Source organism: Pseudomonas sp. xss_2, assembly GCF_043104195.1.
GTDB lineage: Bacteria > Pseudomonadota > Gammaproteobacteria > Pseudomonadales > Pseudomonadaceae > Aquipseudomonas > Aquipseudomonas urmiensis.
In genome coordinates this window covers 226,572-283,742 of record NZ_JBICKL010000077.1, presented here as the reverse complement: position 1 = coordinate 283,742, position 57,171 = coordinate 226,572, and the positions used below count along the sequence as shown (strand labels likewise).

The following is a 57,171-nucleotide window of genomic DNA, read 5'->3' as shown; positions in this document are numbered from 1 at the left end:
GATCGTCTTGCGCGACTACCTGAGCGCGGTCAGCCAGGTGCCCGACGAGTACCCCAGTGACGCGCAGTTGCAGCAGGCCTACGACAATGGCAAGGCGGGCTTGCAATTACCTGTGCGTTATCGCCTGAGCCAGATCTTCCTGCGGGTGGAGAACCCCAAGGATGACGAGGCAGTACGCAAGCAGGCCCAGGCACTGGCCAAGCAGGCGCAAGCCAGCGACGCTGACTTTGCCGCACTGGCGCGTGAGCACTCGCAGGATGAAGGCACCGCGGCGCAAGGCGGCGATACCGGGTTGCAGCCTTTAGCGGGGTTGTTACCGGAGGTGCGCGGGGTGGTGCCCAAACTCAAGCAGGGTAGTGTCAGCGAGCCGGTGCAAAGTGCTGCGGGCTATCACATCATCAAGCTGGTCAGCCAGGAGCCGGCGCGCACGGCAACGTTGGAAGAAGTTGCCCCGCGTTTGCGCGAGGTGTTGCGTGCCCAGCGTCAGGAGCAGTTGGCCAAGGCCTATGTCGAGGGCATGTTCGACAGCGCGACGTTGAGTATCGATGGCGCGGCGTTGAACAAGGTGGTTGAAGGTAGCTGATCGAGGTTGCAGTTGCTGAGCTTATCGCAGGATCACTTGCCATTGGGGCCGCACAGCGGCCCCACAACAGACGACACCGGTCTTAAGTGAACAGCAATATCACCCCGCCTTACGCAAAGTCAGGTTGATCCGCCGCTCACCCAGGCGCTCATGCACGCCAGGTTTGATGGGCAATACGCCATGAAAGCGCAATCGATCCTCGCCACCCCAGACCAGCACATCGCCATGGTTCAGGGCAATGCGCTGAGTTCGATCGGCGCGCTGTAGCCCGCCAAACAGAAATACCGCCGGCAAGCCCAGGCTGATCGACACGATAGGCTGACCGAAGTCGTGCTCGTCTCGGTCCTGGTGCAGGCTCAAACGCGTCCCGGGCAAATAGTGGTTGACCAAGCACGCGTCGGGCACGAAGCCGTCGAACCCTGCTTCACTGGCGGCCCGGGCTGCCAGCGCCAACAAAACCTGGGGCAGGGAGGGCCAGGGTTTGCCGCTGACAGGGTCTATTGGGCTGTAGCGATAGCCGCGCTGATCACTGACCCAACCCAAGCTGCCACAGTTGCTCAGGCCCACCGCCATGCGCAAGCCGCCCGGTGTGTGCATGTGGCGAAACGGTGCGGCGCGCAGCACCGGGCGCAGGGCATCGAGCAGCGCCTCGACGTCGCCCAGGGCGAAGCCTGGCAACAGCACGGTGTGACTGGCCAGGCGCTGCGGCTGCGGGCCGAATAGGTCGAGGTCGGACTGAATCATGCCGGTGGCTGCGGGTGGACGTAGGCGCATTGTATCGCGGTCGGCCAATCACCACAGCGCCAGAAGCGATAAAAAGGAACCGCGGCGCCAGGGAGTGAGCGCCACGGTCCAAGGGGGAGGGATTACTGCTGGTTGACGGTCGCCAGGTTGGCGTTGCCGAATTGGGTGATGGTGGCGCTCTGGTTGGCGCCGCTCTGGTCGACGAATGCCTGGTTGGCATTGCCGCCTTGGGTCACGTAGGCGACGTTGAAGCTGTCGGTCTGTTTGAGGGTGGCCTCGTTGCCGCTGCCATACAGCTGGTTGGTATAGCTCTGGTTGTTGTAGCCCGATTGCTCCAGGGTGATGGTATTACCGGTGCCAGCGGAAAGGCCGGTGGCGTAGTTGTCGGTTCCGCGCTGGTCGGCGATCAGCAGGTTGTCGGTGCCGTTCTGTTCGAAGTACAGCTCGTTGTTGCTGTCGACCTGATTGGTTTGCATCTCGTTGCCCACGCCTTTCTGGTTGAGGCGGGCGAGTTGGTTGGCGCCGTCCTGGGTCAGGTTGACGCTGTTGAGCGAGCCGTTCTGGTTGATTTCGGCGCGTTGCGCAGTACCGAACTGGCCCCCGGCTTTGTCACCCTTCCAGTTGCTGGCCATGATCTTGTTGCCATTGCCGGTGGTGGTGATGCTCAGGTTGTGGTTGTCGCCGGTCTGGTAGGTGAAATGCAGGTTGTTGTTGCCGTTCTGCGAAATACTGGTGACCGAGTTGTTGGTCTCGAACTGATCGGACCAGCTGGCGTTGGCGGTGCCGCTCTGGCTCAGGCTGGCCAGGTTGGCTTCGCCGAAGCTCTGGTCGATGTAGCCTTCGTTGCGCTCGCCGCTCTGGTTGACGCTGGCCTGGCTGTCGGTCTGATTGCCTTGCCAGACCTCCACCGAGTTGCCGTCGCCATGCTGGTTGATGCCGATGACCCCGGCAAAACCATCACGCTGGTCGCCGTAGGCCCAGTTGCCCTTGCCCTCTTGGAAGATCTGGATATTCCCGTCCTGGTGATAGAGGTGCTCTGCGGCGGCAAAGTTATCGGTACCCCCTTGCATGATCAGCGCGCTGTTGTTGGTACCACCGAACATTTGCTCGACCACCGCCTCGTTACGGTCGCCCCACTGCATGGTGGTGGCGTGGCTGCCCACTTGGGTGTCCTGGAACACGATCGATTTGTTGGCACTGCCTTGTTGGGTCTGCAAGGACTGGTTGCTTTCACCTACAGACTGACTGGACAAACTGTCGTTGAGGCTGCCACCCGATTGCTGGGTGATCTGGCTGCCTTGCTCGAACAGTTGCTCGCCGTAGCCGGCGTTCTTCGAGCCGGTGGCGCTCTGGTTGATGTGGCTGGTGCTGTTGTCCTGCACGGCTACGTGGTAGTGGCCTTGGCCAGTCTGGTTCTGGGTTGCCGAGGCGAACGACGACTGGGTCTGTTTGACTTCAGCGCTGTTGTCAGCGCCGAGCTGGTTTTGCGTCGAGGTGCTGTCGTCGGCCATGACCTGGCCGGCCAGGGTCAGGACTATCGCGGCGCTTAAAGGTGCGAGCTTGAACATGGTGGTGCCTCCAGGTCTATCGATATTGGGTGATCTGTATGTGTTGGCCATTGCCGGCTTGGGTCACGGCGCTGGTCAGCCCCGTGCCGGCCTGCTCAATGCTGGCGCTGTTGTTGTTGCCGATCTGCTCGATCGCAGCACTGTTGCTACTGCCGCTCTGGCGGATCGATGCGGAGTTGCCGTAACCCTGTTGGCTGATCGAGGCCATCAGGTCGTTGCCGTCTTGCAGGATGTACGCCTCCTGCGCGCCCCCGGCCTGGACGATCCGGCCCAGCAGGGCCTGACCGTTCTGGTCGAGGGCGGCGCGGTTGCCCGTGCCTTGCTGCTCGATGACTGCTGCCTGGCCCGAACCTGCCGGTAGCAGGCGCACGATCAGCGGTTCGCCTAGGTCGTTGCCGGCGGCAAGGTCGGCGTTGTCCATCAAGTCGTCGGCCCAGGCAGCCTGGCCACTCAGGGCCAGGCACAGCAGCAGCGGGTACAGGCGGTTCATGGCGTTCTCCTTGGCAGCTGTTACTGCACGACCACTGGCACGGTGCGGGTGGTGCCTTGGCTACTGCGCACGGTGGCCGATGGCGTGGCCGTTGGGATCACCGTGGTGCTGTTGCTCACCGCCAGGCGCCAGCGACCGGTCACCGGTACGGTGGTGGTGCCTAGGGTCACCAGGCCGCTCGGCGTGGTCACCTGCACGGTGATGGTGTTGCCGGTGGTCACCGACGAGGTGCCGCTGATGTCCCAGTTGTAACGGTTGTTGGAGCGCGCCGAGACCGTGGCGGCGGTTACCGCGAAGTTCTCTGCGACTGGGCGTGGCGACACCTGTACCGTGACCGTGCCTGGGCTGGACAACGCCCCTACCGCGTCACGCACCACGTAGGTGAAGGTCGTGGTGAAGGCCGTGGTGACGGTGGTTGGCGGGGTATAGGTGACCGTGGTGCCATCGGTGGTCACGGTGCCTCGACCAGGTGCTGGTTGGCCGACGCTGGCGACGGTCAATGGCAGGTTGCCTTCCAGGTCGGTGTCGTTGGTCAACACGTTGATGGTCAGCGGTACGCCCAGGGTAGTGACGGTTTCAGCAACCGCAGTGGGGGCCTGGTTGGGCGCGACGTTGATGGTCACCGTGGTCAGCTCCGATTTCAGGCCTTTGCTGTCCTGGGCGCGGTAGCTGAAGGTGGCCACCAGCGGCGAGGCGGCGCCGGGCGGTGGGGTGTAGGTGATCGCGGTCGTGCCGTTGAGCACCACCGATCCCAGGCCGGTGCCAGGTTGGGTCAGGTCGGTGATCGCCAGGGGCACGTTGAGGTCCGGGTCGCTGTCGTTGGCCAACAGGTTCAGGGTCAGCGGCACGCCGACACTGGTACTGCCGCTGTCGGCCTGGGCCAGCGGTGGCTGGTTCTCGGCTTCGACCGGCGCGCTGCCGACCACGATCACCGGCTCGACATCGCTGCCGCCGTGGGCGGACTTGACGGTGACCGTTGCTGGAGGTTGGGTCAGGCCATTGACCATCAGGCTTTGCAGCGTGCCGGATTTGGACATGCGCCCGTAGCCTTGGGCGACCAGATCAGGCACCTGCACTTCATCGCTTGAGCTGGCCTCGATCAGCAGGCGTTTGTTGGCCCAGTCATAGCGTGCGGTGCGCACCTTGACCACGTCGGTGAGTTTGCTCGACAGCGAAGTCGGGCGGGTGGCGCCGGTCGCGCTGCTGGCGGTGACCACCACCACTGGCGGCGGTGCGGCCTGGGTCAATTGCTGGTTGAAGAACAGCCCGTTGTTGTCGGCCAACATGCTGAATTGGCAAGGGGAGGGCGGTGAGCCGACCAGCGCCAGGCCATTGCGCAAGCACAGGCTGGCGCTGTTCGGCGCCTTGGCGAAGACCTCGACGCGGGTACCGGCGCCGTTGCGCTGGTAGGTGGCGCGTTGCAGCTCCGCCGGGGTTTGCTCGCGTGGGTCGAGTACCTTGCCGGAGACGCTGAAGAGGTTGGTTTCGATCTGCCCAGGAGGGCCCTCGATGCGCACGAAGTTGGTATTGAACGGGCTGCCGACCACCGCCTCGTTGAGGTTGGGGTCGCCGATGAAGGTCTCGATGGCGCTGGTGTCCGGGTTGACCTCGGTCACCAGGCCGGCGGCGCGGCGCAGGAACGGCCCGATGTTGCCGTTGAGCACACCGGTGAAGTTGCCTGGGGCGCCGATACCGATGTCGCGGGTGATGTTGATCGCGCGCCGTCCACCTGCCGCGACCGTGACCCTCTCGACCCCGTAGGGGTGGGTGATGGTGTAGGTACCGGCACTGGGTACCGAGGCGCGGATGCGGATGCGGGCGAAGCTCTGCTGGTCGCCATCGACCGGATTCTCCGAGGCGAATGCCGCCTCGATACCGGCCACATAGACTTCCAGCTCGTAGCCGCTATTACCCACTTGCGGTATCGAGGTCTCGGCCAGGAACCAGAACATTTCTGGCGGCCAGTTATCCGGGAACACCAGTGGCAGGGCATCGTCATAGATGCCTGGCTCTGGCAGCAGGGTGCACATGTAGGCAGGTGCACCAGGCGCACCGGGTGCCCGCGAGCTGGTAGCGCGCGATTGGCACAGTTCGAGGGCCAGGTCGTTGGCGTCCTTGTACCACATCGGGTAGCGCCCGGTGGCCAAGGTATAGGGACCAGGATCGACTTCGCTGAGCGCGGCCCAGGCCACGCTGCTCAGGGTAAAGGAGAGCCCGGCTGCGTACAGCGTGCGGCGTGACCATGTGTTCATGATGCCTCCTTGGAGGTACGGCCGTTGTCTGTTCATGGCACCAGCACCACGTCTTCGCTGTCGCTGCCGCCATGGGCGCTGGTCACCGTGACCGAGGCCGGCGGGATCGGCGAGAGCCCGGTGGTCAATGTTTTCACTGCGCCATTGCCGGCGAGGCTGCCGATCAGCGCGCCATTGAGGGTGCTGGCGGTCATCGCCGGCGGCGAGGTTTCATCGCTGCTGCTGGCGACCAGGGTCAGCTGGCCGCTGGCCAGGCTGTATTCCGCGCGGCTGATGGTCACCAGGTCAGTCAGCGCCAGGTTGACGTTGGTCGGCGTGCTGCTGGCGATGGCCACGCTGTTGTCGGCATTGACCACCAAGGTGGTGGGCAGGGTCGGGTTGAGGGCCGACTGCACGTACCAGGCGCCAGTGCCATTGGCCTCGGTCAGCGACTGGCTCGGGCTTTGGCTGGTCAGACTGACCGTAGCCGGTGGCGGTGGGGCCATGACGAACACGTCCTGCTGCGCGCGCAGGTCGCCATTGTCGGTGTGCCGCGAGTAGGTGCTGCGCAAAGGAATCAGCGGGGTGGGGCGCTCGACGGTGGACAGCTTGCCGGAGATCGAGAACAGCTCGGTGCGCAGGTCGATGCCGTTGGGGCCTTCGATGCGCACGAAGTTGGTGTTGAACGGGCTGCCGGTCACGGCTTCTTCCAGGTTCGGATCGCCAATGTAGCGTTCGCTGGCGCCGGTCAGCGGGTTGGTTTCGGTGTAGGGACCGTTGACACTGCGCAGGAACGGCCCGACATCGCCTTTGAGCGCGCCACTGAAGTCGCCGGCACCGGCAATGCCGATGTCGCGGGTCATGTTGATCGCGCGCCCGCCGGCAGCAGGCACGTCGAATACGTCGACGCCATAGGGGTGGGTGATGATGTAGGTGCCGGCCACCGGTACATCGACGCGGATCCGCACTCGGGCGAAGCTGACCTGGTCGCCTTCGACCGGTTCTTCGGCGGCGAACGCCGCCTCGATAGCCGTGCCGAAGCTCAGGTCGATGCCACGGGCAGCGTCGACGATGGCCGCATCGGCGGTAAACCAGAAGGTCTCGTCGGGGAAGTTGCTGGGAAACACGATTGGCTGGGTATCGTCGAACACCCCGGGGGTCGGCAGCAGCGTACACATGTACGACGGTGCGCCGGGGGCGCCTGCTACCCGCGAGCTGACCGCCTTGGACAGGCACAGGTCGAGCGTGCGCCCGTGGCTGTCCTGGTACCAAGAGGCGAATCCGCCGGTTTCGGGATGATAAGGCCCAGGGTCGACTGCATAGAGTGCAGCTTGGGCCGGAAGCTGGAGCATGCCGGCGAGGATCGCCACTGCCAGCGGGTGGGGTATCGGTCGGTGCATGAGTCAATCCCTCCTGCAAACGGGCCCAAGGGGTTGGGGCGTCTGAGGGGGTATGGGCAACAGCCGTGCCAGTTTTTGGCGATAGGCGTGCAGCCCTCGTGGGGCAAGGCTTGTAGCCCTGAAGGGCAGGTGGCTTTGGGTGTGCGCTGGGTGGGCGGTGGTCCCCAGCATTGGGGAAATGGGTGGAGGGATTGGCTATCTATCCTCCGGAGCCGTTTCGCGGGGCAACCCGCCAAGTGGACGACGTACAATTGCCTGCCTTTACGTATACGTAACCTTATGCCACCCTCAGGCCTACCTTGATGACGCTTGGTTGATTCTGACGCACACTGCAGGAAATTCCGTGGCCCGATGTCTCAGCGTGGCTGGGGCACCGCTGGAGTAAAACAATGGCGCGACAATTACCTATAACAAACGCCCAAGATCCGCTGCACGAATCCCGTCAGGCCCGTCTCAGACTGGCCCGCGAAGGCGAACTGCCGTCCGGGATGCTGCGTGACGAAATCGATGCCTCCTGGCGCCGCAGCCTGGGTCATGGCCTGGACTGCCTGCAAGGCGAACAGGTCGGTCTGGGCATGCAGCAAAGCCTCGACCTGCGTGCACTGCTCGAACACAACCGGCTGCTGATCGACGCCGTCACCCCTGAACTGGACTACCTGGTCGAGCGCCAGGGCAAGAGCGGTATCGTCATCCTCGGCGATGCCCAGGCCAACGTCCTGGCCATCGAAGGCCAGAAACATGTGCTCAACCGCGAGGGCCTGCGCGACCTGCACCCTGGCAGTTGCTGGAGCGAAGCCCTGCGCGGCACCAATGCCATCGGCACGGCCGTAGTAGAAGGGCGGCCAACCCTGATCAATTGCGGCGAACATTACCTCGACCGGCTCAGCCCGTTCTCCTGTACCTCGGTGCCACTGCGCGACCCGCGTGGCGAGGTGATCGGCGTGCTCGATGTCACCCGCGAAGGGGTGATGAGCCAGCCCCAGGACAGCCTCTGCACCTTGATGCTCGCCGCGGGCAACATCGAAAGCCGGCTGTTCGGCCTGTGCCATCCCGAGCAACTGGTGCTGGCGTTTCATAGCCGCGCGCAGTACCTGACCAGTGCCTGGCAGGGGCTGTTGGCCTTGAGCCTGGAGGGCGAAGTGCTGGCGGCCAACGACAATGCCTGCCAGCTGCTGCAGGTGGCGCGCCAGGCCCTGATCGGCCGACGCTGCAGCGATCTGCTCGGCGAACGTTCGCCCGCGTTTATTGCCCGGCTGTGGCAAAACGGCGTGAGCAGTGTGCAGACCGCCAAGGGCGAGTTCTTCTTCCGCGCCTTGCAGCTGCCGCGACACAGCAACCTCAATAGCAGCGTGCCAGCGAACAAGCCTGCTCCTTCGAGCAAATCCCCCGCGTTGGACAGCCTGGCCGGTGGCGATCCGCGCCTGGCGCGCAACCTGCGCATGGCCCGCCAGGGCCTGGTCAATGGGCTACCGGTGCTGCTGCTGGGCGAGACCGGTACCGGTAAGGAAGTGGTCGCCCGTGCCTTGCATCAAGCCAGCCCGCGTGCCGACAAGGCGTTCGTGGCGGTCAACTGCGCGGCGATCCCTGAGGGCTTGATCGAATCCGAATTGTTCGGCTACCGCGAAGGCGCCTTCACCGGCTCACGCCGTGGCGGCATGATCGGCCGGCTCATGCAGGCCCATGGCGGTACGCTGTTCCTCGATGAGATTGGCGACATGCCGCTGGCCTTGCAAGCGCGCCTGCTGCGGGTGCTGCAAGAGCGCCGGGTAGCGCCGCTGGGCGCAGGGGAGGAGCAGGATATCGATGTCGCGCTGATCTGCGCCACTCACCGCGACCTCAAGCATTTGCTGGCCGAGCAGCAGTTCCGTGAAGACCTGTACTACCGAGTCAACGGGGTATCCCTGCGCTTGCCGGCGTTGCGTGAGCGTGATGACCTGTCCGGCATCATCGAAGGCCTGTTGGACAAGTTCGGCGCCAAGGGCGTGTCGCTCGACCCGGCCCTGGCCGAACTGCTCGATGGCTTCGACTGGCCGGGCAACATCCGCCAGCTGGAGATGGTCTTGCGCACCGCCTTGGCCATTCGCGAGGACGGCGAGCAGTTGCTGGGTCTGGAGCATTTGACTGATTGCCTGCTGGACGAGTTGGCCAACGGCGCGGCGCCTTCTGGCAGCCTGCGCGAGAACGAGCTGGAGCTGATTCGCGGCGCCCTGGCGCGTCACCAGGGCAATGTGTCGGCTGCGGCCGAAGCCTTGGGCATCAGCCGCGCGACGCTCTATCGCAAACTCAAGCAGCTGCGCGGTTAAGCCATGGGCGGGTTATTTTCCAGGCTGATCGAAACCAGCGATCCGCTGCTGATGCGCCAGGCACTGGCCTGGCTGTATGGCTTTGTCCGCCCACAGCGCAAGGCGATTGCCGTGCTGCTAGGGTTGTCCCTGAGCGCCTCGCTGTTGGCATTGGCCCAGCCCTGGCTGGTCAAGACCCTGATCGATGAAGGCCTGCTGGCGCGCGATTACCAGACCTTGTGGCACATGGCGGCGATCATGATCGTCGCCGGCCTGCTCGGCACCGTGCTGGCCGGGGTCAATCGCTACCTGCACACGCGTCTGTCTGGGCGCATCCTGTTCGCCTTGCGCGACGACCTCTATCGGCACCTGCAGCAGTTATCGCCGACCTTCTATGGCCGCCGACGTACCGGCGATATCCTGTCGCGGCTGGACGGCGATGTCGCCGAGATCCAGCGCTTTGCCGTGGATTCGCTGTTCTCGGCGGTGTCCAGCGTGATCGGCCTGATCGGCGCGGTCACGCTGATGCTGATGCTGTCGTGGCAACTGTCGTTGCTGCTGGCGTTGTTGATCCCGATCGAGGTGCTGTGGCTGCGCTGGATGCGGCGCAAGGTCGAGCGTGAAGTGCGTAGCCTGCGTGAGCGTTCGGCGGATGTCTCGTCGTTTCTGGTCGAAACCCTGCCGGCAATGAAATTCATCCAGGCCTCAGGCCAACAGGCCCGCGAGGCCGGGCGGCTGGATCAGCTTGGCCAGGGGTATATGGGCCAGTTGCTCAAGGTGCAGGTCACCGAGTTCTTTACCCAGGCAGTGCCTGGCACGCTGACGTCGTGGTGCCGCGCCTGTGCGTTTCTGATCGGCGGCTGGTGGGTGATCCAGGGCACCTGGCAGCTGGGGGCGTTGATCGCGTTTTCGACTTACATGGGCATGGCGGTGGGGCCGGTGCAGAGCCTGCTGGGGCTGTACGTGGCAATCCAGCGGATGGCGGTGAGCCTGGGGCGGGTGATGGAACTGCGCCAGGAGCCGGTGGCCGTGCGCGAGGTGCCAGTGCCGCGACCGATGCCGCAAGGGCCGGGCGAGCTGCGCCTGGAACGCGTGCAGTTCTCCCATGCCGGGCGCCAGGGTGCGGTAATGCGGGAGGTCGACGTGGTCATCCCAGGCGGGCTCAAGGTGGCCATCAGTGGTGCCTCCGGGGTCGGCAAGTCAACGCTGATCGACCTGTTGCAACGCTTCTACGACCCCGATGCCGGACGCATTCTGCTCGATGGCGCCGACCTGCGCGAACTCGACCTGGGCGCGCTGCGCCGCCGTATCGCGGTGGTCAGCCAGGACATCGTGCTGTTTCGCGGCACCCTGGCGCAGAACCTGGCCTACAGCGCCCCCGAGGCCAGCCGCGCCCAACTGGAACAGGTGGTGCAGTTGACCCAACTGGACAGCCTGGTGCAAAGCCTGCCGCTGGGCCTCGATGGCCTGCTGGGCGAGCGCGGCCAACAGCTTTCTGGTGGGCAAAAGCAACGCATCGCGATTGCCCGGGCATTGCTCCAGGAACCGGCCATTCTGGTGCTCGATGAAGCCACCTCGGCGGTGGACGAAGCCACCGAGCGTGAGGTGATCGCCGCCATCGACCAGCTATTCGCCGGGCGTACGCGGATTCTGATCAGCCACCGTGCCTCGACCTTGGCCGATGCCCAGTTGCGTTTGCATTTGCATGAAGGGCAATTGCAGGTGTTGCCGCTGGAGACGGCTGGCCATGGGCGCTGAGCTGCGGGTCGGGGTGATCGACAGCGGCTGCTCGCCCGACCAGGCGGCAGGCTTGCTGGGTGCGCGCAGGTTCTGGCTGGACGACGGCGTGCTGCGCGAGGGAGAGGCGTTGGCCGATCAATTGGGCCACGGCACTGCCGTGCTGGCGCGGCTGCGCCGTGAAGCGAGCCGGGTGCCGGTGCTGATGGCCCAGGTGTTTCAGCAGCACGGCAGCACCAGTGCGCTCCAGGTGGCTGCGGCGCTGTTGTGGCTGGTCGAGCAGGGGGGCAGTGTGGTCAACCTCAGCCTCGGCCTGCACCAGGACCGCCCGGTGCTGCGCCAGGCCTGCGCCGAGGCTCAGGCGGCTGGAGTGCTGTTGTGCGCCTCCAGCCCTGCCCAGGGCATGCCGGTGTATCCGGCCAATTATCCGGGGGTTATCCGTATCACCGGGGATGCCCGCTGCGCTGCCGGGCAATGGTCCTGGTTGAACAGCGCCCAGGCTGACTTTGGCGGGCATATGGGCGGGCAGGGTTCTGCTGGTGCGAGCATGGCTTGTGCAGCGTTGACCGGGCGGATTGCCGCGATGCTGCGCGATCAGCCGCAGATGGACGCCCAGCAGGTGCTGGACCGGTTGCGCCGCCACGCAGCGTTTATTGGCCCGGAGCGCCGAGGTGTCGTGGATGCCTGAAACAGCGATCCTGATCCTCGGCGCAGGCCCCGCTGGCGCCGCCTGCGCGATTGGCCTGCGCCGGCTGGGCTACCCAGTTACGCTGGTGTCCGACTGGCGCCGCTTCGCCGCCGTTGAAGGCGTCTCACAGCGGGTGCTGGATGCGCTGCGCCATGCCGGGCTCGGTGGCGCGCTGGGCCAAGCGGCAATGCCGGCCACCCGTCATGTGCGCTGGAACGGTGAGCAGTTGCAGCTTAACCAGGAGTTCTTGCTCGATCGCCAGCGCTTCGACGCGGCCTTGCGCGATGAACTGCGCCGCGCCGGGGTGGTGCTGGTCGAAGGCCGGGTGCGCGAGGTGCAGCGCGAGCACGGCTACCAGGTCAAGCTGGAGCACGGCCCAGTGTTGCAGGGTGGGTTTTTGGTCGAGGCACGTGGCCGCCAGGCACCGCTGGCGAGTGATCGGCTGCGCGGCCCGGAGACCGTGAGCTTGCTCAACCTCTGGCAATCGACCCCAGGCCCGCCAGCCTCGGCGGTGGAAAGCCTGGACGATGGCTGGGCGTGGATGGCGCGCTTGGCCGACGGCCGCTGCTACTGGCAGATCACCCTGGACGCCGGCGCTGCAGGCCTGCCCGGCAAGGCACAGTTGCCTGGGTACTGCGCCGACCGGCGCAGGCAGTCGGCCAAGGTCTGCGAACTGTTCGACCCGCAGGCCCTGCAACCCGCCCCAGTCCACGCACGTAGCAGCACAGCGATCCTCACTGGGGACTGTGCGGGCAGTGACTGGTTGCGGGTGGGGGATGCGGCAATGGCGGTTGACCCATTGTCGGGGAATGGGATCTTCCAGTCGTTGTCCTCGGCATTGCAGGCGCCGGTGGTGATCAACACCCTGCTGCGCATGCCTGAACGGGCGGCGCTGGCACGGCAATTTCATCAGCAGCGGATCGAGCAACTGTTCCTGCGTTTTGCCCGGATGGGGCGCGATTTCTACCGTCAGGAGCAGCGCCTGGCCGGCCAGCCATTCTGGCGCAACCGCCAGGACTGGCCGGATGAGCAGCCGATGCATGTAGCGGCGCAGTGGAGCGCAGTGCGTATCGAGCGTCGGCCGGTGCTGCGCGATGGTTGGGTGGACCAAACCGAAGTGGTGGTGACTGCCGATCAGCCGCTGGGCATCTGGCATTTGCAGGGCATCGAGCTGGCGCCGTTGGTGGCCAAGCTGCAGGCGGGCGCAGCTATCGATGAGGTGTTGAGTGGCCGAGCGCCGGATCAGCAGGGCATGCTGCGGCGCTGGTTGGCAGAGCAGGGTTATCGCTGAAAGTGGGCTGCATGGCAGCCCACTGAGCCAGGTCAGTCAGTCTGTTACTGCTTCTACCCGTTTGGCAGCTGGAGCCGGTTGAACGCCAGGTTCGGCGTTACCCCCGACAGCCTTCACATCCTTGGCGAAGGTGCCGTCCACCTCACCCTTGAAGAAGTTCTTGCCGTAGATCAGCAGGCACAGCACTACACCAATGCCGAACGCCCAGCTGGCGCCCTTGATCGCCAGCACTGCGCCGATCACCCCGGCGATCCCCAGGTCGCGCTGGCTGCGCGCTTCGAGGATGCCCAGGCGCACACTGACATAGCCCTGGATCAGCAGGGTCAGCGACAGCGCGACACCCAGGATCGGCTGCACCAAGGTCACCACCGGCAGTAGCAACAAGCCAGTGTTGGTGCCCCAGCGGAACGAGCCGACCCCGCCGATGATCGACTGCATCGCCTTCGGCCCGCCTTTGAAGCGCTCGATGACCACCACCAGCATGGCCGCCCATTTCGGCCCGCACATGGCCACGTCCGGGCCAAAGATGCTCATGAACGCATTGCGTGCGCCGAAGATCAGGTGCGCGCGGTCGGCGTTGTAGTCGACCACCTCATCGGTGCGCACGGTTTCAGCCTCATCGAGCAGCGATTTGGCACTGAGCACGTCGCCAAACACGATGATGTACGCCGCGAGCATGGTCGGCAGGGCCGAAATGAACATCGACAGCGGTGGCATGCCCAGGCCGAACACGGTGTAGTTGTTCCACAGACCCGCGAAATCTGGCGTGCTGATGCCCCACTGGATGGTCGGCCAGGGCGCCTCGCCGAACGGCGGCGCAATCACTACCGCCAACAGGATGATCGGCAAGATGCCGAGCTTGGCGAAGTTCCACCAGAAGCGGTTGCGTTGCTTGAGCTGGTTGAAGTGCTGGGAAAAGATCAGGTAGAAGGCGATGCCCACGGCAATCGAGATGGTCCACGGCAGGACGTTGAACTTGCCACCGACCTGGAACACCGCGATCACCGCACTCAAGCCCGCGCCGACGATGATCCCCGACTTGATCGCCGAAGGCACATACTCGACCACCTTCTTGGCCATCCCGGTCGCGCCCAGGGCTATCGAGAACGCGCCGAGCATCAACTGGAAGGCAATCAGCGCATGCACCCGCTCCGGGCCTTCGGGAAACTGCGCGCAGTAGGCCATCAGCAGCGGCACCGCCGGGGTGATCCAGCCCGGCACCGTCGGGTCGCCGAGCAAATGGTGGGTGAGGTAGAGCAGGCCGTTGAGCATCACTACTGCCAGCGCCACTTCAAAGGGCATGCCCAGCAGCTCGGTCATCAGCGGAATGGCGGCCAGGTCCACCGCGCACATCAGCAAGCCTTGCAGGTAGTCCGGCAGCTCGATGCGGTAGTGAATGAACGGTAAGCGGACCTTGAACGGGCCCAGCGGGATGTACGGGCTTTCGCCCCGCGGCTCAGCAGGAGTGGTCATTGGGTGCACCTGTTTTATTGGTTTTGTAATGGCAGACGCCGCAGCCGCTTGGCTGGGCGTCGAGTTCGCTAATCAGTAGGCTGCGCGGTAGATCTGCTCGATATCGGCGGCGCTCAGCTGGCGCGGGTTGTTGCGCATCAAACGGTCGATCTTGCTGGCTTCTTCGGCCATCGCCGGGATAGCGTCGGCAGGCACGTTGAAGCTGCGCAGGCCCGAGGGGATATCCACCGCCGCGCACAGCTCGGCCATGGCCTGAACCGCCTGATCGGCGGCTTGCTTGTCGCTCAGCTCGGCCACGCGCACGCCCATGGCGGCGGCGATGTCGCGCAGGCGCTCGACGCAGGCCAGCTTGTTCCAGGCCATCACGTAGGGCAGGAGCAAGGCGTTGCTGACGCCGTGGGCGATGTTGAAGCGACCGCCCAGCGGATAGGCCAGCGCATGCACCGCGCCAACCCCAGCGTTACCAAATGCCATGCCGGCCATCAGGCTGGCGGTGGCCATGTCTTCGCGCGCTTTGAGGTTGGTCGGATTGGCGTAGGCCTTGGGCAGCGCCTTGGCGATCAGCTTGATAGCGCCCAGGGCGATGGCGTCGGTGATCGGCGAGGCGTTGACCGACAGGTACGACTCGATCGCATGCACTAGCGCATCGACACCGCTGGCAGCGGTCACGCTCCTCGGGCAGGTCAGGGTCATGCTCGGGCTGACCAGGGCCACGTCTGGCAGCAGGTAGTCGCTGACGATGCCTTTCTTGAGTTGTGCTTGCTTGTCGGAAAAGATCGCCACATTGGTCACTTCCGAGCCGGTGCCGGCCGTGGTCGGGATGGCGATCAACGGCGGGCCTTTGCGCGTGACCAGGTCAACCCCGAACAATTCAGCCAGCGGCCCTGCATGCCCGGCGAACGCTGCGACGCCTTTGGCGATATCGATTGCGCTGCCGCCGCCCAGGCCAATCACGCCATCGTGGCCGCCCTCACGGTAGGCGCGGGTGCAGGCCTCGACGATGGCGATCTCCGGCTCGGGTTGGACTTGATCGAAAATGCCGTAGGGGCGGGCGCCGAGCTGCGCCAGGGCGAGGTCGACGGTGCCGGATTTGAGCAGGATGGCGTCGGTGACGATCAGCGGGTTGTCGACCTTGAGGCGGGTCAGCTCAGCGGCCAGTTGTTCGATGGCCGCGGGGCCTGTGATCAATTTGTTGGCGATCTTGAAGGCAGAAATGCTCATTAGGCGCGTCCTGTGTGCATTGTTGTAGTGGAAGACGTGCCAGAGCAGATAGCGAAAGCTGTGCCAAGATGCGCCAAGCCCCGTGCGGTGCGGCTTGGCGGGGCAGGCATGGGGTTTTACCGGCTGTGCACGGGGCGCTGGCGATTAGCTTTTTGATCGTTATCGCCGGGGATGATTGAAATCCTAATCAGAGCGCTCCCAGCGCTTCATCTTCTGCACCACGGTCGCCTGGCTCACGCCCAGCGCCTTGGCGGCCAGGCGGGTGGTCTTGTGGGTCTGTAGCGCGGCACGGATCGCAGCACGCTCGGCGTTTTCCAGCACCTTGCGCAGCGGCAGGCGGCTGTCGTCGGTGTTCTGCCGACTGAGGTCGAGGATCTCCTCGGGCAGGTCCAGCGCTTCGATGGTGCCGCTTTGGTTGGTCACCACCAGGCGCTCGACGATGTTGATCAACTCGCGGATGTTGCCCGGCCAGGCGTACTCGCACAAAAGATCCAGCGCCGCCAGGCTCCATTGCACCTGGCGCTGGTAGCGGCTGTTGAAGCTGTCGAGGTAGTAATGCAGCAGCGGCGGGATTTCTTCACTGCGCTCGCGCAGCGCCGGGATAGTGATCGGCACCACGTTGAGCCGGTAGTACAGGTCGGCGCGAAAGCGGCCTTCGGCGACCAATTGCTTGAGGTCGTGGTGGCTGGCGCTGATGATGCGCACATCGACTTCCTTGAGCTCCAGGCCGCCGACCGGGATGAAGCGGTTTTCTTCGATGACCTTGAGCAGCTTGACCTGCACCGGCAGCGGCAGATCGCCGATCTCATCGAGGAACAAGGTGCCGTTGTGGGCCAACTCCAGCAGGCCGCGCTTGCCCTTGGGGCCAGCGCCGGTGAAGGCGCCGGGCGCATAGCCGAACAGCTCGGCCTCGATCAGGTTCTCCGGCAGGGCGCCGCAGTTAAGCGCCAGGAACGGCTCGCCGGCACGCCCGCTGGCGTTGTGAATGAACTGCGCGACTAGGGTCTTGCCGACCCCGGTTTCGCCTTGGAGCAAGACCTTGACCGTGCTGTCGGCAACTTGTCGGGCCAAGGCGAAGACTCGCCCGGACACCTCCTGGTCGGCCATCAGCGGCGAGTGCAACAGGCTGTCGCGCTGGCCTGCATGCAATTTCGCGGTGCTGTGGCGCAATTGCTTGAGCTGCTGCAGCTCATCGCGCTCATGCTTCATGCGCAGCAGTTCGGTCATGTCGCGCACGGTGCTCACGACGTAGGAGATTCGGTGCTCGGCATCGAGAATCGGTGTGGCGCTGACCAGGAGCTTCTTGCCTTTGCTCAGGCTTTGCATCACCGACACCGGCCGGCCTTCCTGCAACACCCGCAGGGATGCCGATTGGGAAATGATGCCTTCCTTGACCAGCTCCTGCATCAGCCGGCCGATCAGGTCGGCGCTGCTCAGGCCGGTCAGACGTTCATAGGCCTGGTTGACCTTGAGCGTCTTGCCGTCGCCATCGGTGATGTACACGCCGTCATGCAAAGCGTTGAGCAGTTCTTCGAAACTGGCGTCGTTGACGTTCACCGCAGGCTCCAGATGGGGTTGAGAAGCGCTGGAGTTTAAACGCTTGGGCCACCCATGCGCAGTCTGCAATGGTCCTAGAAGAACGTCCCGACCAGCAGTTGCAGATAGGTGCCGCCATCACGGCTGCCCATCTGCACGCCGCCGTTGTCGGCGCTGCGCTCAGGCGTGTAGTAGCCCACCAACGGGCTGATCAGGATGTGCTCGGTGACCATCCACTCGACATACAGATCCAGCTCGCGCCCGCCCAGGTTGCCCTGGTCGGTAGCGAGCGTATCGAAGTCGAAATACAGCGCGCCGACGCTCAGGTTGTCGCGTGGCTTGGCCTTCACGCCCACGTGGTGCACCTGGCTGTTGCTGTTGAACGGCCCGGCATAGTTGGCCGCCACCTCGCCCTGGAACCAGGTGCCGTAGCCACGGCTCAGGCCATAGAACAGCGGGTCGAAGTCTTGCGAGAAGCGGCTGTAGCGGTAGGTGGCGGTCGGCGACCAGGGCAGCGCGGAGAAGGTCCAGTTGCCCTCCAGGTACCAGGCGTCTTCGCGCCCGCCGCTGCGGTCCTGGGTGACGTACTCGGCGGCCAGCTGCAGATCCTTGACCCCGAGGCTGCCGCGCCCGCGCAGGCTCACGGTGTCCATGCCATCGCGGTGCTCCAGGCCCATGATCTGCGCGTAGCGCTGGTCGACATCCAACCCGCGTATCCAGCTCAGCCCGACCGTGCCTGCATCGGAGACATGCTCAAGGTTGCTCACCGCCAGCGAGGTGTCGGCTTGGTAATGGTTGTCGGACTTGAGCCACATCAGGTCGCCACGCCAGCCCTGGCTGCCGCCAATGCGCAGCACCGCAGTGCGGTCGAAAGCCTTGCGCGCGGCCAGGTAGTAAGCGCCGCCGCGGTTGAAGTTGGCGCCCAGGTCGACCTTGCCGAGGTTGACCGGGTCGCCCTGGATCAGGAAACCGTCGCCCAGGGTCAGCAATTGGCGGCCAGCGGAAATATCCACGCCGTCTTCGCCCAGGGCCGGGAAGAGGCCGCCTGAGCGCCAGCCGAGGTAGGCGTCTTCGAGGGCGGTGCGGCGTTCATCGCCCAAGGTCAGGCCGGCCGCATCGCCGTCGCCCCAGGTAGCCGAGCTGACCAGGCTGAAGGCACCGTACAGGCTGCCGCTGCCGGCCAGGGCCTGGCTGGCGCTGAGGCCGTACTTGACGTAGCCCTCGCGCCAGGCGTTGCTGCCGGGTTGGCGGTTGCCGGCCTGGTTGAAGCTTTCGTCGCTGTGGAACACGCCGAACAGGGCTTCGAGGTCGGCGTTCAGTACTGTGCCGTCCTGGTTGTACAGTTCATGGGCGTGGGCGGTGTGCAGGGCGAGGGCGGTGAGGGCGGTGATTGCCAGGCGGGGGATACGGGGCATCTTGGATGTTCCTTATTATTGTGTTGGTGTATTTCTTGTTCCGGCCTCATCGCGGGGCAAGCCCGCTCCCACGGGTGCCCCGCGATGAGGCCGGAACTGATCAAAGAACACTCAAAGCTTGATCAGCACCGACTTGAGCTCGGTGTAATGCTCGATCGCCGCCGCGCCCATCTCCCGGCCGACGCCCGACATCTTGTAGCCACCAAACGGCAGCGCCGGATCCAGCGCACTGTGGCAGTTGACCCAGACCGAGCCTGACTTGATTCGCGGGATCATCCGGTGCACCGCGCCCAGGTCGTTGGACCAGATACTGGCGCCCAGGCCATACGGGTTGTCGTTGGCCATACGCACGACGTCATCGATGTCATCGAACGGCATGGCCACCAGCACTGGGCCGAAGATCTCCTCTTGCACCAGGCGATGACGCTGGTCGACATCGACGATCACGGTCGGCTTGACGAAGTAGCCCGGGCCGAAACCTTCGCCGCCGCAGGCGATGGTGGCGCCCAGTTCACGGCCAAGGTCGATGTAGCCAGTGACCCGATCCTGCTGCTTGGCCGAGATCAACGGGCCCATTTGCACCGCCGGATCCAGGCCACTGCCCAGCTTCATGCCGTTGGCAATGCCGGCGATATCGGCCACCACATTGTCGAAGTGCTTGCGGTGCACATACAGGCGTGAGCCGGCGCAGCACACCTGGCCCTGGTTGAAGAAGATCGCCATGGCCGCACCCGCTGCAGCTTCCTGCAGGTTGGCATCGGGCATGACGATGGTTGGCGACTTGCCGCCCAACTCCAGGGTCACCCGGGTCATGTTGTCCATCGCCGCCTTGCCGATCAGCTTGCCGATCTCGGTCGAGCCGGTGAACGTCAGCTTGTCCACCCCAGGGTGGCTGCTCAGCGCGGCGCCGGCATTCAAACCGGTGCCCGTGACGACGTTGAGCACGCCCGCTGGATAGCCTGCTTCATCGACCAGTTCAGCGAGTTTCAGCGCGGTCAGCGGGGTTTCGTCAGCCGGCTTGAGCACCAGGGTGCAGCCTGTCGCCAGGGCAGGGCCGAGCTTCCAGCAGGCCAGCAGCAGGGGGAAGTTCCAGGCCACGATCGCACCGACCACACCCACCGCCTCGCGCCGCACGAAGCCATGGAACTGCTCGTCCGGCATCAATGGCATCGATGGCTCGACCGTGCTGCCTTCAAGCTTGGTCGCCCAACCGGCCATGTAGCGCAAGAAGTCGATGGCCAATTGCACATCCATGACCTTGGCCACTGCCGCGCTCTTGCCGTTGTTCAGGCATTCGAGCTCGGCGAGGATTTGCGCGTCGCGCTCCATCAAATCGGCCAGGCGCCACAGCAGGTTCTGCCGCTCACGTGGGCGTACCCGGCTCCACGGCGAATCATCGAAGGCACGGCGCGCGGCGGCGACGGCGCGGTCGACGTCTTGCGGGTCGGCCGAGGGCACCTCGCCCAGGACTTCGCCGGTGGCCGGGTTGCGGAACGTCATGGTGCGGCCGCTGGCGGCGTCTTGCCAGTCGGCGCCAATGCGCATCTTCAGCTTGCGTTCGAGAAAGGCGCGGGTGGCGGGGAGGATGGGCAGGTCGGAAAGCATGGGGGCTGTGCCTCTTGTCATTGAATGGTCAGAGGCGCTTGCGCAATGGCCGTGCCAAGGGCTGTAGATCGACCTAAGCCGTTGAACCACCTGATGTTTGCCCTGGCGCACCGATGCCATTGCACAGGCGCGCTGTTGCACATTGAGACGGCGTGAGACGGGGGTGACACAGCACGTCGACCTCTTGCCGGTGGCCCGCTCCCACGCTGGAACTCTGTTCCCTGCGCGACACCCGCAAGGGCTGTGTGATCTCCTACAGGGTATTACTGTGGATTCATCTGCGGGCTGTCTCAAGGTGAAACACTCAGTCGCGAAATGGGACGTTCCGACCCGCTGGCTACCCGCGACAATCGTCCAGCCGAACTAGCCAAGCAGTTGAAATCAAACAGCTTTGGCAAGGCTGGCACACTTCCTGTATTGCAACTGTCACATGCACCTGCAGTACCCAGGCGTGCACAAAAACGATAAGAAACGACACCGTGGAGGTCTGACCTTGAAGACGACTCGACTCCGGCGGCATGCGGGCAAACTGGCGCTGGTCGCCGCCGCACTGCTGGGCACCCAGGCCATGGCGGCCGAGCAGGGCCCGAGCCTGTTGCAAACCAAGTGCATGGGGTGTCACATCCCCGAAGGCAATGACGCCTATAGCCGCATCAGCCACCAGCGCAAGACCCCGGAAGGCTGGTTGATGAGCATCGGCCGCATGCAGGTCATGCATGGCCTGCAGATCAGCGATGATGACCGCCGCACCCTGGTCAAGTACCTGGCTGACAAACAGGGCCTGGCGCCTAGCGAAACCGAAGGCGTGCGTTACGCCATGGAGCGCCGGCTCAATACGGTCGAGCAGTTCGATGACCCGCTCAGCCAGATGTGCGGCCGGTGCCACTCCGGCGCCCGGGTCGCCTTGCAGCGCCGTCCGGCGCAGGAGTGGGAACATCTGGTCAACTTCCACCTGGGCCAATGGCCCTCTCTGGAATACCAGGCCCAGGCGCGTGACCGCGACTGGCTGGACATCGCCCTCAAGCAAATGGTGCCGGACCTGGCCAAGCGCTTCCCCCTCGACAACCCAGCCTGGAGCCAGTGGCAGCAGGCCAAGCCCAAGGCTGATGCGTTGGCCGGGCAATGGGCGTTTGGCGGGCACATGCTGGCCAAGGGCGATGTGCGCGGGGTAATGAGCGTTAGTGCAGGCGAGGGCGACACTTTCAAGGTCGAGGTCAAGGGCAGCTATGCCGACGGCACGCCGTTCAACGGCAGCGGTACGGCAATTCTCTACAACGGCTACGAGTGGCGCGGCAACGTCAAGATCGGCGAGGCCAACTTGCGCCAGGTGTTCGCCGCGCTCGATGGTGAGATGAAGGGCCGCATGTACGAAGCCGAGCATGATGAGCGTGGCCTGGACTTCACCGCGGTGAAGGAGGGCAAGGCACGCCTGCTGGCGGTGCAGCCGGCGTTCATCAAGGCCGGCGCTGAAAGCGAGATCACCCTGGTCGGCAGCGGCCTGAGTGGCAAGCCGGACCTCGGTGCTGGGGTCGAGGTGAGCGAGGTGCTCGAGTCGAGCGCAACCCTGGTCCGGGTCAAGGCGCGCGCCGCCAAGGACGCCGCCGCAGGCACCCGCGAGGTCGCCGTTGGCGCGCTCAAAGGTGTGACCCTGGCGGTCTACGACAAGGTCGAGCAGGTCAAGGTGGTGCCGGCATTCTCCATTGCCCGGATTGGCGAAAATGGCGGCTCCACGCCCAAGGTTCAGGGCCGCTTCGAAGCTGAAGCCTGGGGCAAGGACGCCAGTGGCCAGCCACTGCGCATCGGCTACCTGCCGGCGAAGTGGAAGGTCGAGCCGTTCAACGAGCGGGCAATAGAGGATGAGGACGTCAAGTTTGCCGGTGCCATGCAGCCAGACGGTGTGTTCATGCCGGCCGGTGCCGGGCCCAACCCTGAGCGCAAGATGATGACCAACAACGCCGGCAACCTGAAGGTCATCGCCCAGCTCGAAGACGGCGGCCAGCAGGGCGAAGGCCACCTGATCGTCACCGTGCAGCGTTGGAACAACCCGCCTTTGCCATAAGGGCGAGCAACGCGCGTCACTAACGGATCGATTACTGGAGGTCGCCATGGGCGCACAATTGAATCTGGTCGAACGCAACCTGCATGAAGTGCAGGTCGATGCCGACCGCATGCTCTTTCACATCCCCAGCAGTTCGCTGTTCAGCACCGATGCAGTCACCGGCGGGATCATCGACAGCTTGCGTCAACAAGGCTGCTCGGCTGAAGAACTGGTGCAGCGCCTGAGCCTGCAGTTCAGCGGCCAGGACATCGAAGACACCCTGCGCGAGCTGATCGCCCTGGAAGTGGTCAGCGATGGCTCGCCGCTCACCCCGGAAATCGCCCTCAAGCGGGTCGAGCGCACCGCGCTGAACACCGTGGTGCTGAACGTCAACACCGGCTGTAACCTGAGCTGCACCTATTGCTACAAGGAAGACTTGGACAAGCCTTCGGCGGGCAAGAAAATGAGCACTGCCACCGCCGAGGCCTCGGTGGAAATGCTGCTCAAGGAGTCACCCGATGAAACCCGCTACAGCGTGGTGTTCTTCGGCGGCGAGCCGCTGTCCAATCGGCCTCTGATCGAGCACATGGTCGCCTACTGCGAGCAGCGTTTCGCCGAGGCTGGCAAAGAGGTGGAGTTCATCATGACCACCAATGCCACGCTGCTTACCGAAGAGATCGTCGACTGGCTCAACGCCCACCGCTTCGGCTTGTCGATCAGCATCGACGGGCCGAAGACCGTGCACGACCGCAATCGCATCACCGTTGGCGGGCAGGGCACCTATGACGTGGTGCGGCGCAAGGCCGACATGCTGCTCTCGCGCTACACCAGCCGCCCGGTCGGCGCGCGGGTGACGCTGACCCGGGGCATCACCGACGTCGAGACCATCTGGAATCACCTGTTCAACGAGATGGGCTTTGCCGAGGTGGGGTTTGCCCCGGTCACCTCTGGCGACATGGCCGACTTCAACCTGACTGGCGAGGAACTGGTGCAGGTGTTCGCCAACATGAAAGCGCTCGGTCGGCGCTATCTTGAGGCTGCCCTGGAACACCGCAGTATTGGCTTTTCCAACCTGCACCAGCTGATCACCGACATCCATGAAGGCCACAAGAAGGCGCTGCCGTGTGGCGCCGGGCTGAAGATGCTGGCGGTCGATCACCAGGGAGAGTTGAACCTCTGCCACCGCTTCACCGGCTCCAGCCTGCCGACCTTCGGCAATGTCCATCAGGGCGTCAAACAGGCGCAGCTCAACGATTTCCTGTCCCAGCGCCTGGAACGCAGCAACACCGGCTGCGACGACTGCCGGATCCGTAACCTGTGCTCGGGCGGCTGTTACCACGAAAGCTACGCACGCTACGGCGACCCCACCCATCCGACCTATCACTACTGCGAACTGATGCGCGACTGGGTCGACTTTGGCATCGAAGTCTACAGCCGCATCATGGCCGTCAACCCGGCTTTCATCGATCGCTACATCACTCCGCGCAAGGCACATTGATATGAAGCACTTGAAGGCAATGAACAACAAGGCGCGCATCCTTGAACAAGCCGCCGCCGAGGACCGGGTCGAAGAAGTCATGGCCATGAGCGCGGTAGCCGGTTGCACCGCGACCACCGACCCGGGGTGGGAGGTCGACGCCTTTGGCGGCGTCAGCTCGCTGTGCCAGCCGATGGAAGCCGACTTGTATGGCTGCTCCGACCCTTGCTGGTGGCCGGCCCAGGTGCCGGACATGATGAGCACCTACCAGGACTGGAACGCCCAGGCGAGCAACTCGCAGGACGACTGGCGCAACCTGGGCACCGTATTCCCGAAAGACAAGTGACCGGCCCGACAAGAACGACAAGGGGAAACCGCATGAAACCTGGATTCTGCGCGCAGCTCGCGCTCACCGTCGCCGCCTGTGCCGGCGCTTGGACTTCGGCGCAGGCCGCTGAAGCCGGCGCTGCGCTGACGCCTGGCCACGAGTACATGATCGTCACCAACTATCCGAACAACCTGCACGTGGTGGATGTGGCCAACGACAGCGTATTCAAGTCGTGCCGCATGCCGGACGCGTTCGGCCCGGGCACCGCGATGATGGCGCCGGACAACCGCACCGCCTATGTGCTGAACAACCACTTTGCCGATATCTATGGCATTGACCTGGACAGCTGCAAAACCGTTTTCCACGCCAACTTGTCCAGCGTCCCTGGTGAAGTCGGCAAGGCCATGTACTCGTTCGCCATCAGTCCGGATGGCAAGCAGGTCTATGCCACGGTCAACCCAAGCCAGCGTCTGAACGATCATTACGTGGTCAAGCCGCCGCGCCTGGAAGTGTTCAATACCGCCGACGGCCTCAACGCCAAGCCGGTCCGCAGCTTCCCCATGCCGCGCCAGGTGTACCTGATGCGCGCTGCCGACGATGGCAGCCTGTTCGTCGCCGGGCCCGACATCTACAAGCTGGATGTCAGCAATGGCAAGTACGAGGTGGCGTTGCCGCTGCGTAACTGGAACCGCCCCGGCTACAGCGCCCCGGACGTGCTGTACTTCTGGCCGCACCAGAGCGCACGGCACGAGTTCTCGATGCTGTACACCATCGCCAAGTTCAAGGACGACAAGCAAGACCCCGCCACCGCCGATTTGTTGTATGGCTACCTGAGCGTCGACCTCAAGACCGGCAAGACCCATACCCAGGAATTTGCCGACCTGACCGAGCTGTACTTCACTGGACTGCGTTCGCCGAAAGATCCCAACCAGATGTATGGCGTGCTCAATCGGCTGGCGCGCTACGACATCAAGGAGCGCAAGCTGATCAAGGCGGCGAACCTGGACCACACTTATTACTGTGTGGCGTTCAACCGCAGCGGCAGCAAGCTGTACCTGGGCGGAACGTTCAATGATCTGGCGGTGTTCGATCCCGATACGCTGGAGAAAGTCGGCAACATCAAGCTGCCGGGTGGCGACATGTCGACCACCACGCCGCAGGTGTTCGTCAGGTAGTTGTGGGTTGTTTGCGCCTTCCCCAGCGCGGGGCAAGCCCGCTCCCACGCGGCTGGCATCTTGGCTGCGTGGGAGCGGGCTTGCCCCGCGATGAGGCCCGCACTGATACCCAAAAAATAACAAGAGATCACCATGACCCAGCCCAGCTATACCCAAGGCCAACAAGACAAACCGCTGCTCAGCCAGTGCATCGGCGACGCCTTCGACAGCACCGTGGCCCGCTTCCCTGAGCGCGAGGCGCTGGTGGTGCGTCATCAAGGCCTGCGCTACACCTGGCGCCAATTGGCCGCAGCGGTCGATCAACACGCCCGCGCGCTGATTGCCTTGGGCGTGCAAGTGGGCGATCGGTTGGGCATCTGGGCGCCTAATTGCGCCGAATGGTGTATCACCCAGTTTGCCAGTGCCAAGGTTGGCGCGATCCTGGTCAACATCAACCCGGCCTATCGCAGCAGCGAGCTGGACTACGCCCTGAGCCAATCGGGCTGTCGCTGGGTGATCTGCGCCGATGCGTTCAAGACCTCTGATTATCACGCCATGCTGCTCAGCCTGGTCCCAGGCCTGGGCAAAGGCCTGCCCGGTGAACTGAGCTGCGAACGCCTGCCCGAACTGCGGGGTGTGGTCAGCCTGGCCGCCCATCCGCCAAGCGGGTTTCTCGCCTGGCCTGATCTGCAGGCCAAGGCTGTCGAGACCAGCCCTGAGACCCTGGCCGCGCGCCAGGCCCAACTGCGCCCCAGCGACCCGATCAACATCCAGTACACCTCAGGTACTACCGGCTTCCCCAAAGGCGCCACGCTCAGCCATCACAACATCCTCAACAACGGGTACATGGTGGGTGAGAGCCTGGGCTTGACCGAGCACGACCGCATGGTCGTGCCGGTGCCGCTGTACCACTGCTTTGGCATGGTCATGGCCAACCTCGGTTGCATGACCCACGCCAGCACCCTGATCTACCCCAGTGATGCCTTCGACCCCCTGGCCACTTTGCGTGCTGTGGCCGAGGAGAAAGCCACAGCGCTGTATGGCGTGCCAACCATGTTCATCGCCGAGCTGGATCACCCACAGCGTGGCGAGTTCGATTTGTCCAGCCTGCGGACCGGGATCATGGCTGGCGCTACCTGCCCGATCGAGGTGATGCGCCGGGTGATCGACGAGATGCACATGGCCCAGGTGCAGATTGCCTATGGCATGACCGAGACCAGCCCGGTGTCGTTGCAAACGGGCGCCGATGATGACCTGGAGCGCCGGGTGACCAGCGTGGGGCGTACCCAGCCGCGATTGGAGAGCAAGATAATCGATGACCAGGGCAATACCGTTGCGTGTGGGGAAATTGGCGAGCTGTGTACCCGTGGCTACAGCGTGATGCTGGGGTATTGGAACAACCCCAAGGCCACCGCCGAGAGCATCGATGGCGATGGCTGGATGCACACTGGCGATCTGGCGGTGATGGATGAGGCTGGCTACGTGCGGATCGTCGGGCGTAGCAAGGACATGATCATTCGCGGCGGTGAGAACATCTATCCGCGTGAGTTGGAGGAGTTTTTCTTCACTCATCCGGCGGTCGCTGATGTGCAGGTGATTGGTATTCCGTGTAGCCGCTATGGCGAGGAGATTGTCGCCTGGGTGCGTTTGCATCCTGGGCATTCGGTGGGTGAGGACGCGCTGCGGGAGTGGGCTAGGGCGCGGATTGCGCATTTCAAGGTGCCGCGGTATTTCCGCTTTGTGGATGAGTTTCCGATGACGGTGACGGGGAAGGTGCAGAAGTTCAGGATGCGCGAGATTAGTATCGAGGGGTTGGCTGGGGGTAGGTCTGGATGATTAGGTGCTTAGGTGCTTAGGTGCTTGGACATTTGGGCCAGTGGGCGTATCCATTTAATGGGGTGGTTTTACTGGCCCCTTCCGCCCTTACGGCGGCTTACTTTTCCCAAGAGAAGAGTTAGCCGCCGTAAGGGCGGAAGGGGCCAGTAGTGCCGCCACAGCAAACGGATAAGTTCGCAAGCGGCCCTGGGTATCACTTGGCAATCAATCGCTCATGCACCCAGCCCTTGTTGGTCAGCACCATCGCGCGGGTTTCCTTCAAAGGTGCCTGGGCACTGGCAACCACGTTGTCCAACCCCGAGATGTTGGCCTTGACGCCATCATTGGCCGCCCACGGCGGCAGATCGGTGATCGTGTAGGCGTAGGTCACCCGCGAGATTTTCTGCCCCATCATCTCGCCCGGTTCAGTGTACTGATCGATCCCGGTCACCTGCGCCTTGCCAAAACACAGCCCCCCGACGGTCTTTCCATTCATCAGCTTCTGGCCATCGGCCTTGTAGTACTTGCGACCTTCGTCAGTCAGGTCATAGGCGTAGTAGATGTCGGTACGCGCCGCCTGCCAGAGGCGCTCGGGGACTTCAGTGCGAGCGATCTCTTTCTCGCTGACCACACCCACCTGGGCCAGGGCATGCAGGGCCTTGTTGGTGCCGTTGACGTCGAAGTCCTTGGTCTTGGTCGGGAACGAGCTGACCACGAAACAATGCGGGTACTGGGTGTCGAGGTAGGCTTGGGCGGCTTGCCGGAAGTTGGCTTCGGTGGCGTCCTTGGTGTCCGAGCAACCGGCCAGGGTGGCCAGTAGCGCCAGCGGTACGAGCGTCCTGTACATGGTCGTGCGTCCTTGAATAGCGGAGTGCGAAAAGATGCCGGGATGACCGGTGGGTCGGGATTAAAACCCACGCGCTAGAGGGGCGCAATCGTGGCAAGACGGCATCGGGACGCAGTTGGCAAAGCGTTGCTACGCGCAGTACAGGGTAGTTTTATGGGTAACCCTAGCCTCATTCATACCCACACCCGCAGTTCACTCGGCACCCGTGCGCTGCAGCGCTTGAATCAGCGCCCCAAGGTACTGTTCAGGAGCAGGCTCAGGACGTCCGCCAGCTCAGGGCGAACAAGGTCTGGGCGGGGACTTGGAAGTGAATCTTTCCCCCTGTGCAATCGACCGCTGCCGGGCGGCTGCGGCTGTCGGGGCCGAACAGACTCAGTGAAGGACAGGCGCGACCGGCGCCTTGCAGGGTCACGTGTTGCTGACGCTCAGCCTTGTTCACGCCGAGCACGCTGCGTTGGCGGTCGCGGGCCATGGCCAGGACATCTACCTCGAAGGCGCTGTTGTCCATCCGTTGCACCTGATCGAGCCAGTGCGCCTGGATGAACTGCTGGGCAAGGCCGACGGGTTTCAATTCGAAGCGGTCTGGGCCGGGCAGGCGAATCATGCCCTTCATGTGGTCGGGATCATCTGCCGCCTGGAACCAGTTGAGCATGTCGAGCAGGCCATCCTGAGCCGAATTGATCGCCACCGAGGCCCACCATAACGAAGCGAAGTGGGTTTCCTGTTCGTAGGGGCTGACACTGGGGCCTGGGGAAATGTTGGTCTGGTCGAGCAGCAGTGCCTTGCGTGGCCGGCCCTGGGCGTTGATACCGACCACTTCAGCGGCGCGCCGCACGCTGTCGCGGTAGACGCGGGTGGCCAGCAGGTCGCGCACCATCCATTCGTGCCAGGCCAGGGCGTCGATCTGCGGCTCGGACTCCTTGAGCATGCGCCGCGCCCAGTCGATCCCGCGGTGCTGCTCACCGCGTGTGGTGAACGGGCCGTTGACGAAGCGCGAGCTGGCCGGCATGGCGATCCGCACCCCGGCCTCACGCGCGCCGGGGTAGGCGCGCACGTGGCGGTCCATGGCGTCGAAGTAGCGCTTGTAGGTGGCGTAGTCGGGGTAGTTGTAGTTGGGCTCGTCGGCAAACGACAGGTAGTGGGTGCCCTTGCCGCCCAAGGCTACGGTGGCCGCCAGCCAGGCGTCCAGGCCGGCCAGGCTCTGGCTGTTGGCTTGCAGGTCGTTGCGGCGCTGGCTGGCGACCATCAGGGTGATGTTCAGGTCGATGCCGGCTTGCTCCAGGTAGAAGCGTCTGAAGGCATCTTCGTAGTGCGGGCGGTTGGCGAGGATGTCCACTGCGGTATAGAAACCGCCAGCGCGTGGCTTGAGCGTGTCCAGGGCGCCCCGGCTGGCCGGCGGTGGTAACAGGTAGGGCAGGGCCAGGCCCAGGCGCGGGGTGGGGCCGAGCATGTCCTTGTGCAGCTGCAGTTCGGCACGCCCTGGATCCTGGCGCAGTGGCTGCAAATGTTGCGCACGTTGCGCGAACAGGTTGGCCGTGCCGTCCAGCCAGAACGCTGCCTTGCCGCTGCCGTGAAGGCGCAAGCGCCAGACCTGTTCGGTGGCGCTGACTGGCAAGGCGGTCTGGTCGTAGCGTGGATAGTCCTTGTAGGCCTTGAGCTTGAGGGTGACCTGGGTGCGGTCGCCCAGGCGCTCGGCCTGCAGGCTGTTGACCCCGCCGAAGTACTTGCCTGCCAGCACCGCCCGCTCACCGGCAGCGACTTTGAAGTACAGCTCGACGCCATTGGGTGTTTCGGCGCTGAAGTGCACCTTGGTCGGGGAGAACAGCGCTACGGTGTTGTCATCGTGCTCGATGCGATAGCTGCGAAAACTGTAGCCAGGTACCTCCAGGCGGTAGGCGGCGGCGCTGGCCGGCAACGCCCAGACCTGCTGGCCACGGCCTTCGCTAGCGGCAATGAAGCGTTCGCCACGCAAGCGCCCCTGGCCATCGAGCAGGTACAGCCGCTCTTCGTTGGCGTTGGTCTGCCAGGCCGGCACCCAGCTGACCCGCACGCTATCGTCGCGTGCCGGCTGCAGGTACAGGCTGCCATCGCGAATATCGCCCCAACGCATGGGGGCCGCCTGGGCCAGGGTGCTGAATGCGCAGATCAAAACCGCCAGCGTTCGTTTCATACGAGCCCTTGCCTGGATGGGTTACCCATTAGTGAAATGGCCTTGGGCCATTATCTGCTGCACAACAATAGCCGGGTTAACCTTCAATGGTGTAACGCCGGTGTTGCATGCGATAAACGGTAGGCGCTTTACGCCAGCGCTGAAGGGCTGCTTTTATATTTAATTGTTGGATTTGATTTCAGTTTTTTACGCCGCGTTTTTTTGACGCGTTAAAGCGTCAAATTAACTTGGCATGAGCGGTCCTTGCTCTTTATTAGCGTGATGCTAACGTGACATCGTCTAACGAAATTTACGTGATCAACCGCGATGCCAAAAGCCTGGCGCCGGTTTTTTTCAAGGCTTCGTTAGACCTGATCCAGAAGGGGTAATCAAGGAAAGGGCTTGGCTATGAGCGCGCAAGGGCGTTTCCATTCGCTGGACAGCTTCCGCGGCCTGTTTGCCCTGTCGGTGGTCGGCTATCACCTGCGGGTCAGTGGCAGTTTTACCGAGCTGGCGTTCTTTCGCCATGCCGAAGTGTTCGTGGCGTTCTTCTTTGTGCTGAGTGGATTTGTCCTGGCGCACGCTTACGGCAATAGCGCGCAGTTCAACTTTCGCCGGTTCTTTATTTCGCGCACCTTCCGCTTGTTGCCCCTGCACCTGTTCATGTTGGCGGTGTTCATTGTTTTGGAAGGCGGTCGTTATATTGCTTTTCAACAGGGCATGGATTTCAACAATGCGCCGTTTACCGAGCGCTATGCGCCTGCTGAAATTCTGCCCAATGCACTGTTGCTGCAGTCCTGGACCCATTGGACCAATCCCTTGTCGTTCAACTACCCGTCCTGGAGCATCAGCATCGAGTACTACACCTACATGATCTTCGCCTTGCTCTTGAGCATTGCCGCTGGCCTGCGCCAATGGGTGTGGGCGGCATTGGTGGTGGCAGCACTGGGGCTGATGCATGTGGGTAATGGCTTGTTCACTATCGAGGCATTGCGCGGCTTGGCTTACTTTTTCACCGGCTGCCTGATCTACACCTTGTACCTCAAGCTTGCCCACTTCGAACGCCCCGGCTTCTGGCTGATGTCGCTGCTGGAGGTGATTGCCGTGGCGGCCGCCTTGCTGTTCGTGGTCAGCGACTTTGAAGCCAAGGCCTTGGTCGCCAGCCCGCTGTTCGGCAGCATCATCCTGATCTACGCCTTTGACGGTGGCGCAGTATCACGCGTGTTGACCGGGCGCTGGTTTGCCTTGTTCGGCAAGTTGTCCTACTCCATTTACCTCACCCACGCGGCGATCCTGTTTTGCGTGGTGTCGGCGTTCATGCTGATCAAGAAGCTGATCGGCATCGATATCGCGCCGATGATCGACGGCACGCGTTACCTGGATACCGGCAGTGCACTGCTGAACAACCTGGTGGCGTTGCTGGTAGTGGCGATGGTGGTGCTGGTGTCGATGTTCACTTACCGCTACGTGGAAATGACCGGCCAGAACCTTGGCCGCGCACTTGCCAACAGACCCGCGAATAAAAGCCCGGTGCTGGAGTCGTAAACCGGCTACGTCGCGCTACCGCCTCCCGAGGCTGACTGAAAGGATGTGGCCATGACCTCCGTTGCCCAGGCTCCGGCTGACAAGCTGGACAGTATCCAAATGCTGCGCGCCATCGCCGCGCTGGCGGTGGTGTTCTTCCACCTGCCGCTGTTTCGCAATGGCGATTGGGGCGTAGATATCTTCTTTGTCATCAGTGGCTTCATCATGGCCATGGTCACCACCCAGTCAGGCAGCCATTTCTTTACCAAGCGCCTGATTCGGGTGGTGCCGTTGTATTGGTTGGGCACGATCGGAGTGTTTTGCGTGGCGTTGGTATTGCCCAGCCTGCTGGACAATACCCGAGCGGACTTGACCGGCCTGGTCAAGTCGTTGCTGTTCATTCCCTACCAGAAGGGCGAGTTCGTGCAGCCGCTGCTGTACCTGGGCTGGACGCTGAACTTCGAGATGTTCTTCTACGCCGTATTCGCCCTGTCCATGGCGATCAGTCATCGTTATCGGTTGTTGATCTGTTCGGGCTTGCTGCTGGGGCTGGTCATGCTCGGTCAATGGCTGACCTTCGAGAGCCTGTTGGCCAGGTTCTATACCCAGCAGATTCTGCTCGAGTTCGTCCTGGGCATGGGCTGCTATGCGTTGTATGCACGCACCGCGCCCTGGCGTGCAGCGCCGGGCGGCTCGACTGGGCGCGCCGCGCTGGTATTGATTGGCTTGCTCGCCCTGGCCTACATGCCGTTGTCGGCAAGCCTGGGCGAGGACATCGGGCGCGGCGTGGGGCGCGGGATACCGGCTGCGCTCATCGTCATCAGCCTGGTGCTGGGCTTGTCGCGAACCAGTTTGCCCAAGCTGCTGGTGCTGATCGGGGACGCCAGTTACTCGCTCTACCTGTTTCACCCGTACGTGCTGAAGGTGTTCAACAAGGTGTTCCACGTGTTCGATGCGCCGGGTGTGCTGGCTTATGTGATGGTGCCGGTGAGCATTGGCCTGTGCTGCGTGGTGGCAATCGCGGTCTATCGGCTGGTCGAGTTGCCACTGACCGGCTGGTTGCGCGTGCGCCTGATCGACCGCCGCACAGTGCGTGGCGCTACGCCGGTAGCGCCAGCGGGCAATGCTCAATCGTGAGCGGGATGCGCCTGTTCTGCGTGCTCGCGGGTATCGATGCTGACCACCACCGACATTCCCGGGCGCAGCCGCTGTGCCTCGGGCTGATCGGCGTCGACCGTGATCCGGACCGGGATCCGCTGGGCGATCTTGACGAAGTTGCCGGTGGCATTGTCAGCCTGCAACAGGGCGAACTCTGAGCCGGAGGCTGGCGAGATCTGCTGCACGTGGCCGTAGAGTTTCAGGTGGTCCAGGGCATCCACGGTAAAGCTCACCGGTTGGCCGATGCGCACCTTGGCCATCTGCGTTTCCTTCATGTTGGCGATCACCCAGCGCGCGTCGGGCACCAGCGCCATCAACTGCGCCCCGGAATTGACATAGGCCCCCAGACGCGTGCCGATCTGCCCCAGCTGGCCATCACGCGGCGCGGTTACCCGGGTGTTGTCCAGATCGATGCGCGCCAGCTCCACGGCGGCCTTGGCGTTCTCTACCGAAGCCTCTAGCGCTGCGCGGTTGACGATCACGGTTTGCAGGTCCTGGCGGGCGATCTCCAGGGCGGCCTTGGCTTGCGCCAGGCTCGCTTGGGCAGCGGCGTGGCTGGCGCGGCTGACGTCCAGCTCGCGGCGCGACACCGACCCGTCGCTGACCAGCGCCTGGTTACGGCGCAAGTCGGCCTGGCTCTTGTCGGCCTGCGCTGCGGCATCGGCGATCGCCGCCTGGCGTTGGGCGATGGTGGCCTGGGCGCTGTTGCGCTGTTGCAGGTTATTGGCCAACGCCGCGTGCTGTTGTTGCAGTTGGGCAATCGATTGGGCCAGGCGCTGTTTGTAGATGCGGTCGTCCAGGCGCACCAGCAGGTCGCCGGCCTTGACGAATTGGAAGTCGTGCACCGGCACTTCGACGACGTAGCCGGCCAGTTGCGGGCCGATGATCGTCACCTGGCCGCGCACCAAGGCGTTCTCGGTGCTTTCGATGGCGCTGCTGAAGGGTGGCAGGCGCCAGGCGTAGAGCACCAGCAGGATACCGGCCAGGGCCACGCCGGCAAAGGTCATCGAGGACAGCACGCGCACCCGCCGCGAACGTGCGGGGCTGCTCGGTTCGTTGGGCGGGGTGAGGCCTTCCGGGGTTTCGGCGATGGCGGTGGTGGAGGTGGTCGGTGTCTCTTGAGTCATCAGGTTCAAGCGCCGCTGGTGGTGTCGGAAGGGCGTGCTGTGCGAGTCGTGTACCAGACCCAGAGGCTGCGTAGCAAGATCCACAACATGGTCAGTACGGCAATCGTGCCGATCAACATGAACACATCGTTGTAGGCCAGCACATTGGCTTCGCGGGTGGTGGCATTGGCCAACAGGCGGGTGCCGACTTCGCTGCGCAGGCCGGGGTCGGCGATGATCCCGGCATAGCCGCTGCCGCCGCTTTGCACCCTGGCGTTGACCAGCGGTTCGAGGCGGCTCAACTGTTCGGCAAGGTTGCTCGAATGAAATTTCTCGCGCACGGTCTGGAAGGTGCCCAGCAAGGCCGCGCCGATCAAGCCGCCGAGGTTGTTACAGATGCCGAACATCACCGAAAAACTGACCAGGTTACGCGGGTTGGCGCGCACATGGCTGATGCCCAGGGCCATCGAGGGGCCGAGAAAGAACGTGCTGCCGAAGGCCAGCATGAATTGGCTCAGGTACATCTGCGCAGGGCGGGTGAGGTTGCTTGAGCTGCTGTCCATGAACGCCCCGCTGGCCATCAGCGCGAGCGAGACGAACAGCGGCATCACCAGGTGCTTGGGGTTGATGGTCAGGGCACTGGTGGCAAGTCCGGCGACCGCGCCGAGCAACATCACCCAGTACAGGCTGCGCAGTTGCTCGTTGCCCAGGTTCAGGGTTTGCAGAAAGCCCACCGCGCCGGTCGATTGCTCGGAGGTGACCATGCGGATCAGGATCACGCACAAGGCCAGGCGGATCACGGCCGCGCTGCCTAGCCAGCGGGTCATCAGCAACGGGTTGCTGCGGTTGTGCTCGATCGCCAGGCCCGCGCAGATCAGCGCGATCGCCGCTGCCAGGGCAACGCCGATCCAGGGCGCATCCAGCCACCAGTCGATACGCCCCAACGACAGGGCGGCGCAGAGCAGGGCGGTGCCGCTGGCCATCAGCGAGAAGGTGAGAAAATCCAGCGGCTCGAAGGTTTTGAAACGGTCACCTGGGGGCAATTTGAGCAGCAACACGCAGCCCAATGCGGCCAATGCCAAGCCCAACTCGAACATGTACAACCCGCGCCATTCGGCGATTTGCAGTAAATCTTCGGAGAACACCCGGGCCAGCGGTACGGCCAACTGCGAGGCGCCAAGGCCTAATACCATGGCCTTCAAGCGCCACTGCGCAGGGAAGGCCTGGATCATGTAGTACAGGCCCAGCGAGCTCAGCGCGGCGCCGACCATACCGTGCGCGGCCCGCACGGCGATCGCCGAGTTGAGGTCGTTGACGAACAGGTGGGCGAAGGTCACCAGTGCGTAGAGCACCAGGAACACCTCGGTGAAGGCGCGCAGGCCGAACTGCTGGCGGAACTTCACCAGCAACAGGTTCATCGACACGTTGGTCATGACGAACGCCGCCGGTAGCCAGGCCATTTCGGCGGTGGTGGCGCCCAGTGCGCCCTGCAGGAAGGTCAGGTTGGCGGTGACCAGCGCGTTGCCCAGGCCGCCGGTGATCGCCACCAGCAAACCGACGGCGCCGTAGGCCAGGCGTGTGCCTGGGGCGTGCAGGGGGGTCGACGGAGAGCCGGGCAGGGTGGGTTTTTCGTGGGGCAGCCACTGGCGGGGGGTGTATTTGTCCATTGCAGGTACGGGGGCCTGGTTCGCGTAGGCAAACTCTACGCGAGCTGCCTGGCAAAGGAAATTTTCAGATGGGCGATTGATCCTGGGCGGGTGGGGTTAGTTCCGGCCTGTTCGCAGGCTTGCCCGCGAACAGCACGGCGCCGCTTTCAGCCGGCAAGCAATTGCCGCTCCTTGGCCCGTTTGGCATGGGTCACCGACACTTCGCCGGGCAAAGCCACATTGTTCTTTACCGCGAGAATCTCGGCCATGACGCTCACGGCAATCTCCGCCGGGGTCTTGCTGCCGATGTAGATGCCAATAGGTCCGTGCAGGCGCTTGAGCGAGGCTTGGGTCTCACCAAAGTGCTCGATCAAGCGCTCGCGGCGTTGCTGACTGTTGCGCCGCGAGCCTATGGCGCCAATGTAGAACGCCGGGCTATGCAGCGCTTCGAGCAAGGCCAGGTCATCGAGCTTTGGGTCGTGGCTCAAGGCCAGAATGCAGGTGCGCACATCAGGCCGGAATGCCCGCACCACATCGTCCGGCATGCCGACCAACTGCTCGACCCCGGCAACGTTGCAGGCCCCCATGTACTCGGGCCGGGGGTCGCAGACGCTGACTTTGAAGCCATTGAACTGGGCCATGGTGGCGACGTACTCGGCCAACGCCCCGGCGCCGATCAACAGCATGCGATAACCGGGGCCAAGGGTGCTGATCATGTACCGACCATTAAAGCTGAACTGATCCGGGCTGGCGCTAGGCTCAAGGCGCACTTCACCGCTGGACAGATCCAGCGTGCGCCGCGCCAGCTCACCGGCATCGAGCCGAGCCAACAGCTGTTCGAGCAACTGCTGACAAGGATTGAGCTCCAGGATCAGCTCCAGGGTACCGCCACACGGCAACCCGAAACGGTGCGCTTCATCGGCGCTGACCCCGTACCGCACCACCTGGGGCAACCCTGGGGCAATACCCGCGCCGCCATGGACTCGGGTGTAGCGGTGGATCAGATCATCTTCGATGCAGCCGCCCGACACGCTACCGACCACCCGGCCGTCCTCGCGCAGCACCATCATCGACCCTACCGGCCGTGGCGACGAACCCCAGGTGCGCGCCACCGTAGCCAACAACACCCGCTCGCCGGCAGCCAGCCAGTCGCGGGCGCTACGCAGGACCATCAGGTCAATGCTCTCCATCCCGTCGCCTCCTGTTTAGCGCATCTGCAAAATGATCGGGCTGGCACTGGCAGGCCCGGTGTGTTCGCGCAGCTTGGCTACCTCTTGCGCCTGCACAGCGGCGCCATGATTGCCCCAGGTGCTGCGCACGAAGCTCAGCACGTCGGCGATCTCGCGGTCGCTCAACTGCTCACGAAACGCCGGCATGCGGTAAGCGTCCGGTACGCCGGCAGCAACCACCCGTTGCGAGCCATTGAGGGTGATGTTGATGGCCGAGGCGGTTTCTTTGGCCAAGGCTGAGGTGGCACCGGCAAGCGGCGGCATCCACTCCGCCTGGCCACGGCCCTCCAGGCCATGACAGGAGGCGCAGACGGTGACATAGGTATGCGCACCCGGCGCCTGCAGGCGGGTAGCTGCCGACACCTCCTGGTACTGCCAGGGTTGCCCATCACGCTGGGGATCGCCGGGCAAGGATTTCAGGTAGCGGGCGATGGCCGCCAGATCATCGTCGCGCATGAACTGGGTCGAGTTGTTGAACGCCTCGGTCATCGAACCATAGACCACGGCATGCTGGTTACGACCGGTCTTGAGGAAACGCACGATGTCCGCCTCGCTCCAGCGCCCGAGGCCGGTATTGGGGTCATTGCGCAGGCTGGGCGCGTACCAGCCATCAAGCAAGGCCCCGGCGACGAACGCGCTGCCAGGCTCGCTCAGGGCCTTCTCGTTGAATGCCAGGCCGCGCGGTGTATGGCAACTGCCGCAGTGGCCGGGGCCTTGGACGATATAGGCACCACGGTTCCACAGCGGGTCTTGATCGGTTTTTGCCGCATACGGGGCAGCATCGGTGAAAACGCCATTCCACAGGGCAATCGGCCAGCGCAGGTTGAGCGGCCAGGGGATTTCTCCCGGTTTATTGGGCTGCTCGACTGCCCGCACGCCTTTCATGAAGAAGGCATACAGGGCACGCACATCATCGTCACTGAGCTTGGCGTAGGAGGGGTAGGGCATTGCCGGGTACAGCCGGCGCCCGCCAGGCGCGACACCGTGCCGAACCGCCCTGTCGAAGTCCGCCAGGCTGTAAGCGCCAATGCCATGGCTGGCGTCGGGGGTGATGTTGGTGGCATAGATCGCCCCCAACGGCGTCGCCATCTTCAGCCCGCCGGCAAACGGTGGGCCTTCGGGCAGGCTGTGACAGGCCACGCAGTCGCTGAGCCGGGCCACGTATTCGCCGCGTTGGATCAGGGCTTGATCCATAGTGGCCTGGCTGCTGGCTTGCGCATCGAACGGTGAGCCAGGCTCACGGGTGACATACCAGGCCAGCAGGCCCGCCGCGATCAGGCACGGTACGGCCAGCAAGCCTAGGGTTCTTGCAGTTGATTTTTGCGTCATGTGCAGGTCGTCCTGGCCATCTAGCTGAAGGTATAGCGCGACAGCGGCATGCTACGGATGCGCTGGCCCGTCAGCCGCGCCACCGCATTGGCCACCGCCGGGGCTACGGCAGGCAAGGGCGGCTCACCGATCCCGCCCATTTTCTCGCCGCTTTCGACAATGCGCACATGCACCCGCGCCATACGCGCCGCAGGCAGGATTGGGTAGAGGTCGTAGTTGCGCGCGCGCGGCTTGCCGTCGACATACACCGCTTCCTCCAGCAGCACCTGGGACAGGCCAAGGGCCACCGCGCCATTGACCTGCGCCTCGACAATCGCCGGGTTGACGATGCTGCCGGGGTCGATCGCCTGCCAGATGTCGTGGACCCGCACCTGGCCGTTTTCAATCGACACCTCGGCAATCACTGCCGCCTCGGAGCCGAACGGCGAGGCCATGGCCACCCCGCGGGCGCGCTTGCTGCCATCCTCGGCCGTGAACGGGCCGCGCTTCCAGCCGCCCGACAGCTCGCCCACCGCTTCGAGCAGGGTGCTCAAGCGTTGGTTGTCGCGCAGCAGGCGTCGGCGCAGTTCGAACGGATCCTGGCCGCCTTTATCGGCCAATTCATCGAGGAAGGCTTCGTAGAAGAAGTCGTTCATCGAGTTGCCTACCGAACGCCAGTATCCGAGCATCGCCGGGCCTTTGACATAGACCTGCGCGATGCGCCGGTTGGCGATGGCGTAGGCCTTGCCAGACAAGCCTTCCAGGGCGGTGGGGTCGATCTTCTCGGCTTGCTTGCCAGCGATCGCCTCGGTTGGCCCTTCGGTGGCGCTGACCGCCTCGATGGCTACCGGCAGGCCATCGGCATCGAGCCCGGCGCGGAACTTGACCACGGCCATGGGCCGCAGCACATCGCGCAAAAACTCTTCCTCGCGGCTCCAGATCAGCTTGATCGGCCGGCCGACCGCCTTGGCCAGGGCGATGGCTTGCGGGTAGGGGTTGGCGCTGTCGTAGAGGAAGTGCCGACCAAAGAAGCCACCCAGCAGTGGCGAGTGCAGGGTGATCTGCGCCGGATCCAGGCCGGTACGCTTGGCGATGTCGGCGCGGAACATGTCTGGCGCCTGGTTGGGCAGCCAGACCTCCAGAGAGCCATCGGCGTTGAAGCGTGCCAGGGCGGAGGGCGGCTCCAGTTGCGCGTGGTTGAGAAACTGGTTGTGGTAGGTCGCCTCGAGCTTGGTCTTGGCGCCGTCCAGCGCCTTGGCGAAGTCGCCTTGCACTTCTTCGTCACGCGCAGGGCTGGTCGCGCTGCTTAGCCGCTCCCGGAAACCCTCGGTGGAAAAATCTGCCGGCATGGGTCGCACCGGGGCGTCGGCGGCCGGCTCCTGCCACTGCACCTGGATCGCCTCCACCGCACGCTTGGCATGCCACCAGCGCTCGGCGACCACGGCCACCGCGCCGGGGAGTTGATGAATCGAATGCACGCCTGGCATGGCCTTGACCTGGGCTTCATTGCGCAGCTCGCCCACCGTCATGCCCAGACGCGGGGCGTGTTGCACGGCGGCATGCAGCATGCCGTCGAGTTTCAGGTCGATGCAGTACAGCGCCTTGCCGGTGGATTTGTCGTAGGCGTCGACGCGCTTGACCGGCTTGCCGATCCAGCGGAATTGGCTGGGATCACGCAGTTGGATGCTGGCCGGGTCGGGCACTGGCAGGTCCATCGCCTGGCTGGCCAGCTCGCCGTAGCTCAGCGACCGACCTGAGGCTGCATGCAGCACCCGACCCGGTTCGGTGCTCAGTTCGCTGACCGGCACCCCCAGCCGCTCGGCGCCGGCCTGCAGCAGCATGGCCCGCGCCAAGGCGCCGAGGCGGCGCATGGTGGGATAGCTCATGCGCACCGACATGCTGCCGCCGGTGATGCGCATGCCGTTCTCCATCACCACGTAGGCCTCGCCAGGCGGCGCAGCCTCGACCAGGAAGGTCGCAGGATCGGCGTCGAGCTCTTCGCCGACGATCTGCGCCATGGCGGTGAAGGTGCCTTGGCCACCCTCCATGAACGGGCTGAGCAGGCGAATACTGTTGTCCGGGCGAATCTCCAGGAAGGCCGGTACTTGGGTACCCAGGGCCGGTGCTGTAGCGGCTGCGGCTTGAACCCGCGAGACGCCAATCGGCAGGCCAAAGCCCAGCACCAACGCGCCGATTGCGCTGCCAGCCAGAAAGCGCCGCCGCGAGAGGTTGACCGGCTGATCCAACTGCAACAGGTCGGCCGGGTAATCGACGGGCTTGTTCATCAGGCATTCTCCTGTTGAGCAGGCTGTTCGGCCAAGGCGTGCACGGCGCTGTGGATCGCGTTGTAGGTGCCGCAGCGGCACAGGTTGACCATCGCCGCGGCAATTTGCTCATCGCTGGGCTTGGGGTTGTGCTTGAGCAGCGCGGTGGCCGCCATGACTTGTCCGGACTGGCAGTAGCCGCATTGGGCAACTTGCTTTTCTACCCAGGTCGCGACCACCCGCTTGCCAACTTCGTCCGCTTCGATGGCCTCGATGGTGGTGATCTCGCGCCCAACCACCCCGGCCACCGGGGTGACGCAGGCGCGCACCACATTGCCATCGACCAGCACCGAACAGGCGCCGCATTGGGCCAGGCCGCAGCCGTACTTGGTGCCGGTCATGCCCAGATCATCGCGGATCACCCAGAGCAGGGGGGTATCCGCTTCTGCATCGACCTCGTAGGTCTTTTGGTTGATTCGAAGCTGCATGGCTCACCCGTAATCAGTCGGTTGGTTGATCGATCTTTAGTTTTTATCGGTCGCGCCGCGCAGCTGGCACTGCGCGCACCCTGCAGAAAACCTAGCACAGGGCCAGGCGTGCAGGTTTGCACGATCCTGCCGAGAACCGGTCAATCGGCACGGGACTGTGAAGTTGGGCTAATTTGGTTGAGTGCTTCAAACACTCAGGAGAACCGCCATGACATCCGCTACCAGCACCCGCCCGCCATTGCCGCCGTTCACCCGCGAATCGGCTATCGAAAAAGTGCGAATGGCCGAGGATGGCTGGAACAGCCGTGATCCGAAGAAGGTGGCCACGGCCTATACCCTCGACACCCAGTGGCGCAACCGCGCTGAGTTCATTCATGGCCGAGACGAGGTCGAGGCGTTTCTGACCCGTAAATGGAATAAAGAGCTCGACTACCGCCTGATCAAGGAACTGTGGGCCTTCAGCGCCAATCGTATTGCCGTGCGTTATGCCTATGAATGGCACGATGATTCGGGGAACTGGTTTCGCTCTTACGGCAACGAGAACTGGGAGTTTGCCGACGATGGGCTGATGGCGGTGCGCTTTGCGTGTATCAATGATCTGCCCATTCATCCCTCGGATCGCAAGTACCTCTGGCCGCTGGGGCGGCGGCCGGATGGTCATCCGGGGTTGTCTGAGTTGGGGCTGTAGAATGGGCGATTGTTGGTGTGCATTCTGGCCTTATCGCGCGAAGAGTCGCAGCGCGTTAAGGGGCGTGCAGACAACAAACGCTCAATGGCCCTTGTACTGGCGCGGATCGATCCCCCACTTTTTCAGGCGCGAGGCCAGCGTGGTGGGCTTGAGCCCCAGCAGCTGCGCAGCCCCGTGCGTGCCCGAGATCTTGCCTGCCGTGCGTTTGAGGACGCTGATGACATTGAGCTGGATCTGTCGTTGCCACTCTTGATCGGCAGTCGGTTCAGCATCGGCCGTAGCTGGGGTTGGCTGGCTGCGATGAGCTTGACCGCTGCTTGCCAGTAATTCGTCGAAGCTGACCCGCCCCTCGCGGGCGACGATGGTCTGGCGTTCGATGACGTTTTGCAGTTCGCGGATATTGCCCGGCCAGGGGTACTGCTTGAGCACCTCGACCTGCGTCAGGGGCATGCGCACATCAGGTTTGTTGAACGCCTGACTGGCCCGCGCGAGGAAGTGGCTGGCGAGCAACGGGATGTCTTCGAGCCGCTCACGCAGCGGCACCGAGCGGATCGGAAACACATTCAGCCGAAAATACAGGTCTTCGCGGAAACTGCCTTGGGCGACCATTTCGCGCAGATCACGGTTGGTCGCGGCAATCACCCGTACATCCACCGCCCGGGTGCGGTTATCGCCGACCGCCTCGAACTGGCGATCCTGCAGCACACGCAGCAGCTTGCTCTGCAGCTCAAGAGGGATTTCACCCACCTCGTCGAGGAACAGGGTACCGCCGTCGGCGAGTTCGAAGCGGCCGACGCGGTTGCTCACGGCGCCGGTGAATGCGCCCTTGAGATGACCGAAAAACTCGCTTTCGAACAGTTCGCGGGGGATTGCCGCGCAGTTGACCCGGATCAGTGGGCGGTCAGCGCGGCGACTGCTGGCATGGATGGCACGGGCAATCAGTTCCTTGCCGGTGCCGGATTCGCCGCTGACCAGCACGTTGGCATCGGTGGCGGCGACCAGTTCGATCTGCTGGATCAGGTGGCGCACGGCCGGGCTCTTACCAACGATTTCGTGGTGATTGGCCTGGGCGTTGATCTCTTCTTGCAAGTACTGGTTTTCCATTTCCAGCCGGCGCTGCAATTGCTCGACCTCAGTGAGCGCCTCACGCAGCCGCGCCTCGGTACGCTGGCGCTGGCGAATATCGCGAAACAGCACCACGGCGCCGACCAGCCTGCCCATTTCGAAAATTGGTGTGCTGGTGTATTCGACGGCGATCGGCTCGCCATTCTTGTGCCAGAACACCTCGTGGTCGACCCGATGCACCTGGCCATCGCTGAACGAGGCATGAATGGGGCACTGGTTGACGGCAAACACCCGGCCGTCGCTGTGGCTGTGGTGAAACAGTTGGTGGGCGTCCTGGCCGATCATGTCGGCAGCGCTCCAGCCCAGGATGCGTTCGGCCGCAGGGTTGATGAAGGTGGTCTGGCCGCGGGTATCCAGGCCGTAGATGCCTTCCCCGACAGCGCCCAGGATCAGCCGGTTCTGTTGCTGGATGCGCTCGAACACCTGGCTGATGCGTTCCCAGCCGACATGGCCAAGGCGATGTTGCCGGCGCGCCTCGGCGCGGTTGCGGCGCTGTTCGAGCAGGTCGCGACGCTGGATCATCATCAGGATGCGCTGCTGATCCATGGCCCGGGCAGTGATCTCGACCGCCTGTTGGCGGTGCAGCAGGTCGACCAGGGTCAAGTCGTCCGACCACGCCTGGCCTTGGTTCAGGACTTCATCGCTGAAGCTCACCCATTGCGAAATGGCGCCACGCAAGAACTGGCTGAACGCAAGCTCATCTGCCGCCTGAGCCGAGCAGGCCAGCAACTCTAGCGCGGCGAGGTTGGCTTGCACGATGCGGTCGTCGACAGCATCGACCAGCAACATGGCAATGGGCGCATCGGCGCAAATCTGTGGCGCCAGAGAGGCGGGCATGGGCGTTTTCCTGTGCGTCAGATTTAACGAAATTTCGTCAGTGGCGTTCCGATATTTCGTTATTCACGAACTATCGTCAATCCGTGTTTCGCAGTTCGGCGGAAAATATCAATTAATTCAACGGCCTATATGCTCAGTGCAGTTGGCACATCTCTCGCTATAGAGCGTTTAGTCCTAACCGCTAACCCAAGAGATAAACACGATGAACAAAGTTGAAATGCACCACCTGATCATGGCCGCCAAAGCGCGCAAAGGCTTTAGCTGGGATGACCTCAGCGCTGCCGTGGGCAAGGCGCCGGTGTGGTTGGCGTCCGTCTGCTACGGCATGAACAGCGCGCCCCAGGACGTGGCCGCGCATCTGTGCGAGGTGCTTGAACTGGATGCCGAAGTCGCCACGGCAATGACCGCTTACCCGGTCAAGGGCTGGGACCAGGCCATCCCTCAGGACCCATTGATCTATCGCCTGTACGAAGTGGTCGGGGTGTACGGCCCGACCCTTAAAGACGTAATTCAGGAGAAGTTCGGCGACGGCATCATGAGCGCGATCGACTTCTCGATGCATGTCGAAAAAATCGAAGACCCCAAGGGCGACCGCGTGCTGCTGACCCTCAATGGCAAGTTCTTGCCGTACCGCTCCTGGTAATCGATCTGCCATTCTGGCGCCTCAGTGATGGGGCGTCCTTGACCGCTTTGTGCCGAGGGAAACTGCAATGTCCTATCTACTACCCGCTGAGTTCGTCACCAAGATGCTCGATGCCGGCGCCTCGAAGATCCACATGTCGACCCGCGACACCCTGATCCGCAGCTACATGGCTGGCGCCATTCTGGCGCTGGCGGCGGTGTTCGCCGTCACCATCGCGGTACAGACCGGTTCGGCCTTGCTTGGCGCGGTGCTGTTCCCGGTCGGCTTTTCGATGCTGTACCTGATGGGCTTCGACCTGCTTACCGGGGTGTTCATGCTCACGCCCCTGGCGCTGCTGGATAAACGCCCGGGAGTCACGGTGCAGGGCATCCTGCGCAACTGGGGGCTGGTGTTCGTCGGCAACTTTGCCGGCGCCTTGACCGTCGCGTTGATGATGGCCTTTGTCTTCACCTATGGCTTCAACGCCTCCCCAGGCGCCGTGGGGGAAAAGATCGCCAGCATCGGCGAGGCGAGGACCTTGGGCTATGAGCAATACGGACTCGCCGGCTGGCTGACGATTTTCCTGCGCGGGGTGCTGTGCAACTGGATGGTGTCGATGGGGGTGGTCGGGGCGATGATTTCCACCTCGGTGAGCGGCAAGGTGATCGCCATGTGGATGCCGATCATGCTGTTCTTCTACATGGGTTTCGAGCATTCGGTGGTGAACATGTTCCTGTTCCCGTCGGCGATGATCATGGGCGGCGGCTTCTCGGTCATGGATTACCTGGTGTGGAACGAGATCCCCACCGTGCTGGGTAACCTGGTCGGTGGCTTGGCCTTCACCGGGCTGACCTTGTATGGCACGCACATCCGCACTGCCGGCAAGGCGGCCCAGGTCGTGCGGCCTTAACCGGCCAAGGTCAGTCGGTCGGTACGTCGTTGTCGGTTAGCAGGCAAGTGGCGGTACCGGTCAGGCCGCTGGCATGCACGCTGACGTGGCGTACCGAAAAGCCGGGTTTACCGACCCTCTGCGCCGCAGTCCAGCCATCGCCATTATCAACCTGGTAGCTAATCGCGCCGTCGCGGTGCCAGCTCAGGCGCAGGCCGAAGGCGTCATCGTTGTTGGGGGCGCGCAGCACCGCGGCGTCGATGATTGGCTTGGCGCGGTTGAAGGTGCGCAGGTGGAAGCGGCGCTGGTCACTGCCTGCGACCGGATCGCTGGAGAGAAACAAGGTGTCGTCTTCAGCATCGTCTTCGGCGGCGGCGAGAATCACCGAGGGCACCCATTTGGGGCCTGTGTGGTTCTGTTTGATCTTGACCTTGCAGCTCAGTTGGCCTTGCTGGCCGACTGCCTCACGCAGGACGGTTTGGTACCGGCCGTACTCGACGTCGAACTGCAGCTCTTTTTCGTTTGGTGTGCAACCGAGCAACGGGGCGAGGGCGAGCAGCGCCAAGCAGGGTTTGATGCGATTCACTGAAAAACGGTCCTTGTCCATCCTGGCGATCTGCCGGGGGCGTCAGGCTACCGACGCTGCGTAAGCAATGCAAACCCTGCCACAAGCCAGCAAGGAGTACAGATGTACTCCTTGCGTGGCTGCCTCAGCCAATGACCGGGTTGGTCGCTTACGCTCAGGGTGTCGCCTAAAGTGCTACCGCCGCGGTCAAGGGCGCAGGCTCACGGCGAATGCTGGCCAGCGGTACGCTCACCAGCAGCAAGGTCAACACTACGGTCACGCCGATTCCCCACGCCGCGAGGGTGAAGCCGCCCAGGGAGATCAGCCCACCGGAAATCGCCGGGCCTACCGCCAGGCCCAGGCTCAGGAAGCTGCTGGCGGCGGCTACCACGCGACCTTCGCGATCCAGCGCTGCGGCCAGGCCAGTCAGGTAGCTCAGGGCATAGAAATAGGTCACGCAGATGGTCATCACGCCTGCGGTGTAGAGGGTCTTGGAGTGCTCGCCGAGCACGTAGCTCAGGCTGGTTGCGCCGGTCAGCAGGATCGCCAGGATCACCGGGGTGCTCATGCCGAAGCGTTTACCGACCATGGCCGCGATCAGCGGACCGATCAGGCCGACGAACGACTGGAACGACAGCAGCACACCCAGCTCATCGCCGCTGTAGCCGACCATCGTGCCGATCCGTTCGACGAAGGCCCAGCCCATGGTGTCGCGGGCCTGGAACACGAACATCGCCAGCATCATGCAGATCGCCGGCAGGCTGAGCAAGATATTGCCGCCGCCCTTGCCGCTGCCCAGGCTCACGGGTGCAGCGTCAGCCACTGGCGCACGTTGGGCCATTGCCGGGATGGCCAACAGCATCACCGCCATGGTCGCGGCCATGGCGTAGTACAAGCCCGACAGACCGTATAGGGCCATGACCTTGGCGTAGCCGAGCATCACCACGATCATCAGGACCACCGAAAGCACGTTCATGTGTCCGGCGATCCGGTCAGGGTGCTTGGCGCTGGACACCGCCGCATTGCCACAGGCCAGGGCCAGGCCGGCGCCGATACCCGCGACGCAGCGGACTGCGGCCAGGCCATGGAGGCTGTCGACATTGGCACTGACCAGGTTGGCGGCGATCGCCAGCACGGTGCCGAGCAAGGCCAGGGTGCGCCGTGGTGCGCGGCCCATGAACGGCGCGACCAGCAACGAGGCGAGCATGGTGAAGCCAAATTCTGCCGACATCAGCAGCCCGGCCTGGGCCTCGTTGAGCTGCAGGTCATGAATGATTGCACTGATCAGGAACGGCAAGGCCCACAGGCCAAGCAAACCGACCCCGTAGGCGGAACCGGCGGCAGAGAACACCAGGCTCCAGCTTTCGGGCAAGACGTTGCGTATTGTTTTCATGGGTGAACCCTTGTTAGAAGCACGTCGTGGGGTAATGGCGCGCCCTCATCGGCGCGCCTGCGGGTTTGCATTTATTGCTGGCTTTCGTCGACCGGGGTGCCGTCGTCGTATTGCGCCAGCCAGCTGACCATGGCATCGCGGTAGCGGGTAAAGCCCTTGTAATCCACCAGCTCCTGGTCGAGGTCGCGGATCACCCGGTGCATGCGCTTGGCCCATTGCGGGGCAAACTCGGCCAGTTGCGCGAGGCTGACCAGGTAGGTGCGCACCGGGAACAGCACGGCGTTGCTGCGCGGCAGGCGGTGCAGCGGCTGCAGTTCGACCCGCAGGTTGACCAGCTCGCCGGCGTTTTCTGGGGTGACGATGGTGCGATCAGGCGCCCAGTCCGGCAGGGTTTCGGCGGAGGTTTCCAGGCGCGGATTGACCGTGATCGACCAGTTGGTCCGGCGTACCGGGTGGCCTGGCCGCAGGCGCAGGAGGAACTTCAGCGCGCGCTGCAAGATGCCCATCTCGTGCAACTTGGGCACCGGGCCGTGGAACTCCATGAAGCTCATGCCCAGGTTGAAGCGCAGCGAGTAGTCGGCGCGCTGGGTGGCCATGCCGGCGCCCATCACCAAGGTGTCGTCACGTTCTTCGAGGAGGATGAACTCGCCCTGGGCCTGGCGGGTGATGTACTCCATCGGCTCCATCGGCAGGGTGCTGGCGTCGCCGAAGGTGAAGGTGTCGTCGATTTGCAGCGGGCGGTTGACCCAGTGCCACTGGCTGCCGTTCTTCTCCAGGCTGAAGTGCTCGGGGAAGTCCCGTGAATACGACTCCATCAACAGTTCGAGCAAGTCCCACTGGGCTTCCATCATGTGCGGCAGGGCGGCGTAGTGCACCCCTGGCTGGCTGTCGAGGGTCTGCGCGCGGTGATGGCATTCGGAGATGTAGTGCTCGTCGATATCGAACTGCGCGCGCAGGGCGCCGTTGCCAAACGGTACATGCGGCTCGACATTCATCGAGTACATGTACTGGTCTTCCGGGTAAGGGAAGGGCAGGCGCAGGATCGCTTCGCGGCTGTTGCTGTAGGTGTGGCCGGCGCCAACGTCGGCGTAGGTTTCGATAGGCTTGAATACGGTCATGTTGTTGTTTTCCTGTCTCAGAGGTCTACGACCAGGCGGCTGCAATTGGCGCGGGATACGCAAGGCATGAATTTGCGATTGCTCAGCTTGTCTTCATCGCTGAGCCAGTCGTCGCGATGGTCGAGCTCGCCATCGACATGCAAGACTTCGGTCTCGCAGTAGCCACAGGCGCCGCCGCGGCACAGGTAGGGCACCTTGTAGCCGGCCTGCTCGGCGGCTTCGAGCAGCGATTGCTCGGCCGGCACTTCGAGGGTGACGCCCTGGCGCGCCAGGGTGACGCTGAACGGCTGGCCGCTGGAGCCTTGCTCGACGAACCGCTCGTAGTGGATGTGGCTGTCGGTCCAGCCCAGGACGTGGGCGCTGTCGAGGGTGTCGTCGATCATGCTGTCCGGGCCACAGACGTAGACATGACTGCCCAGCGGGCGAGCGGCGAGGATGGTGCGGATATCCATGCGCGTGTCCTGGCCCTGCACATACAAGTGCACTCGATCGCCATAGCGCGCTTGCAGTTCATGGCCCAGGGCGGTGTGCTGCGGGCCGCGCACGGCCAGATGCAGCTCGAAGGTCGACTGCTTGAGCTGCAGCTCCTCGAGTTGCGAATACACCGGGGTGATGCCCACGCCGCCAGCGATGAACAGGTGCTGACGAGCGTGCTTGGCCAGGGGGAACAGGTTGGCCGGCTGCAGGATCTGCAGCAGCGCGCCTTCGCTGACGTGCTCATGCAGGTAGCGTGAACCGCCACGACCGTCGCTGACACGGCGTACGGCGATCTGGTAGGCGCTGGAGTCGTAGGGCGAGCTCATCAGCGAGTAGGCATTGCGGTGGGTCTTGTCGCCGTCTTCCATTACCACCACCACATGGCTGCCGCCGGAGAACGCTGGCAAGTGCTTGCCATCCGGGTCGACCAGGGTGAAGCGCTTGATCTCAGGGGTCAGTTGCTCGATGCGGGCAACCCGCACGCTGAGCGTGCCGTTATGGGTATTCATGTGTCGAGCTCCTCGGCTGCGGGCAGTTCGCCTGGGACTTCGCCATCGGCCTTGATGCCCTGGAAGGCGGCCAGGCGACGGGAATAGTGGTCACGCACCACCAGATCGAGCTGGCAGCCCGGGCAGCTGAAGACCCTTTGCGTTACGTTTTCGGTGTAGGTGTCGCAGTGCGCGCACCACACTCGGCGGACCAAGGTGCCGCTGTGTTCGCGTAGCACTTCGTCGCGGTTTAGGTCGACGGCGTTGGCCGCTTGCATGGCGGTGCCGATGAAGCTTTCCGAGCCGCTGAGATATAGCCGAGTGCCCATGCACGCCACGCCGAGCTGCGCACGCAGGGCGTCGAGCAGCGCCTGGTTGCTGGGGAACGCTTGCAGGTCGGCAACCTGCGCCGCTTGCAGCGCCTGCAAGTGGTCGTGGCCAGAGAACGACTCGCTGGAATAGAGCACGGTGCTGTGCTGGCGTTGGCCGGGGGTCATGTCTGCGATCAAGCGCAGCATGGCCACACCGCCGCTCCCCTGGCCCGCGATCAAATGGCGCAGGCCACCTGTCATGGGTTGCAGCCGGTCGTAGACCGGACGGCTCTTGATGCCGGTAATAAGCATGGTGACACACCTCGTAAGCCGTTACCCCGGTTGTGCCGGGAAGTAACAAAGACGGCTGGTTTCAGGCTCGAGCAGGGTGCATAGCAGAACCCATGCCATATTGCCTATGGTTTTATATGTTTTATGTCGAGGACGCGTTTGTAGCGTTTTCAATCAGGATTGTTTGGGTAATGGTGCTGCTCGGTGGTGCGCGCCGCCCCGATCAGGTGCGCCGCGCAAACCGGGGGTTAATGCTTGAACATGACGTGGCGCACGCAGGTGTAGTCTTCCAGGCCGTACATGGACATGTCCTTGCCATAGCCGGACTGCTTCATGCCGCCGTGGGGCATTTCGCTGACCAGCATGAAGTGCGTATTGACCCAGGTGCAGCCGTATTGCAGGCGCGCAGCGAGGCGGTTGGCGCGGCCGACGTCGCGGGTCCAGACCGAGGAGGCCAAGCCGTAGTCGGAGTCGTTGGCATAGGCCAGGGCCTGGGCTTCATCAGTGAACGGGGTGATGCTCAGCACTGGCCCGAACACCTCGCGCTGTACGATCTCATCGTCCTGGCGGGCATCGGCCAGCACGGTCGGCTCGAAGAAGAAACCCGGCCCAGGGCCGCGCTTGCCGCCGGTGATCACGCGGATGTGCGGCTGCGCCTTGGCGCGTTCGACAAAGCCTTCGACGCGTTCCAGGTGTTCACGGGTGATCAGCGGCCCCAATTCGGTCTCAGGATCGTCCTGCAGGCCCATGCGCAGGCTGCCAACCGCCTCGCCAAGCTTGCGGACGAACTGCTCGTAGACCCCTTGCTGCACATACAGGCGGCAGGCGGCGGTGCAGTCTTGGCCGGCGTTGTAGAAGCCAAAGGCGCGAATACCCTCGACGGCGGCGTCGATGTCGGCATCGTCGAAGATCAGGACCGGTGCCTTGCCGCCCAGTTCCATGTGCGTGCGTTTGACGCTGCTGGCAGTGCTGGAGATGATCCGCGAGCCGGTGGCCACCGAACCGGTCAGCGATACCAGGCGCACCTTGGGGTGGTTGACCAGTGGCTCACCAACGTTGGCGCCGCGACCAAAGAGGACATTGACGACGCCAGCGGGGAACAGCTCGGCCATGATCGCGGCCAGGGCCAGGGCGGTCAGCGGGGTCTGCTCGGATGGTTTGAGGACCACGCAATTGCCAGCCGCCAGGGCAGGGGCGAGCTTCCAGGCGACCATCATCAGTGGGTAGTTCCACGGTGCGATCGAGGCGACCACGCCGAGCGGGTCGCGGCGGATCATCGAGGTGTGCCCCGGCAGGTACTCGCCACCTGCAGAGCCCGACAGACAGCGGCTGGCCCCAGCGAAGAAGCGGAATACGTCGGCAATCGCCGGAATCTCGTCATTGAGCGCAGCCTGATAGGGCTTGCCGCAATTCTGCGACTCCAGACGGGCCAGGTACTCAGCTTCAGCTTCGATGCGATCGGCGAGTTTGAGCAGCAGCTGCGCGCGTTCCTTGGGCGGGGTCTGCGACCAACTGTCGAAGGCCTGGTCGGCAGCTTGCACGGCGGCATCGACCTGGGCCGTGCAGGCTTCTGGGATGTGCACCAGCACTTCGCCCAGGGACGGGTTGTATACGGCGTAGGGCTCGCCTTGGCCCTCGACCAACTGGCCGTTGATCAGGAGTTTGGTTTGCATGGCGTATTCCTTGGTCGGTCTTATTGGTGGAAGTCGCTTGACGCAGGTCGCGCAGAACCCTGTTGCGGCCCGCTGAATCTCTAAACATATGAAACCATATCTTAATGTTTGAAGTTTGCCAATATCTTCGAAAAGCTCCTTTTGCCCGGTAGAATGAGAAATTCATCGGTATCGGACGGGCGGCCGTTCGCTATAAGATGCGAAACTGAACCTTTTCGCCGAGGCCCCCGCCACGCCTTGCAATGCTTGTTAGGGAGAGGCAATGACTGCCCTGAATACTGCTCGAAATACCGCGTTCATCCGGCTGCGCCAGGAAGGGCGTACCGATGAGGTGGCGCGGCGGCTGGTCGAAGCCATCGAGCTCGGACTGTTCGCCGAGGGTCAGCAACTGCCCAGCGAGTCGGAGCTGGCCCTGCAGCTGGGGGTTGCCACAGTGACCCTGCGCGAGGCTTTGGTGGTGCTGCGTCAGCGCGGCCTGATCGAGACCCGTCGTGGTCGCAATGGCGGCAGTTTCGTCTGCACCCCGGTCGAGTTGCCCGAGGCGTTGCTGATGCAGCGCCTGCGCGAGATGAGCGGCCCCGATCTGCGCGACCTGGGCGATGAGCAAACTGCTATTTCGGGCACTGCGGCGCGCCTGGCAGCCAAGCGCAGCTCACCCGAGCAGCAAGCGCGCATCGCCCAGCATATCGAAACCCTCAGGCAGGCAGGATCGCGCCTGGCCCGCCACCGCGCCGACGCGCGCTTTCATATCGAAGTGGCTGCTGCCGCGCAATCGTTGCGTTTGACCCACGCCGAGATGCGCTTGCAATCGGAAGTCGGAGAGTTGCTGTGGATGGAAGCCGCCGGTGGCGGCGATGTGAGCGTGGTCGAACACGAGCACCAGGCGATTCTGCAGGCGCTGGTCGCAGGTGACGCGGTGTTGGCTGGAGCGTTGGCCGAGGCCCATGTCAGCCGCGGTATCAAGCGCTTGATCAGCTTGCGCCTGGAGCTGCTGGCCCAGGCCGAGGAGCACTGACGCCCCTTACCGCTGTGCCATCGCCCTACAACAAGAAAGCCGAAACCTGCGTGAGGTAATGCCATGTTTGCCCTGAGCGATAACGACCCCTTGTCGGCCTGTGCCCAGCAGCTCGACACCACCCTGGGGACCATTTTCAGCCAGGTTCGCCTGTTGGTCGAAGAAACCCGAGCGCTGTGGCAGCGGGTCCTGGCCGAAGGGCGCCAGCCGCTCGCCAAAGACCTGGCCACCTTGCGTCCAGCCATCGACCAGCAATTGCTGGCCACCGGCGCCTTTGGCTGTGGCGGCGGGGTGATTGTCGAGCCCCATTGCCTGGCCGACCGCGAGATGCACCTGGAATGGTGGTACTTGGCTGATGGCGGCAAGACCCTGCCTCTGCGGCCGAACTTCGACCGTCGCCGGGAGAACTTCTACGACTACACCGCAATGCCCTGGTACCGCCGCCCGCGCGATACCGGCAAAAGCGTGGTGGAAGGTCCGTACGTGGATCTGTACGGTACCAACATGTATGTGCTGACCTTCACCATGCCGATCGTGGTAGAGGGGCGCTTCATTGGCGTCGCCGGGCTGGATTTGTCGTTGCACAACCTTGAGCGCTTGCTGGTACGCAGCCTGATGCGCCTGGACCACGAAGCGGTGCTGATTTCCGCCGATGGCCGGGTGATCGCCTCCAATACCGCCAACTGGATGGTCGGTGATCTGGCTCAGGCCTTGTTGAACACGGTACCGCAGAATGGCGTGCGGTTGGCGTTGGCTGAGTCGCAAGCGGGCTGGTCGCTGGTACGCTTGCCGGCGCTGCGCAAAGCGCCTTGACCTGCGAGCCCAGCCGCCCAGCACTCAGCCGTTGTTACGCTGCTCCAGGCGCTGGGCAAACTGGCCAATCACCTGCACCACTTGCTGGGCGCCTTGATGGATGTCGCCAATCACCGCGCCTGCCTGGTTCGCCAAGGCAACGCCTTGCTCGGTTTTCAGGGTGCTGGAGTGCATGCTGGCAACCGCCTGTTGCGCCAGTTGGCGGTTTTTCCCGACCACCTCACTAATAGCAACGGTTGCCTTGCTGGTGCGTTGGGCCAGGTTGCGCACTTCGTCAGCGACCACGGCAAAACCCCGCCCTTGCTCGCCCGCACGGGCGGCTTCGATGGCAGCGTTAAGGGCCAGCAGGTTGGTCTGCTCGGCGATACTGCCAATCGCATCGACAATGCTGCCGATCTGCTCGGATTGCGCGCTCAGGGCGTTGACCCCGCTGGCCATCTGCTCAAGCTCGTCGGCAATGCTCTGCACCACGGTCACGGTCTGTTGGATCACCGCAGCACCGCGCTGGGTATGTTCATCGGTCGCTCGAGAGGTCTCGAACGCCAGCAGTGCCGCTTGTGATTCGGCCTGGCGCTGCACGACATCGGGGGTAACGTTGGTGGCGAACTTGACCACCCCATAGAGCTTGCCTTGGCTGTCGTAGAGCGGGTTGTAGCTGGCCTGTAACCAGATGCTGACGCCGCGGCTGTCGACACGCTGGAACAGCCCTGTTTTGTATACGCCGCGGTTGAGCTCAGACCAGAACGCTTGATAGCCGTCACTGTGGCTTTCACTGGGCAAGCAGAACATCTGATGATGCTTGCCGCGCACCTGCTCCAGGCGATAGCCCATCACCTTGAGGAAATTTGCGTTGGCGTTGATCACCACGCCATCCAGGTCAAACTCGATAACCGCCATCGAACGATCGATTGCGGTGTTGTAGCTGGATTGCTTGTGCGCCCGCAGCTTATAGCCGTCGATCTCCCGTTCAAAGGTCACCACCGATTCCCGCAGGGCGGCCAACTCACCTTCCAGGGCGGTCTGGTGAGCCTGGGACTTTTGCAACAGTTGCTGGTGGATGCGGGTGCGCATGAACATCTGAGAGGCTCCGAGGGACGATGCTGCGCAGCGGTAATCATCCGAGGAGGAGGGCGGCAGCAGTGGCGCTATTAAGCCATCATGCGCGGAATAATTGTACAAATATCTATCCTTGTACAACTTTTCGCGCTACTGCCAGTCGATCAACCGCTGATTGGGGGGCGGGCCTGTACGGTCTCGGCAACTGCTTCAGCACGGTCGGCGCGTAGGATCGACGCCCTGCGCTGCTCATATTGTTCCAACGTCAGGCCCTGACGGGCGAGGGCTTCGAGCTGCAACTGGCGAGTTTCTTCGGCGCTGTAGGGGCGCAGTTCGGGATGATTGGCACAGCCGCTTAGCACACTAAGGCCAATGGCGATCAAGGTAGCGAAGAGCAGGCGGGCTGTGATGGTCATTGAAGGAGGCTCCTTATTTTGCGCGGGATTGGTGAGTGGCGAGTCAATGACGCAAGGTTAAGGAGGGGGTGTATTTAGTTGAAATTGCTTTGGTCGATAGTGGGTATTGGTTTTGCCTAAGGGTAGATTCGGCGCCGCTTGCGCGGCGCCACGCTAGCGGGAGGCAGAAGCCGTTCGATTATCGAGCACACATCGCCTGTTAGCGCTAAACCTTCCGCGATCAATGCCGAACGTAATGGGTAGTACATTTTGCTGCCACTCGGATGCGTCGCCATGTCACTACGCCACTTCAACATCGCCACTCGCTCTTACTTGAGCTTCAGCCTGATCGCCGCCCTGGTGGTGGTGCTCGGGCTGTTTTCCATCGACAAGATCTCCAGCATGCGCGAAGCGGTGGTGTACACCGAGCAGGTGACCAACGTCGGCACTCGCTACCTGGGCGAGGTGCGCAGCCACATGCTTGGCCTGCGGGTCATCACCCTGCGTATGGCCATCGCCCGCGATCCTGCCCAGCTGGCGCCAACCGTGGCGCGCCTGGAAGTGCTCAAGGGGCTGCTCGACAAAGGCGTACAAGGTTACGGCGCAGTGTTGCCGGCAGCGGGCAAACCGGCATTTGCCGAAATGCAGCAACTGATCGACCAGTACCGGGTGCTGCTCGACCAGTACAAGGACTTGTCCGATGGCAACCAGTTGGCGTCGATGCAGACCATGCTCAGCGGCGCCATGCAGGACATCTCCAACCGCATCGGTGAGCTGTACGACAGCCTGGTCAGGTTCAGCAGCGAAGCCGCCGAGCAGCACACCGCTCAGGCCCGCGCCGATTACCAGCGGGCGCTGTACCTGACCTTCAGCGTCATTGGCTTGGTGCTGGTGCTGACCATTGCCCTGGCCTGGCTGCTGACCCGCAGTATCGTCAGCCCACTGCGAGAAGCCATCCGCGTCGCGCAGAATATCGCCGATGGTGATCTCTCACATGCCGTACAGGCCACTGGCCGTGACGAGGCGACCCAGCTGATGCATGCCCTGGCGGCGATGCAGGCTAGTCTCAAGGATGCCCTGCGGCTGATCGGCGATTCCTCGCATCAGCTGGCGGCAGCCAGTGAACAGATGTCGGCGATTACCCAGCAGACCTCCGGCGACCTCAATCGACAGAGCGACGAGATCCAGCAAGCCGCCACCGCTGTGACCGAAATGAGCGTTGCGGTGGAAGAAGTGGCGCGCAACACGGTGAGCACCTCTGAGATCTCCCGCCAGTCGGAGGACGCTGCACGGCGCGGGCGTGAACGGGTGGGCGAGGCAATCAATTCGATCAGCAAGATGAGCCACGATGTGCATGAGGCATCGCGGCAGATCGAGGCCCTGGCATTGTTATCGCAGCAGGTAGGCAAGGTGCTCGATGTGATTGGCGCGATTGCCGGGCAGACCAACCTGCTGGCGCTCAATGCGGCAATCGAGGCGGCGCGGGCGGGTGAAGCCGGACGGGGCTTTGCCGTAGTGGCCGATGAGGTCAGGGCGCTGGCGGCACGGACCCAGAGCTCGACGTTGGAGATCGAGGAGATGGTCAATGCCATACGCGAGGGCACGGCACGGGTCGTCGAGTCGATGCACAGCAACAGCCAGCAGGTCGGTCATACCCTGCAGGTGGCTGAGCTTGCCGGGCAAGCGCTGGATGAAATCACCAACGGCGCAACCACCATCCACGAGCGCAACCTGGTGGTGGCCAGCGCCACTGAAGAGCAGGCTCAAGTTGCCCGCGAGGTGGACCGCAACCTGCTCAACATCCGCGACCTGGCGGTGCAGACCTCCGAGGGCGCGGATCAGATCAGTGCGGCAAGCCAGGAATTGGCCAGCCTGTCGATCGGCCTTAACAGCATGATGAAGCGTTTCCGCCTCTGAGCTGCGCTCAAGCGTGGCAACTAGGCAAGAAACTCAGACTCCGCAGGGCAAGCGGCCTGCTTGTCCTGCTGGATGCTGGTGTACACCGCGAGACTGCACACCCCGACCAGCCCAACACTGGCCAGCAGGATATCGCCCAGCAGCATACCGACCAGCAGCAGCAATACGGTGATGCGAAAGAGGGTGGTCATGACTGCCTCCGATGCAGATGCGATGGTCTCCAGAGCCTCACCATAACGTCCTGCCCGCCAGAGTGCAGCCCGCTTGAGCGGAGCTGGCACTCCTTCCCTCTGATTTGGCAGATCGAGCGTCGCCGGCGCAGCCTCAGGGTGTGTAGGAGCGGGCTTGCCCCACGATGAGGCCAGACCCGCCACCCCCAACGCCGTAGCAATTAGCTCCCGGCATAGCCGACCGATTTCCCCGCCAACCGGCCACGCATCACGAAATACGCCGCCACCACAATCAACGACGTCACCGTGGTGAACCAGAACTGGAACCGCGACGCCGGATCGAATGCCTGAGTAACGATCACCGCCAACAGGGCGAACAGCGCAACGATGTTGGCGTACGGGAAGAACCACGCGCGGAACGCGCTCGGGTCCACCGGCTCATGCCGGGTTTTCCAGCGCATGGCCAAGTGGGCAATGATGATGAAGATCCACACGATCATCACGAACGTGCCGCTGCTTTTGGCCAGGGTCAT

General features: G+C 63.5%; 47 protein-coding genes (2 of these 47 running past the window's edge). 18 read left to right on the top strand and 29 right to left on the bottom strand.

The annotated features are described in order from the left end of the window. Positions 1–583, top strand: partial view of a peptidylprolyl isomerase gene (locus tag ACF8K2_RS19920; protein ID WP_392467186.1) — the 3' portion only. It extends 356 nt beyond the left edge of the window; only the last 583 of its 939 coding nucleotides appear in the window; its start codon lies beyond the left edge, outside the window; the stop codon is at positions 581–583. A 99-nt stretch (positions 584–682) separates the two neighbouring features. Here the strand turns inward: ACF8K2_RS19920 and alkB are convergent, their stop codons facing one another. The 5 genes from alkB to ACF8K2_RS19895 form a co-directional block, all read right to left on the bottom strand. Beyond that, the gene (alkB, locus tag ACF8K2_RS19915) at positions 683–1,327 is read right to left on the bottom strand and encodes a DNA oxidative demethylase AlkB (protein WP_392467184.1); all 645 of its coding nucleotides are present in this window, start codon (positions 1,325–1,327) and stop codon (positions 683–685) included. A gap of 122 nt (positions 1,328–1,449) precedes the next feature. Then, positions 1,450–2,895 carry a curlin gene (locus tag ACF8K2_RS19910; RefSeq protein ID WP_392467182.1) on the bottom strand — a complete coding sequence of 482 codons (1,446 nt, stop codon included), beginning with the start codon at positions 2,893–2,895 and terminating at the stop codon, positions 1,450–1,452. A 16-nt stretch (positions 2,896–2,911) separates the two neighbouring features. Then, positions 2,912–3,385 (bottom strand): curlin, encoded by a 474-nt coding sequence (locus ACF8K2_RS19905; protein ID WP_392467181.1) that lies wholly within the window; start codon positions 3,383–3,385, stop codon positions 2,912–2,914. Between the two features lie 20 nt (positions 3,386–3,405). Further along, positions 3,406–5,637 (bottom strand): Ig-like domain-containing protein, encoded by a 2,232-nt coding sequence (locus ACF8K2_RS19900; protein ID WP_392467179.1) that lies wholly within the window; start codon positions 5,635–5,637, stop codon positions 3,406–3,408. A gap of 32 nt (positions 5,638–5,669) precedes the next feature. Beyond that, positions 5,670–7,016, bottom strand: coding sequence for a hypothetical protein (locus tag ACF8K2_RS19895; protein WP_186554362.1), 1,347 nt, complete (start codon positions 7,014–7,016; stop codon positions 5,670–5,672). Between the two features lie 389 nt (positions 7,017–7,405). Between ACF8K2_RS19895 and ACF8K2_RS19890 the strand changes: the two genes are divergently transcribed. The 4 genes from ACF8K2_RS19890 to ACF8K2_RS19875 are packed head-to-tail and all read left to right on the top strand — an operon-like array spanning position 7,406 to position 13,014. Then, positions 7,406–9,319 carry a sigma-54-dependent Fis family transcriptional regulator gene (locus ACF8K2_RS19890; RefSeq protein WP_392467176.1) on the top strand — a complete coding sequence of 638 codons (1,914 nt, stop codon included), beginning with the start codon at positions 7,406–7,408 and terminating at the stop codon, positions 9,317–9,319. 3 nt (positions 9,320–9,322) lie between these two features. Further along, the gene (locus ACF8K2_RS19885; protein WP_392467174.1) at positions 9,323–11,056 is read left to right on the top strand and encodes an ABC transporter ATP-binding protein; all 1,734 of its coding nucleotides are present in this window, start codon (positions 9,323–9,325) and stop codon (positions 11,054–11,056) included. Next, entirely contained in the window at positions 11,046–11,723 is a 678-nt protein-coding gene (locus ACF8K2_RS19880) for a S8 family serine peptidase (RefSeq protein WP_392467172.1), read from the top strand. Before ACF8K2_RS19885 ends, ACF8K2_RS19880 begins: the two co-directional genes overlap by 11 nt. Beyond that, a complete protein-coding gene (locus ACF8K2_RS19875) occupies positions 11,716–13,014 on the top strand; it encodes an NAD(P)/FAD-dependent oxidoreductase (protein ID WP_392467170.1) in 1,299 nt (432 codons plus the stop codon). The genes ACF8K2_RS19880 and ACF8K2_RS19875 overlap by 8 nt, the downstream gene beginning before the upstream one ends. Before the next feature lie 36 nt (positions 13,015–13,050). Here ACF8K2_RS19875 and ACF8K2_RS19870 read toward each other — a convergent pair whose 3' ends face one another. The 5 genes from ACF8K2_RS19870 to ACF8K2_RS19850 all read right to left on the bottom strand — a co-directional run bounded on the left by ACF8K2_RS19870 (position 13,051) and on the right by ACF8K2_RS19850 (position 20,264). Next, on the bottom strand, positions 13,051–14,487 hold the full coding sequence (locus ACF8K2_RS19870) for a hypothetical protein (protein ID WP_392467168.1): 1,437 nt from the start codon (positions 14,485–14,487) through the stop codon (positions 13,051–13,053). Between the two features lie 72 nt (positions 14,488–14,559). Then, positions 14,560–15,708: an iron-containing alcohol dehydrogenase gene (locus ACF8K2_RS19865; protein WP_186554367.1), complete on the bottom strand. Its 1,149-nt coding sequence runs from the start codon at positions 15,706–15,708 to the stop codon at positions 14,560–14,562. A gap of 183 nt (positions 15,709–15,891) precedes the next feature. Continuing rightward, positions 15,892–17,265 (bottom strand): sigma-54-dependent Fis family transcriptional regulator, encoded by a 1,374-nt coding sequence (locus ACF8K2_RS19860; protein WP_186554368.1) that lies wholly within the window; start codon positions 17,263–17,265, stop codon positions 15,892–15,894. 74 nt (positions 17,266–17,339) lie between these two features. After that, positions 17,340–18,659 (bottom strand): hypothetical protein, encoded by a 1,320-nt coding sequence (locus tag ACF8K2_RS19855; RefSeq protein ID WP_392467165.1) that lies wholly within the window; start codon positions 18,657–18,659, stop codon positions 17,340–17,342. 111 nt (positions 18,660–18,770) lie between these two features. Then, positions 18,771–20,264, bottom strand: a complete 1,494-nt coding sequence (locus tag ACF8K2_RS19850) for an aldehyde dehydrogenase family protein (RefSeq protein ID WP_392467163.1) — start codon at positions 20,262–20,264, stop codon at positions 18,771–18,773. A 493-nt stretch (positions 20,265–20,757) separates the two neighbouring features. On the opposite strand from ACF8K2_RS19850, the gene peaA reads away from it, so the two are divergent. From peaA to ACF8K2_RS19825, 5 genes are all read left to right on the top strand, one after another. Then, entirely contained in the window at positions 20,758–22,323 is a 1,566-nt protein-coding gene (gene peaA, locus ACF8K2_RS19845; protein ID WP_392467161.1) for a quinohemoprotein amine dehydrogenase subunit alpha, read from the top strand. 46 nt (positions 22,324–22,369) lie between these two features. After that, positions 22,370–23,800, top strand: a complete 1,431-nt coding sequence (gene peaB, locus ACF8K2_RS19840) for a quinohemoprotein amine dehydrogenase maturation protein (RefSeq protein ID WP_392467159.1) — start codon at positions 22,370–22,372, stop codon at positions 23,798–23,800. A gap of 1 nt (position 23,801) precedes the next feature. Continuing rightward, positions 23,802–24,125: a quinohemoprotein amine dehydrogenase subunit gamma gene (gene qhpC / locus ACF8K2_RS19835; RefSeq protein ID WP_186554372.1), complete on the top strand. Its 324-nt coding sequence runs from the start codon at positions 23,802–23,804 to the stop codon at positions 24,123–24,125. 32 nt (positions 24,126–24,157) lie between these two features. Beyond that, entirely contained in the window at positions 24,158–25,282 is a 1,125-nt protein-coding gene (peaD, locus tag ACF8K2_RS19830) for a quinohemoprotein amine dehydrogenase subunit beta (protein WP_392467156.1), read from the top strand. A gap of 132 nt (positions 25,283–25,414) precedes the next feature. Further along, entirely contained in the window at positions 25,415–27,097 is a 1,683-nt protein-coding gene (locus ACF8K2_RS19825; RefSeq protein ID WP_392467155.1) for a fatty acid CoA ligase family protein, read from the top strand. Positions 27,098–27,290: 193 nt separating this feature from the next. Here ACF8K2_RS19825 and ACF8K2_RS19820 read toward each other — a convergent pair whose 3' ends face one another. Both ACF8K2_RS19820 and ACF8K2_RS19815 read right to left on the bottom strand, forming a co-directional pair. Beyond that, the gene (locus ACF8K2_RS19820) at positions 27,291–27,923 is read right to left on the bottom strand and encodes a hypothetical protein (protein WP_392467153.1); all 633 of its coding nucleotides are present in this window, start codon (positions 27,921–27,923) and stop codon (positions 27,291–27,293) included. Between the two features lie 256 nt (positions 27,924–28,179). Then, positions 28,180–30,093, bottom strand: a complete 1,914-nt coding sequence (locus tag ACF8K2_RS19815) for a hypothetical protein (RefSeq protein WP_392467152.1) — start codon at positions 30,091–30,093, stop codon at positions 28,180–28,182. A gap of 387 nt (positions 30,094–30,480) precedes the next feature. On the opposite strand from ACF8K2_RS19815, the gene ACF8K2_RS19810 reads away from it, so the two are divergent. Next, positions 30,481–31,617 (top strand): acyltransferase family protein, encoded by a 1,137-nt coding sequence (locus ACF8K2_RS19810; RefSeq protein ID WP_392467150.1) that lies wholly within the window; start codon positions 30,481–30,483, stop codon positions 31,615–31,617. Positions 31,618–31,668: 51 nt separating this feature from the next. Then, positions 31,669–32,733 carry an acyltransferase family protein gene (locus ACF8K2_RS19805; RefSeq protein WP_392467148.1) on the top strand — a complete coding sequence of 355 codons (1,065 nt, stop codon included), beginning with the start codon at positions 31,669–31,671 and terminating at the stop codon, positions 32,731–32,733. Here the strand turns inward: ACF8K2_RS19805 and ACF8K2_RS19800 are convergent. The 6 genes from ACF8K2_RS19800 to ACF8K2_RS19775 form a co-directional block, all read right to left on the bottom strand. Next, complete coding sequence (locus ACF8K2_RS19800) at positions 32,724–33,881, bottom strand: HlyD family secretion protein (protein WP_392467256.1); 1,158 nt, start codon at positions 33,879–33,881, stop codon at positions 32,724–32,726. The two genes, ACF8K2_RS19805 and ACF8K2_RS19800, sit on opposite strands and share 10 nt — an antisense overlap. Positions 33,882–33,886: 5 nt before the next feature. Continuing rightward, positions 33,887–35,527 carry an MFS transporter gene (locus ACF8K2_RS19795; protein ID WP_392467146.1) on the bottom strand — a complete coding sequence of 547 codons (1,641 nt, stop codon included), beginning with the start codon at positions 35,525–35,527 and terminating at the stop codon, positions 33,887–33,889. A gap of 146 nt (positions 35,528–35,673) precedes the next feature. Beyond that, positions 35,674–36,696, bottom strand: coding sequence for an XdhC family protein (locus ACF8K2_RS19790; RefSeq protein WP_392467145.1), 1,023 nt, complete (start codon positions 36,694–36,696; stop codon positions 35,674–35,676). 15 nt (positions 36,697–36,711) lie between these two features. Next, on the bottom strand, positions 36,712–38,064 hold the full coding sequence (locus ACF8K2_RS19785; RefSeq protein WP_392467144.1) for a c-type cytochrome: 1,353 nt from the start codon (positions 38,062–38,064) through the stop codon (positions 36,712–36,714). Between the two features lie 20 nt (positions 38,065–38,084). After that, positions 38,085–40,328, bottom strand: coding sequence for a molybdopterin cofactor-binding domain-containing protein (locus tag ACF8K2_RS19780; RefSeq protein ID WP_392467143.1), 2,244 nt, complete (start codon positions 40,326–40,328; stop codon positions 38,085–38,087). Continuing rightward, on the bottom strand, positions 40,328–40,795 hold the full coding sequence (locus tag ACF8K2_RS19775; protein ID WP_186554513.1) for a (2Fe-2S)-binding protein: 468 nt from the start codon (positions 40,793–40,795) through the stop codon (positions 40,328–40,330). The genes ACF8K2_RS19780 and ACF8K2_RS19775 overlap by 1 nt, the downstream gene beginning before the upstream one ends. 208 nt (positions 40,796–41,003) lie before the next feature. On the opposite strand from ACF8K2_RS19775, the gene ACF8K2_RS19770 reads away from it, so the two are divergent. After that, a complete protein-coding gene (locus ACF8K2_RS19770; RefSeq protein WP_186554512.1) occupies positions 41,004–41,483 on the top strand; it encodes a nuclear transport factor 2 family protein in 480 nt (159 codons plus the stop codon). An 81-nt stretch (positions 41,484–41,564) separates the two neighbouring features. On the opposite strand, the gene ACF8K2_RS19765 is transcribed toward ACF8K2_RS19770, so the two are convergent. Next, entirely contained in the window at positions 41,565–43,445 is a 1,881-nt protein-coding gene (locus tag ACF8K2_RS19765; protein WP_392467142.1) for a sigma-54 interaction domain-containing protein, read from the bottom strand. 202 nt (positions 43,446–43,647) lie between these two features. On the opposite strand from ACF8K2_RS19765, the gene cynS reads away from it, so the two are divergent. Together cynS and ACF8K2_RS19755 are read left to right on the top strand one after the other, a co-directional pair. Next, the gene (gene cynS / locus ACF8K2_RS19760; RefSeq protein WP_264232972.1) at positions 43,648–44,088 is read left to right on the top strand and encodes a cyanase; all 441 of its coding nucleotides are present in this window, start codon (positions 43,648–43,650) and stop codon (positions 44,086–44,088) included. A gap of 67 nt (positions 44,089–44,155) precedes the next feature. Then, entirely contained in the window at positions 44,156–44,977 is an 822-nt protein-coding gene (locus ACF8K2_RS19755) for a formate/nitrite transporter family protein (protein WP_186554510.1), read from the top strand. Positions 44,978–44,987: 10 nt separating this feature from the next. On the opposite strand, the gene ACF8K2_RS19750 is transcribed toward ACF8K2_RS19755, so the two are convergent. The 6 genes from ACF8K2_RS19750 to ACF8K2_RS19725 form a co-directional block, all read right to left on the bottom strand. Beyond that, positions 44,988–45,542 carry a hypothetical protein gene (locus tag ACF8K2_RS19750; RefSeq protein WP_392467141.1) on the bottom strand — a complete coding sequence of 185 codons (555 nt, stop codon included), beginning with the start codon at positions 45,540–45,542 and terminating at the stop codon, positions 44,988–44,990. Positions 45,543–45,708: 166 nt separating this feature from the next. Then, complete coding sequence (locus tag ACF8K2_RS19745; protein WP_392467140.1) at positions 45,709–46,914, bottom strand: MFS transporter; 1,206 nt, start codon at positions 46,912–46,914, stop codon at positions 45,709–45,711. Positions 46,915–46,985: 71 nt separating this feature from the next. Next, positions 46,986–48,032 (bottom strand): DUF3445 domain-containing protein, encoded by a 1,047-nt coding sequence (locus tag ACF8K2_RS19740; RefSeq protein ID WP_186554507.1) that lies wholly within the window; start codon positions 48,030–48,032, stop codon positions 46,986–46,988. Positions 48,033–48,049: 17 nt separating this feature from the next. Then, complete coding sequence (locus tag ACF8K2_RS19735; RefSeq protein ID WP_392467138.1) at positions 48,050–49,018, bottom strand: PDR/VanB family oxidoreductase; 969 nt, start codon at positions 49,016–49,018, stop codon at positions 48,050–48,052. Then, positions 49,015–49,620, bottom strand: coding sequence for a dimethylamine monooxygenase subunit DmmA family protein (locus ACF8K2_RS19730; protein WP_392467136.1), 606 nt, complete (start codon positions 49,618–49,620; stop codon positions 49,015–49,017). The genes ACF8K2_RS19735 and ACF8K2_RS19730 overlap by 4 nt, the downstream gene beginning before the upstream one ends. A 227-nt stretch (positions 49,621–49,847) precedes the next feature. After that, a complete protein-coding gene (locus ACF8K2_RS19725) occupies positions 49,848–51,272 on the bottom strand; it encodes a gamma-aminobutyraldehyde dehydrogenase (RefSeq protein WP_392467134.1) in 1,425 nt (474 codons plus the stop codon). 262 nt (positions 51,273–51,534) lie between these two features. Here ACF8K2_RS19725 and ACF8K2_RS19720 point away from each other — a divergent pair, with 262 nt between their 5' ends. Then, positions 51,535–52,287, top strand: a complete 753-nt coding sequence (locus ACF8K2_RS19720) for a FadR/GntR family transcriptional regulator (protein WP_186554503.1) — start codon at positions 51,535–51,537, stop codon at positions 52,285–52,287. 63 nt (positions 52,288–52,350) lie between these two features. Beyond that, on the top strand, positions 52,351–53,100 hold the full coding sequence (locus tag ACF8K2_RS19715; protein ID WP_392467132.1) for a cache domain-containing protein: 750 nt from the start codon (positions 52,351–52,353) through the stop codon (positions 53,098–53,100). A gap of 24 nt (positions 53,101–53,124) precedes the next feature. Here the strand turns inward: ACF8K2_RS19715 and ACF8K2_RS19710 are convergent, their stop codons facing one another. Next, on the bottom strand, positions 53,125–54,171 hold the full coding sequence (locus ACF8K2_RS19710) for a methyl-accepting chemotaxis protein (RefSeq protein WP_392467254.1): 1,047 nt from the start codon (positions 54,169–54,171) through the stop codon (positions 53,125–53,127). A gap of 149 nt (positions 54,172–54,320) precedes the next feature. Beyond that, entirely contained in the window at positions 54,321–54,572 is a 252-nt protein-coding gene (locus tag ACF8K2_RS19705; protein WP_392467130.1) for a hypothetical protein, read from the bottom strand. 273 nt (positions 54,573–54,845) lie between these two features. Between ACF8K2_RS19705 and ACF8K2_RS19700 the strand changes: the two genes are divergently transcribed. Continuing rightward, positions 54,846–56,468, top strand: a complete 1,623-nt coding sequence (locus tag ACF8K2_RS19700) for a methyl-accepting chemotaxis protein (RefSeq protein WP_392467128.1) — start codon at positions 54,846–54,848, stop codon at positions 56,466–56,468. 20 nt (positions 56,469–56,488) lie between these two features. Here the strand turns inward: ACF8K2_RS19700 and ACF8K2_RS19695 are convergent, their stop codons facing one another. Both ACF8K2_RS19695 and ACF8K2_RS19690 read right to left on the bottom strand, forming a co-directional pair. Beyond that, on the bottom strand, positions 56,489–56,659 hold the full coding sequence (locus tag ACF8K2_RS19695; RefSeq protein ID WP_186554498.1) for a hypothetical protein: 171 nt from the start codon (positions 56,657–56,659) through the stop codon (positions 56,489–56,491). A 200-nt stretch (positions 56,660–56,859) separates the two neighbouring features. Continuing rightward, positions 56,860–57,171 carry the end of an amino acid permease gene (locus tag ACF8K2_RS19690; RefSeq protein WP_392467126.1) on the bottom strand. It continues 1,065 nt past the right edge of the window, so the window shows 312 of its 1,377 coding nt (coding positions 1,066–1,377); its start codon lies off the right edge, out of view — the gene reads right to left on this strand; the stop codon is at positions 56,860–56,862.

Bases quoted from the DNA above. Each gene is read 5' to 3' on its own strand.
- ACF8K2_RS19880 (WP_392467172.1), top strand. From the start codon at position 11,046: ATGGGCGCTGAGCTGCGGGTCGGGGTGATCGACAGCGGCTGCTCGCCC.
- ACF8K2_RS19725 (WP_392467134.1), bottom strand. From the start codon at position 51,272: ATGCAAACCAAACTCCTGATCAACGGCCAGTTGGTCGAGGGCCAAGGC.
- ACF8K2_RS19775 (WP_186554513.1), bottom strand. From the start codon at position 40,795: ATGCAGCTTCGAATCAACCAAAAGACCTACGAGGTCGATGCAGAAGCG.
- ACF8K2_RS19785 (WP_392467144.1), bottom strand. From the start codon at position 38,064: ATGACGCAAAAATCAACTGCAAGAACCCTAGGCTTGCTGGCCGTACCG.
- ACF8K2_RS19815 (WP_392467152.1), bottom strand. From the start codon at position 30,093: ATGAAACGAACGCTGGCGGTTTTGATCTGCGCATTCAGCACCCTGGCC.
- ACF8K2_RS19780 (WP_392467143.1), bottom strand. From the start codon at position 40,328: ATGAACAAGCCCGTCGATTACCCGGCCGACCTGTTGCAGTTGGATCAG.
- ACF8K2_RS19765 (WP_392467142.1), bottom strand. From the start codon at position 43,445: ATGCCCGCCTCTCTGGCGCCACAGATTTGCGCCGATGCGCCCATTGCC.
- ACF8K2_RS19855 (WP_392467165.1), bottom strand. From the start codon at position 18,659: ATGCCCCGTATCCCCCGCCTGGCAATCACCGCCCTCACCGCCCTCGCC.
- ACF8K2_RS19805 (WP_392467148.1), top strand. From the start codon at position 31,669: ATGACCTCCGTTGCCCAGGCTCCGGCTGACAAGCTGGACAGTATCCAA.
- ACF8K2_RS19905 (WP_392467181.1), bottom strand. From the start codon at position 3,385: ATGAACCGCCTGTACCCGCTGCTGCTGTGCCTGGCCCTGAGTGGCCAG.
- ACF8K2_RS19705 (WP_392467130.1), bottom strand. From the start codon at position 54,572: ATGACCATCACAGCCCGCCTGCTCTTCGCTACCTTGATCGCCATTGGC.
- ACF8K2_RS19755 (WP_186554510.1), top strand. From the start codon at position 44,156: ATGTCCTATCTACTACCCGCTGAGTTCGTCACCAAGATGCTCGATGCC.
- ACF8K2_RS19895 (WP_186554362.1), bottom strand. From the start codon at position 7,016: ATGCACCGACCGATACCCCACCCGCTGGCAGTGGCGATCCTCGCCGGC.
- ACF8K2_RS19810 (WP_392467150.1), top strand. From the start codon at position 30,481: ATGAGCGCGCAAGGGCGTTTCCATTCGCTGGACAGCTTCCGCGGCCTG.
- ACF8K2_RS19790 (WP_392467145.1), bottom strand. From the start codon at position 36,696: ATGGAGAGCATTGACCTGATGGTCCTGCGTAGCGCCCGCGACTGGCTG.
- peaD (WP_392467156.1), top strand. From the start codon at position 24,158: ATGAAACCTGGATTCTGCGCGCAGCTCGCGCTCACCGTCGCCGCCTGT.
- ACF8K2_RS19795 (WP_392467146.1), bottom strand. From the start codon at position 35,527: ATGGACAAATACACCCCCCGCCAGTGGCTGCCCCACGAAAAACCCACC.
- ACF8K2_RS19870 (WP_392467168.1), bottom strand. From the start codon at position 14,487: ATGACCACTCCTGCTGAGCCGCGGGGCGAAAGCCCGTACATCCCGCTG.
- ACF8K2_RS19700 (WP_392467128.1), top strand. From the start codon at position 54,846: ATGTCACTACGCCACTTCAACATCGCCACTCGCTCTTACTTGAGCTTC.
- ACF8K2_RS19885 (WP_392467174.1), top strand. From the start codon at position 9,323: ATGGGCGGGTTATTTTCCAGGCTGATCGAAACCAGCGATCCGCTGCTG.
- ACF8K2_RS19910 (WP_392467182.1), bottom strand. From the start codon at position 2,895: ATGTTCAAGCTCGCACCTTTAAGCGCCGCGATAGTCCTGACCCTGGCC.
- ACF8K2_RS19745 (WP_392467140.1), bottom strand. From the start codon at position 46,914: ATGAAAACAATACGCAACGTCTTGCCCGAAAGCTGGAGCCTGGTGTTC.
- ACF8K2_RS19740 (WP_186554507.1), bottom strand. From the start codon at position 48,032: ATGACCGTATTCAAGCCTATCGAAACCTACGCCGACGTTGGCGCCGGC.
- ACF8K2_RS19850 (WP_392467163.1), bottom strand. From the start codon at position 20,264: ATGCTTTCCGACCTGCCCATCCTCCCCGCCACCCGCGCCTTTCTCGAA.
- ACF8K2_RS19865 (WP_186554367.1), bottom strand. From the start codon at position 15,708: ATGAGCATTTCTGCCTTCAAGATCGCCAACAAATTGATCACAGGCCCC.
- ACF8K2_RS19695 (WP_186554498.1), bottom strand. From the start codon at position 56,659: ATGACCACCCTCTTTCGCATCACCGTATTGCTGCTGCTGGTCGGTATG.
- ACF8K2_RS19710 (WP_392467254.1), bottom strand. From the start codon at position 54,171: ATGCGCACCCGCATCCACCAGCAACTGTTGCAAAAGTCCCAGGCTCAC.
- ACF8K2_RS19900 (WP_392467179.1), bottom strand. From the start codon at position 5,637: ATGAACACATGGTCACGCCGCACGCTGTACGCAGCCGGGCTCTCCTTT.
- qhpC (WP_186554372.1), top strand. From the start codon at position 23,802: ATGAAGCACTTGAAGGCAATGAACAACAAGGCGCGCATCCTTGAACAA.
- ACF8K2_RS19820 (WP_392467153.1), bottom strand. From the start codon at position 27,923: ATGTACAGGACGCTCGTACCGCTGGCGCTACTGGCCACCCTGGCCGGT.
- alkB (WP_392467184.1), bottom strand. From the start codon at position 1,327: ATGATTCAGTCCGACCTCGACCTATTCGGCCCGCAGCCGCAGCGCCTG.
- ACF8K2_RS19770 (WP_186554512.1), top strand. From the start codon at position 41,004: ATGACATCCGCTACCAGCACCCGCCCGCCATTGCCGCCGTTCACCCGC.
- ACF8K2_RS19875 (WP_392467170.1), top strand. From the start codon at position 11,716: ATGCCTGAAACAGCGATCCTGATCCTCGGCGCAGGCCCCGCTGGCGCC.
- ACF8K2_RS19890 (WP_392467176.1), top strand. From the start codon at position 7,406: ATGGCGCGACAATTACCTATAACAAACGCCCAAGATCCGCTGCACGAA.
- ACF8K2_RS19715 (WP_392467132.1), top strand. From the start codon at position 52,351: ATGTTTGCCCTGAGCGATAACGACCCCTTGTCGGCCTGTGCCCAGCAG.
- ACF8K2_RS19730 (WP_392467136.1), bottom strand. From the start codon at position 49,620: ATGCTTATTACCGGCATCAAGAGCCGTCCGGTCTACGACCGGCTGCAA.
- ACF8K2_RS19825 (WP_392467155.1), top strand. From the start codon at position 25,415: ATGACCCAGCCCAGCTATACCCAAGGCCAACAAGACAAACCGCTGCTC.
- cynS (WP_264232972.1), top strand. From the start codon at position 43,648: ATGAACAAAGTTGAAATGCACCACCTGATCATGGCCGCCAAAGCGCGC.
- peaB (WP_392467159.1), top strand. From the start codon at position 22,370: ATGGGCGCACAATTGAATCTGGTCGAACGCAACCTGCATGAAGTGCAG.
- ACF8K2_RS19720 (WP_186554503.1), top strand. From the start codon at position 51,535: ATGACTGCCCTGAATACTGCTCGAAATACCGCGTTCATCCGGCTGCGC.
- ACF8K2_RS19735 (WP_392467138.1), bottom strand. From the start codon at position 49,018: ATGAATACCCATAACGGCACGCTCAGCGTGCGGGTTGCCCGCATCGAG.
- ACF8K2_RS19800 (WP_392467256.1), bottom strand. From the start codon at position 33,881: ATGACTCAAGAGACACCGACCACCTCCACCACCGCCATCGCCGAAACC.